This is a genomic window from Candidatus Zixiibacteriota bacterium (assembly GCA_040753495.1).
Taxonomy (GTDB): domain Bacteria; phylum Zixibacteria; class MSB-5A5; order GN15; family PGXB01; genus DYGG01.
Genome location: JBFMEF010000143.1, coordinates 1 through 54,608 on the forward strand (window position 1 = coordinate 1; position 54,608 = coordinate 54,608).

Genomic DNA, 54,608 nt, shown 5'->3' on the forward strand with positions numbered 1-54,608 from the left:
GGATTGATGACAGGATACCGATTACCCTGGTTTAATGAGCGCCCCGATGGACTGTCAGATTATTATCTAAGAAGCACAATTTTTATGGCGGAGTGGAATTGCTCGCTGCGCAACCGGAAGAAATAAATGCCGGATGCCACTTCCCTGCCGTTGCTGTCACAGCCGTCCCAGATTATGCTCTGCCGTCCGGCCGGCACCATCCCGACCGTCCAGCCGCGAACCATCTGACCCAAAAGATTAAAGATTCCGATTTCGACGGCAGTCTTTCTGGGCACAGCGAATTCTACCCTTGTTGTCTGGTTGAAAGGATTGGGATAATTCTGATAGAGAGTAAACTGCTCTGGCATCAAAGGAAGGGTGTTATCGTCAACCGGTGTGGTTTCGCCCTGAATCTTTGCCAGGTAAAGGTCAGAACCGCCGGAGCCAAAAGAATAGGTGTACCCTACCAGAATATAATCGCGGGAGCGGTCCTGGAAGACCATCCGGCCGTAGTCAGCCTTAGCACCACCATAAGCGCGAGCCCAGATCTGGTCGCCTCCAGGATTGACACGAACGGCATAGAGGTCAATCATACCTGCCCCGTATGATTCAGTCGTGCCGGTCAGAATATAGCTGCCGTCGCGGGTGGCAAAGATAGAGTAAGCGCGGTCATCCTTACTTCCTCCAAAAGTTTTTTCCCAGAGTTTAGTTCCGGCGGCATCGACCTTCAGCAGGTAAAAATCGGAGTAACCGGCGCCGAACGAGGCGGTGGCGCCGGCAATAAGAAAACTGCCATCCGGTGCGACCTCGATGGCGCTTCCAAAATCGGCCGCAGACCCTCCATAATCTTTTGCCCAGAGGGAATCACCATTAGCGTCGGTTCGGACCAGATAGACACTGCTATACCCGGTGCCGAATGAACCGGTGGAACCGACCGCGACATATCCGCCACCGACAAGTTCTCGCACGGCCGCGCCAGATTCTCCGCCGGGGCCGCCAAAGGTTTTGCTCCAGAACGTTTGACCAAGAGAGTCTGTCTTTATCAAGAAGAGGTCAGAGTATCCGGCGCCGGTAGAGCTGCTGTTGCCACAGATAATGAAACCGCGGTCTGAAGTCTGACGAACCGACCAGCCTTCGTCGTCCTCAACGCCGCCGTATGTCCGCTGCCAGAGAAGATTCCCGGATGAATCGGTCTTTATCAGGTAAATATCTTTTTTGCCGCCGCCAAAAGATTTGGTGGAGCCGACCAGAATGAATCCACCGTCATACGTTGAATGGATATCATAACCATATTCGGTCAGCGCACCCCCGAATGTTCGAGTCCAGATAGTGTCGCCGGCGGCGCCAATCTTGAGAAGATAGATATCGAACTCACCGGCTCCAAAAGAGTAGGTGCTTCCTATGACCAGGTAAGAGCCGTCATCAGACTGCACGGCGGCGTACCCGCCCTCATTATATATGCCTCCGTGCGGAATACCCCAGACCAGTGTCTGAGCGCTCAGGCCGGATATTAGTACTAACAGAAGAAAAATAAGAGAAGAGAAAATCTTCTTGAGCAAATCAGTATGTCGCGTCAATGACATAAAATTCCAATTACAGATTTCTCTGTCCAAAAATTGAACAGGCTACTTTAACCGGAGTATCGGATTTTCCCCCCACTACTTTAGCGTCAGACTCGATAATTCTATTGCTTCATCTGAAATGAAGTCCTTAAACCGCAGCAATTAATCACTTCATTTTCGAATCTAAATGGCTGATTTCCGACCGGCAGAACGGAGGTATTTTTTTGTGATGGCGCGTAACTTTATACAGCCAGAGAAGTTGGCATTGTTCGTATGGGGAATCTCCCCTTCCGCATCACTCAAGAATACTGATTCAACATCCCCCTTATTCACCTAAGACTATTAATAGCATAGAATTATATCAACTTGGGGCGGACGGCATCAGGATTGCCATAAATTCAGATGCAGAGGAACCAAGCCAATATCAAGGAGGAAATGATGTCGCGATGGACATTCATTAAAGCAGTCAATTTTGTCTTTCTGGCGGCAATATTATTTTCAGTACCGGCGAACGGTCAGGAGCGGGGGGTAATTCATGCCACAGCAACAGTGCTACCCGCTATCAGAATTACCGGACTGAATGATTTGCGATTCGAGACGGTTGTCCCTGGAGTTGATAAGTCGGTAGATAAAGCCTCCATCGGCTTCGCCGGCGCCTTTGAGGTTATCGGGCATAACTCTGCCGAAGTCAGTTTTGATTTTGAACTCCCTCCAGCGCTCTTGCTCGATTCGACCGGATTTATGAATGTCGACTTCAGCAGTACTGACGCCTCGTATGATGACGGCAGCGGCGGTGGGCAGGGGACACCGGCCGGCGTCATCGACCCAAACGGACCATTTACCCTTCGTCTTGGTCCGACCGGACGATTGGACCTATGGATTGGCGGAACGGTGCATCCGACCATTACACAAACCGGCGGTGATTACTCTTCTGAGGTTACTTTGACTGCCATCTATACCGGTAATTGAGAAGAGAGAATTATCAACAGGGGAAACGGATATTCTTCTGATTATAATTTAGCGGCTCGACATGTGGATTTATAAATTGACTTTTATTCTCCGGTGCGATAGGTTTTTTATATGCGCCGGCGATTTGGCATTTCGCAAAGGGTCTTGCTCTCTCTATTTCTGGTCTGGGGATTTACATTCTCTGCACCCAGGGGACAGAGTATTACCGTAAATAATGACCTCTCCTTTGGTGATGTTTTCCCCGGTATCCCAAAGTCGGTCGCGAAGACTACGCCCGGGTCAGCGGCCGAATTTTTGGTCAGCGGAACGGCCGGCTCGGAGGTCAGCATCGATTTCACCCTACCGACATATATGAATTTCGGGGGGTATAATATGCAGTTAATATTCAGAGACAACGATTGTGCTCTGGATTCGAGCGCGGCGCCGGATCAGACCGCTCCCGGGGCGGACAATCTTGACCCCTGGCATACCATTACCTATCGGCTTGGCTCCAATGGACTCACCCTCTGGCTGGGGGGGACAGTGGTCCCCCGCCTGAATCAACGTCAAGGCAGCTATTCGGCGCTTATCGTCCTGACCGTTGCCTACACCGGAAATTAGCGATAATATTTTGTATATCAATCAGATAGGCAGGCTTCCCAGGTTTCATTAATGGCTCTTTAGCCTCCAGGTCACGACTGCTTCTCTTTTTAATCAGTATAGTATCCCCGATTTTTTTGTCCAAATTTTTCGCAGTTACGGTCAAGTAATCCAATGGAATGTCGATTATAAGTCTGAATAGATATGTAAACAATTTGGACAGATTCTTCTAAGATAGTTATAGAAGGGAGTTGTCTATGCAGTTCATTTCAAGGATGAAATTTTACCGCACGGTCACTTTCATCCCGATTCTTTTGATGGCGCTTTTGCTGCCGTTGCTTGCCAGCGGTCAGGATGTGGCGGTCGGTCAAGCCACCGCCAATGTGCTGACGATACTGACGGTTACGGCAACACAGGACCTGGACTTTGGCAATGTCCTGCAGGGGGTGCCGAAAAGCCAGCCGCGCAACGATGATGACAGTTCAGGGATTTTTACCATCACCGGCGCGGAGGGACGGGAAGTTTCGATGCATCTCCAGTTGCCTGATTATCTCTGGAACAGCACAGGTCAGGATCGGATGGTGATAGCCTTCAGCACTGCCGATGCGGCGATTGACAGTTCCGCGGCGGGAACGCCCGGCACACCGGGCGGCGGCGCTCAAATAAACCTCGACCCGCATAACCTTCCCGATTTCGGGATTGGCAATGCCGGGCTGCGGATTTATCTGGGCGGCACGGTCTTCCCTACCGCCGACCAGAGGGCATCGGCTTACAGCGCTGATATAGTTTTGACAGTCGCTTATACCGGAAGCTGATTGTCTGACGAATTTGGGAGTAAGATTACACTTAACGCATACAGTGAGGTCTAAGATGAGAAAGAGTTTACTAATCACAGGCGCAGCGGCCCTGATAGTGGTCTTATCGGCGGGGCTGGCGACGGCGCAGGATGTCACCTCCGGTCAGGCGACGGCGAACGTTCTGGCCGTATTGACCGTGACGGCAACACAGGATTTGGATTTTGGCAACGTGCTTCAGGGTGTCCCGAAAGCGCAGCCGCGGACTGACGATGACAGCGCCGGTGTCTTCACGGTAACCGGAGCCGAGGGTCAGGAAGTGTCGATGCATCTACAGCTGCCGGACTACCTCTGGAATTCGACCGGTCAGGACCGGATGGTAATTTCGTTTGGGACAACCGATGCCGCTCTCGATAGTTCCGCGGCCGGCACTCCCAGCGCTCCCGGCGGCGGCGCCCAGGTCAACCAGGACCCGCATAACCTGCCCGATTTCGGAATTGGAAACGCCAGTTTGAGAATCTATCTCGGTGGCACAGTTTATCCGACGGCCGACCAGAGAGCATCGGCTTACAGCGCCGATATAATTCTGACAGTGGCTTATACCGGAAGTTGACAATTGGCATAAAAATGCCCTGATTTTGACTAAAAATAATCCGGAGGTAAGCTGCACGGCTTATCTCCGGAATCAAATAATAATAGGATGAGGTTACTATGGATAGTGCTTCGAAGTTCTCTTCTCGCTTTTCGTTAGTTCACCCCGCACTTTTATTCACTATCATGATTTCTCTGCTCATTGGAGCGGAAAGTCTCGCCAGCGTTCTGGTCGCTCCCACGGTGGTCTTTTTATCGGATAAAGACAAGACCGGAAGAATGACCATTCAGAATCCGACCGACAAGCCCAAAGAAGTCTCGATTTATATCAGTTGGGGACTTCCCACCTCCGACAGCGCCGGCAATATCCAGGTCATCCTGAAGGACAGCGGCGTCACTGACCCGCATTCGGCAAAAGACTGGGTTAAACCGTTTCCATCGAAGATGATTCTGGGCGCCAATTCCTCGCAGGTGGTTCGCTTTCGCGCCAATCCGCCGGGGAATCTTCCGGATGGCGAATATTGGGCGCGGATAGTAGTCAAAGCCCAGGAAGGTGAAATGAATCTGCCGGTGCCATCAAGTCAGGACAAAATAACCACCAAACTGAATATGATAACACAGACGGCGATTATGCTCAAGTACCGCACCGGCAATCTGGTCTCGAAACTGGAACTGGTCAACGCCGAAGCCCGTCGCACCGACGAGGAGGTGGTGGTAACCGCCAGCTTTGAGAACAAAGGGAATGTGTCATATGTCGGGGTCCTGCGCTGCCGTCTGATGGACAACGACGGTAATCTTATTGCGGAGGACAAGCTTGATTTGGCGGTTTATTATTCTCTCACCAGAAAAGTAACTCTTCCTCTAAAAGAGAACCATGCCGGAAAGCCGCTGCGGGTGGAACTGGCAGTCAGCACCTCGGGACGGACCGATATATCCGACCAGGACTTGATTCCCGGCAATTCTCTGGAGCGTTCCCTGGCGGTCAATCAGTAGGCGAAAAAATGCCCGGACTTGATGCCGACATATCGAAGATGAGTCAAAAGGCTGCAGGCTTTGCGGCAGTAACGGCGTTGCTGGCGGTGTTCTTCCTGCTTAGCCTTCAGGCGAAGGCGGCAGAGCCGGCGGCTACCGAAGAAATCGTGGTCCGTTTCGAAATACCCAAATTCGTTCAAAAAGATATTATTGCCCATTATGGAGACAACCGCATCTACCTGCCATTGGTGGAAATCTTCTCGACATTGAATATCAATATCAAAGCCGACTTTGAAAAAGGGAAAATTGTCGGCGAGTACTTCGGCAGCGGCAGAAAGTATGAACTGGACATGACGGAGTTAAAGGCGAAATTTTCAGGGACAGAATTTCCCCTAGCGATTTCCGATTTTGTAGTCTCCCCCACGGAATTCTTTCTGGATATTGAGAAGATAAAAGAGATCTTTGGTCTGCGGCTGACCTTCAATTTTTCGGCGCTGAGCGTTTTCATGCCGCTTGACCGGGAATTTCCGGCCTATCAAAAGCTGCTGCGACGTCGCGCCCAGGAAGAGTTGAAAAAGTCGGCGCAAACCAGGAAGGATATAGTGGAACTTCCGCCGCGTCGGGAGAATCTCCGGGGCGGAGTAGCCGATTGGACACTGGTATCGACACCGCTTGGCGGGGGCGGACATTATGGCAATCTCAACGTGGGAGGTATGCTTCTCGGAGGAGATGTCGCCGTCAATATGGCCGGTGACAACCGCACCGGTTTTGACCCCAATCAACTGCGCTACCGCTGGCACTATTATTTCAGTAATAATAAGTATCTGACGCAGGGAGAGGCGGGAAATATTAATACGGTGGGGTACCTGGCACGCAGCCTGGAAGGGGTCAGTATCAGCAACCGACCGCAAACTCCCCGCAAGTTTTTCCAGTCATTGAACCTGGAAGGGTATCTGGGTGAAGGATGGGAAGTGGAACTTTATGTCAATAATGTTCTGACCGATTTCTGCTACACCGACCAGAACGGCGAGTACCGATTTATGACCGATATCCTCTATGGTTCCTCGCGCGTGATGCTGAAGATGTATGGTCCCGGCGGTGAGATTCGGACCGAAGAGAAATATATAAATGTCCCGTTCAATCTGGTGCCGCGGGGTGAAATTGAGTACACCCTGGCGGCGGGAGCGACCGAAGACCAGACCGAGGGACAGAAATATTTTCAGGGGATGGCATATTACGGAATTCTGCACAGCCTGACTGCCGGAATCGGGGGCGAAGCGCCCCTCGGTAATGAAGCGGTTTCCGATAACGCTTATGTCGGGGAAATGACTTTCCAGCCGCTGGGGAATCTGTATCTCAATGGAGTTTTTTCGCCCGACAACGCCGCCCGCTTTTCACTCGGTTACACGCACTCTTCCATGATAGGCATTACCGGCGGCTACACCAGATATTATGAGAATCCGCTGCGCAACCGCATTCGTCAGCGCGATAATACCACCGCCTCCCTTACCCTGCCGGTTAAAATCGGCGCCCGCAGAATCGGCTTGCGGTACCACTTTGGATATAGCCGTTTTCCCAACTATGAAAATATGAACATGAATTACGGGTTGAGCGGCTCCGTTTACAAATTTCACATCAACTATCTGGGCAATTTCAAGAAATCGCGAAGCAACGGACGCGACGACCGGGAGTTGATTAGCCAGGTTTTTCTCTCATCATCGCTTCTGCGCTGGATAAAACCGCAGGTGCGATTCCATTACAGCCATACCGAGAAGCGGCTATCGTCAATCGGGCTATACCTCAACAAGAGGATATTCAAGCGGGGGCAGCTGGCTATGACATTGGAGCGGAATATGATTTCCCGCAGCAACAGCATCATGTTCACCTTCAATTTCTTTGCCGGCGCCGCTGATTTCACCTCGAAGTATTACTCGGCGGCCGGCAGCGAATCATTCAGTCAAATGCAACGAGGCTCGGTTCGATTTGACCAAAGCGCCGGTTCTTTTCGATTTGACCGCCGCAATGGGCTGGGATTTGGAACGGCCGTGGTGGTTCCATATCATGACGCCAATTACAACTCAAAATATGACAGCGACGAGAGAATTCTGACCGATTTAAGAGCCAAAGTGGGAGGTGCCGCAGGTCGAAAACAGGGCGAGGAGCAGTTGTATCACTTTGATAATCTGAGGCCATATGAAGAGTATCTGGTGCAGATTGACCCAGTGAGCCTTGATGACCCGCAGCTTCGTCCGGCTCATGAAAATTTCCGCATCAATGTCAATCCGAATGTGGTGACCACAATTTATGTGCCGGTGGTGACGGCGGGCGAAGTGACCGGCACGGTCGACCGGCTTATCCCGGACGGCAGTATCGGTGTTGGGGGGATAAGAATTCTGATTGAAAATATCAGCACCGGCAAAAGATATGATATCATTACCTTCAACAACGGCGAATATTATTACCAGGGGCTGGTCCCGGGAATGTACCGCGCCTTCATCGACCCCGAGCAGCTGAGTACTTTCGGATACAAAGCGGAGCCGTCGGAAATCCCCTTTCAGATTCAAACCATAGAAGGGGGCGACTATGTTGACGGCATAAATTTCCTGATTTCACCTGAATAGAGATTCTTCAACATATACCGGGCTGAGCTACGTGTAATCGATTTCATATTCCATTTTCAGGATTAAACCGCGGCAATAAATAATTCTTCCTTCGGTGACGGAATATTCTCCGGAACCTGAGATGCAGAATTGTGGTTTAATCAATAAACCTGGATTTAGGGTTAAATCGACCAATATTTATTGGAGGGAATGCCATGAACCGACCGGTTATGGCGGCGCGCAGCGCCATCGCGCTGGAACTGGAGCCCGGCAGATACTTCTGGTGCCGGTGCGGCCGGTCACAGAATCAGCCTTTTTGTGACGGTTCTCACAAGAATGGTACCGATTTTATGCCGCTGGAGTTTATAATAGAAAGTAAACAGAGAAGAACCTTCTGCCGCTGCAAACAGACGGCCAATCCCCCTTTTTGTGACGGCAGCCATAAGACTCTTTCCCTTTGAAATTGAACAAAGAGATACTCTTTAGAGGAGAACAAGTATGAGCAAAAGATTGACACTCATGACGATTCTGGCGACGCTTCTGGCCGGAATGGCGTTTGCCGCCGATACCTACGAAATCGACCAGGCGCATTCCTATATCGGATTCAGCGTCAGGCATATGGTCATTGCGACTGTGAAAGGTAATTTTACCGACTTTTCCGGAACGATTGTTTTTGATTCGACCGACTTATCCAAGTCATCGGTAAATGTAACCATTAAAACCGCCAGTATTAATACTTATAATACTCGCCGCGATGACCATCTGCGCAGCGCCGATTTCTTTGATGCCGCTAATTTCCCGGAAATAACCTTTGTCAGTGAAAGCATTACCAAAACCGACAATGGGTATCTGGCTAAAGGGAAATTTACCATGCGGGGGGTGACTAAGGAAATAGAACTTCCCTTCCAAATCCTCGGCATCATTACTGGAAGCGACGGGAGCGCCAAGATGGGTGTCGATGTCACCCCCATTACTATCAATCGGCAGGAGTATGGCTTAAAATGGAGCAAACTGACCGAGACCGGTGGGCTGGTAGCGGGCGATGATATTACTATCGAAATCCATCTGGAACTAAACAAGAAAACGAAGTGACGATTTAATATCGAACGAGAGAGCCGGGGAAAATCCCGGCTTTTTTGTTGTCTTTCAAGTTGTAATTGCCTGCCGCTAAATCGGGTAGTACCGCTTGTAAAGTTGATCAATCTTTGCCGCCAGAATGAAATCGTTTTCGTGCAGGCCTGCGATGGCATGTGTCCAAAGCATAAAGCGGACCCGGTTATAATGAACGCAGAAATCCGGGTGATGCCCTTCCGCTTCGGCGATTTCTTCCAGTTCTCTCAGGAACGCCATCGCCTCACGAAAATTCTTGAATCTTAGTTCTCGGCGAAGACAGAGAGAATTCTTGCCGGCCGCGCAGTCTGAATCTATCTGCCAATTGCTGACTTGGGAAGCCAAAGAGGCGATTTCTTCAGATGAAAGAGGCGGAATATCACCCCGGCAGGGGATACACCGCCTCTCTCTCAGCGGGAGATTATCAGACATATTTATTTGGCGCTGAGAAGACGCTCCACGGTAGCGATAACTTCATCGCTGTCAGGAACAGTTTTGGGAGTGAAGCGCGCCGCCGGTTTCCCTGTCCGGTCGAGAATAAACTTGGTGAAATTCCATTCGATTTCGCCCGCGAAAGGCGATTCCTGAGTCAGGTAGGCATATAAAGGATGTTTGTCCTCTCCTTTGACGCTGATTTTGGACATCATCGGAAAGGTAACATCAAATTTGCTCTGGCAGAAATTGAGTATCTCCTGGTCGGTACCCGGTTCCTGTCCGCCGAAATCATTAGCCGGGAATCCCACCACCACAAAGCCTCTATCCTTGTACTTGCGATACAGCTCTTCCAGAGCGGCATACTGCTTGGTATTTCCGCATTTGCTCGCCACATTGACCAGCAAAACTACCTTACCCTTGAAACTTTCGAGGGTAGTATCGTTGCCAGCAATAGTCTTAAGCGGCAGATGAAAATAATCAATTGCCGCGGTTTTGGCTTTTTCGGTCTGCTTCATATTCTTTTCCTCCGCTTTGTCTGACGCCAACGATGAGTTGCCGCCTGCCAGAAAAAGGAGCAGCAGCAACATAGAATATACGGGACGTAATTTCAATTTATACCTCCGAATGATAATTGGACTTACTTTATCCATTATAGTCTGAAAAACAGCTGACCCCGGAGAATTGTTCCCCTATCTGAAAATGCGGCAAAAGCAATAAAGGAATTTTCTCAGCTGAACATTATTCGACCGCGAAAGGATTCCGAACCATTAGAATCAGTTACGAACCAGTCTCTAAACCGGGCAATTCCATTTTATCGCCGCTAAAGAATCTCCCGAGTCTGAGGCTCTCTTACTCAATGCGACAGGGCGTCACGCCCCCTTTGAAGAGGTACTGTATAATAAAGGTGGCGTCGAGAATATTGACAATCCCATTGCACTGGGCATCGGCCGATTCCCTGGGGTATGGTTCGGGGCCACCCTTAAAGAGGTAACTTATTATGTAGGTGGCATCCAGAATATTGATGACACCGCTTCCGTTGGCGTCGCCATTCATATAATGCCACTCCTCTTCCACTCGATATGTTGCCGTATCGACGACACCGGTGGTAGGAACGTCATAATTGTATGCAATCGTTGACTGAACGGAACCATCAATGCGGACACCAATGCTGTAGGTGGCTCCGGGAGGCGCGCCGTTCTCCGCTACGACTTCGATCCGATAACTGCCGCCGATAGGGCGCGGGATAAGCACGGAGTCTTTCTGCGGGTCATCATAACTCGCCGGAAAGAGGGTCTGTTCGAGATTGCCGGCGGCATCACGACCGATATAGAAGCCGTTGGGGTCAGTAATTCTCAGGTTCACCGGCGAATAAGCAATCACTACCAGCGGTGACGGAATCAATATAATGTTGTTGCTGAATTCCGAGCTGTTCCCCTCGGGGTCGCTGGTGAGAATTGTGATAACCGAAAACTGCCGATATGTTTTCGGTATCAGATACTGAAAGGAACCATCGATGCCGGCTGCTGCGGACCCGATGAACTGATATGCCTCGCCGTGACCGGAGGGGTCAGTCGGCTGGGCATCAACTCCTTCCGGGTGCGCCAGAAATATCTGATTAGTGCTGTTGGTGGATGATATGCCATATACTGAGAAACTGCTGTCGGGATTCATAATGACCGAATCTACTGTGGCATAATTCAGCATATTATTGGGACCGGAGTCCAGATCGCCGTCATCGTTAAGCGTAACGCCGTCATTGTTCAGGTCAATTCCGAGACCGCCATTGCCAAATATGAGATTTTCACTTAGGCTGTTTCTGATCGCCGGAGAACCGAAAACGACAATGCCGTTGCCGGGGAAGTTGCGAATCACGAGCGCCTCGACACGACAGTCGCTCCCCTCGATAATCAAGCCATCGCCTGCCGCCAAAGCGGAACCATCGAGAATGACCGACCGAGCGCCGGAGGGAGCACTGAAACCGTCGAGCCAGGTGCTGTCATCACTCAATGAAGGCAGAGGTGTTTGAAGGGGAATAGTGCCCGATACCAGAAACTGGATGGTATCGTAACCGGTCAAGAGATTCGCCGATTCAATGGCATAGCGGAGACTGCCGTACCCATGGTCATTAAGATTGGTCACCATCGTGAGCGGCTCAAACGCCACCGGAAAGCAGAGCGGGTAACCGGCCTGGGAGGCATCAATTGGTCGAGCAATGGCATCGTCAAAATACCAGCCAAAACTCTCATTGGGCTCTTCCACCGAATCGATACAGAAAGTGCCGGACTGGTCAATCTGAAAATGAAACTCGTAAAAAGCAATCGTCCCCATGTTGGCGGGAAATCCGGTGGTGGAGCCGAAAGTATGCCCGAAGATATCAGGCAGAGTGCCATCAAAATTATCCTGATAGAAGGCGTAGGGCCAATCGGAGGGGCTTCCAAAGAAGTTCCAGTAGGTTATGTCTTCAAATCCGTTCTTAAGGACAACATTGTCATATGGAGCCGGCAGAGCGCCCGAAACTGTCAGTTTTGTGATGGTGGGAATGTCCGGTGAAGTGAATTCAAGCGTCATAGAGCCACCAATCATGCTGGAGTCATTCAGATAATTCCAGAGGATATCGATATAGAATGGCTCTCCCAATCGGATAGTGGGAGTTCCGCCATTATCCCACAAGAACTGGCCCGGAATTTGGGGAGTAATGGTTAGAGTCCCCTGGGCGAAAAGATTACAGAGAGGACAAATCGAAATGGCGATTATTGCGAAAATGACATATTTAGGCACAATGGCCTCCTTTTGACGCTCGCCTGATTACAGGTTACGCCCGGCGCTCAAATTTATATTTATAGTGCGGTTCTTGCTTGGGGCTGTACCTAAAGTACATCATCAATTTAAATCATTATAGATATTTGTCAATCTATTTTGATAGCGGCACTGCTGATATCGGTCAGTTTCGCAGCGGTTGGCGTCAGATGCAAAGGGGTGCCGACACAGACCCCTAATGAGTTGTTGCACATATCGTTAGCAAGATGGTTCGCGTTGCCGACATAACAATGATGGTGATAATGGTCATAAAAAGTCCATATTCCCAAACAAAAAATCTCCGGTCTCTCTTGAGCGTAACTGAGATTTTATCAGTCCGATTTGCTACCGGAAGAGCAGGAATCGCTTTTTCAGGGTAATGTCAAGAAATTAAAATACCCCCGGCAGGACTCGAACCTGCTACCCTCTGCTTAGAAGGCAGATGCTCTATCCAGATGAGCTACGGGGGCGAATCTAAGTCAGCGGTAAGTTATGAATATTAAAGCAGTTGTCAAGACAGGAAGATTCTGGGGCGCCCCTCTTAATTCTTATTGTTGATTTATGCCCACATAAAAGTATATTTGTCCCGATATGGAAAACCAATTTATCGGCAGCTATCAAGTTCTTCGGAAAATAGGCGCCGGCGGGATGGCTAAAGTCTATCTTGCCGTTCATAAGGATGTCCCCAATCTCAAAGTGGTTCTCAAGATTCTCAGCGACCCCAGCCTGGTGGAACGGTTTCGTCAAGAGGCGGACAAATTGGCGCTTCTTGATGGGCATCCCAATATCTGCCAGATAAAGCATTTCTTCAGCCATGGCGAGGATATGGTCATCGCCATGGAATATATTGACGGGACCACCCTCGATGAAATGATACAATCAAGACAGCGGCTGGAGATTCCGGAGGCGCTGAAAATCATATCGGAAGTGCTTGATGTGCTCGACTTTGCCCATCGTAAAGAGATCTATCATCGCGATATAAAACCGTCAAATATCATGATCGATATCACCGGCCGAGTGAAAATCATCGATTTCGGCATCGCCAAGGCGAAGACCGACCCGAACCTCACCACAGCCGGATTTGCCTGCGGGACCCCCGCCTATATGGCGCCGGAGCAATTCACCCCCAATGAGAAGACTGATTACCGTTTGATAGATGTTTACGCCGTCGGCACGACCCTTTTCTATATGCTGACCGGAAGCATGCCGTTTGAAGGGGATAATGAGTTCGCATTGCGAGACGCTAAATTATTCAATGACCCGCTCAAACCGCGTCTGCTTAACCCGGAAATCTCCAAACCGCTCGAGGAGATAATCCTGCGCGCCATAGAAAGAGAGCCGCAAAGCCGCTTCAGCGCTGCCGCCGATATGAGGGAGGCGGTCGAAGAAACCCGCCGCAATATTACCAGCCCGACTGTTGAAGGGGCTGCCACTACCGGCAAAACCGGCCGCCAGCCAAAATCGAAAAAAGTGGTTGTGGCGTCTGTGGTTGTGGCGGCACTGGCAGTCCTCAGTCTTGCCGGATATTTTCTGCTTTTCCCGGAGAAGGAAATCGCTGAAACGGAATCGTCAACCACTGATGTAGCCGCCGGTTCAGATTCACTCTCCTCGGCAACAGGGATCACCCCCGCGGTGAATATTCCCGGCGTGCTGGCGATGACCGTATCACCTCGCGGCGATATCTATATTGGAGGCAATCGAGTGGCATCGCAGGTGACGCAAAATACGCTCAGGCTTGATTCCGGCAGTTATATCCTGGAAATAAGAAACAGTCAGGCGGTAAATAAAAGCATAATGGATACTTTATTGCTGCTGCCGGGCGACACCGTAAGGCGAGACTACTCCTTTCAAATGCCGGAAATTAAACCGGCCGTGGTAGAGACACCGCCTCAGGTTGTGCCGGGGACGGCGATAATCGGTTCGACACCCCGGGGGGCCTATATATTTATTGACAATGTTTTTCAGGATAAGCGGCAGACGCCGTACACCTTTCGTCTTGAGCCGGGAGAACATCAGGTCACGCTTAAAATCAATCTTGACGGCACGGAGCTGGTGCGCGACACTACTATCGTCATTAAGTCGGGCGAGACGACCAAGGTTAACATAAATTTCGAAGAATAATTACCCGAATTCTTAAGATTCGTGGTATAAAAATTGACGGCATCAATTTTTTAGAAAGGAGTCAGTGATGATTTCTATTCGGACATTTTTCAGGGTGGCGGCGCCATTGGGGCTTCTGTTTACGCTTATGGCGGCGACAAATCTTTCCGCGCAGGAACCGAATGTTGCGGAAAAAATCGGGGAAGCGTTAAAATATTACAGTGAGCTGGAATTCGATAAGGGAATCAGTATCGCCGGTGAGCTTCTGAAGCGGACCGACCTGACCCCCCGCGACAGCATCGCCATTTTCGAAGCGTTGAGCATCATTACCTACGCCAAGGGCGAAGAGTATTACCGCAATTCCATCGACTATCTCAAGAAGATTTCCGATGTCGGTCCCTGCGTGACCCACCTGCCCCAGGACATTTGGCCCAAGGAGCTTCGGGACAAATGGTACGAGATACTGAAGAACAAGAATGCCCTCGCCTGCGATGAGGATAAAAGCAGCGGCGTCAAGACCATTGCCATCATGGAATTCGACAATTTCTCGGTCGGCAAATATCAACAGGAACTGGGATATCTTTCCAAGGGATTAGCCGACTTCTTCGAACATGATTTTGGCAAAATCTCATCGCTGAAAGTTGTGGAACGAGATAAAATCGATTTCGTCCTCAAGGAGCAGGAACTTCAAAAGTCAGGAGGCGTTGACCCGGCTACGGCGGTAAAGGTAGGCAGGATTCTGGGGGCGCAGTATATGATATTCGGCAGCATTACGCAGCTTGACGACAAGAGTACCCGTATGATTGTTCGGGTGGTAAGCGTAGAGACCTCGGAAATAATCGCTTCGGTCGATAAAGAGGGAAAGCCGGAGTACGCCAAGTTGGAAAAGGAACTGGTGGAAGAGCTGGCGGCCCGGCTGGATGTGCAACTGACCGATGCCGTCAAGAATCTGCTTAAGGAAGGAGGCACCGAATCTCTCGACGCCACCACACTTTATTCTCGCGGTCTTGACTTCATGGACAAGTATGATTACAAGAATGCCTACGACTGTTTCAAGAAGGCGTACGAAATGGATAATTCTTTTGCCGAAGCCAAACGGAAAATGGAAATTTATAGACCTCTGGCCGGGTAATTCAAGATGCAGAAAACCAATAAGTTCAAGAAGTGGCTGTGGTGCCCGATTCTCCTTCTGGTAATCTCCGGATGCTCGCACTCATTATACATGCAGGGAAGCAGTCTGGCGGAGCAGGGGGATTACGACCATGCTATAGAAAAATATTATGCTGAGATTAAGGCGAATCCGGCAAGCGCCGACGCCTGGCGGGAACTGGGCATCGCCTATTACAAGAAAGGGGAGCTGATTAAGGCCGAAGACGCCCTTAAACAGGCGAATATCATCAAGCCGGAGCCTCTCGCCTACTTGTATATCGGGCTGCTGTCGGAGAAACAGAATAATATCGACGCCGCTATTGCCGCCTATTCGACGGCTCTTAATCTGAATCCTAAAGGCGAAATCGGCGGAACCCTGCGTCAGTACCTGGAGAGAATGGCAAATCTGAAATTGCAGGCGGAGATTGCCGACGCCGTGAAGAATGAAAAGGAGATTGATGCGCAATCTATTCCCTCCAATACGATAGCCGTGGTTGATTTTGACGGTACCAGTCTGCCTGCGGAAACAGCCCCGCTGGCAAGCGGTCTGGCGGAATTCACTGCTATCGACCTCTCCAAAGTCAGCGCCTTGCGGGTAGTCGAAAGGCAGAAGATAGACGCCCTCTTAAGCGAGCTCAAGCTGGCGGAAACAGGCGTTTCCGACCCGAATATAGCGCCCAGGGTAGGTCGAATTCTTGGCAGCCGCAATGTCGTTACCGGCAATCTTGTCGGAATCGGCAAAGAAGAGCTTCGCCTGGGAGGGGCCGTAGTAAATATTGCGGAAAGCTCCGCGGTTATGACCGACCCAAGTGAGGGAAAACTAAAGGGGATATTTAAGCTCCAGAAGGAGTTTGTCTTCAAAATAATCGACAATCTCAAAATCGATTTAACTCAGGAAGAGCGGGATGCCATCCAGAAGGTCCCGACTGAGTCGTATCTGGCGTTTATGGCATATTGTCGCGGGCTCGGATATGCCCGTCGCGGAATGTATAAGCAGGCGGCGCAGGAGTTTCAGAGGGCCGTGAAGATGGACAGGGGATTTCAGCAGGCGCAGAGTCGATATCAACAGGCATCAATGGCGGCGAAAGCGGGACCGGGCGGCGAACTCTCATTCTCGCAGTTTGAGCAGAGCGTTGAGAATGAAGCCCAGGGTGAACGGGGCAATCGCGGATTGGAAAGAAGACTCCGGTATGTCTTGAACAACTCCGGAGCCTTACGCAGTTCGCTGGTTGACCGCGCCAGCCAGATTCCACCCCAGGTTGACAACTATGGGCGGGTCGTAATAGGAGGGAATCTCGATGCGAAATAGAATGTTTATAGCCGCAATAGTTCTGCTGGGGATAGCATCGATTTTCTCGCTTAAGAGCGAGGCGCAGATTCTTCTGGGACAGCCGACCTCCGGCGGCGTTCAACCGGTTTTCAGTTACTGGGAGTTGAAGAACTCTGACGTCAAAATAAAACTGGCGCAACTGGCGACTCCTTTGAGCGGATTTGTCCCGCTGGGGGAGAATCTGGAAGCTACATTCTATTTTGCCGGCGCCTCCAATGAGCTGACCACTCCGACCAGCGAGTATTCCCTCTCGGGCGTGGGGGATGCCCGTATCCAGTTTAGCCGCTCTTTTTCCAACGACCAGCTGCTTTTCAGCGGCGGATTCAATATCCCGACCGGCAAAAAGAAACTTGACTTGAGCAAGGAATGGCTGGTCATCGAATATCTTTCGCAAAACTACCTTCAGTTTCCCTTTACCAAATATGGTGAAGGTTTTGGTTTCAATGCCCTTGTCGGCGGCGCCACCATGCTGGGGAAAATTCGCTGCGGCGGCGGCGCTATGTTTGAGTTTACCGGGGAATATGAACCATATGAAGGTCTGGATAAGTACAATCCCGGCGATATTTTTTCTCTAAACGGCGGCATAGAACTGGGCGAGAGTAACAGACTTCTCATGGCAAACGTCATTTATACTATATTCACCACCGACCAGGTCGCCGGGAAGAAGATTTTCAAGCAGAGCCCGCTTCTGGAACTTCAGACAGCGGCCTCAGCCGGGAATGAATTCGGCACAGCCGCGGTTGATATACGTTATCTTGCCCGGGGCAGAAATACCCGTTACAGTGAGGATGAATCAACCCTGGAGCAACTGAAGTTCTTTGGGAATGAGCTTGCCGCCGGTTTGACTCTGGGGAAATATTTTTCCAGAAAATGGATTTTCTCCCTGGCGGGGGAGATGAGACTTCTCGGCTCCAACGAGCTCAATTTCGGAAAGTCCGAAATTTTCGGCGTTGGCGGCGGCATCGCCAGCCGTCCGGAAGAGCGCTTTGGAATCGGCGTGGACTACCGGTATTTTACCGGAAATGTTGATGACAACCGGATAGAGCTGACCGGACATCAGGTACTGGTCAGTCTTTCAGCCAGTCTGTAGGAGGATATGATTATGAACATTAGAAGAAGTATAATTCTCCTGAGCGGCCTGGTTTTGACTTTATTATTGATTTCCGGATGCTCGGAGAAGATTGTGGCGCCGGGACCGAATGGTGCGGTAACAATCAGTATGAAAATTGATGCCGCGCAGGCAAGCCAATCTATCAGCCGGATGCTGGTCTATGTGGTCCTACCGGAAAGAGAGACCGACCAGTTGCTGGTGGACAGCCTTATTGAAAAGGATGGGTATTTTGTCGGGGAACTGGCGATTCCTGCCGGTCGCGACCGCCGTTTTATTGTGGAGGGAATTGGAATGGGACGTCAGGATGTCCCGGTTTTACTCTATAAGGGCGAAACCGTCGCCGATGTGCTTCCGGGCATCATCACCCGGCTGTCGATTGACCTTTATCCGGTGGTGCCGATGGTTAAGTTGGTGCCGCGATATCTGGAGATTCCGTTTGAGACAACCTTTCGACTTGATTTAGTGGTGTATAATCTAAATCTTCTCGATTCCGCAGAATTTGGTGTTTTTTATGATATCGGTTCTCTCCATGTTGACAGCGTAGTTCGCAACAGGTCTCTTGGTGATGCGGTCTCAGAGGTGGACATCAAAGATATTACTGGCACAATCTTACAAGGGATCGTTATCTGGCATGTATCGCCATTGGGAACAATCGTCAATACCAAGGGAAATGCAACACTACTTTCGATATTTATGAGTAATTATCCCATGATAGATACTACGTCATATCCCGACACCACATATTTTGGGGTTTATCCCACCCATCTGTCAACATTCATCGGTGAGACGATACCCGTAAACGACGTGTATTACGAATCTTCGAAAATCGTGGTCGATAATGTATTCGGGGTAATTAAGCCTAAAGGCGATTGATCAGAGTTGTAGTAGCGGACTTACGCGTTCGCCGTCCTGTCTGGGTCGACACGCGGGTCGACCCCTGCCGTACAATGGGACGGAAAGACACCAAAAAACGGGTCACCGGCTTAGGTGACCCGTTATGCTTTAGTGAGGCTCAAAGACTCTATTAATTCTCCAGAATTATCCCTTCTCTTACCGTAGCGGTATAGATGCCGTTAGGGTCGATGGTTCCCTCTCCCCCTTTAATGAATAGACCGAAAATGAAGAGGTACGAGAGCAGTTTTTTCCCGCCCCCTTTCTTCTCGATGGTTCCGCTCAGTTTGATTTTCTCGCCGTCGGGCGATTTGAAATCTCCAGTCGGCTCCAGCTCGGTGAATTCGATTTTTATCATTCCCGGCTTTCCCGGTTTCCCGGCTTTCTTGACATCGGCCACCACCGCAGTTCCGGGGGCATCTTTGGGGACAATGACCACCCCGGCGATTTCAATCGGCTCCACCAGGTAAATCTGCAGCGGCACCCCTTTTTCCAGTTTGCCGGAGGAGATCTTCATTTTGGGGTCGAAACGGACTTTTATCTCTTTCCCTTCCGGCAGCTGCACTTTGCCGGCATAAGCCAGCGGCGCCGCCAGAACGACAATCAGACACACCACTACAAAAATACGAAATTCTGTCAACCGCTTTATCAACTGCTTCATATATCACTCCCTGAAATTAAATCATGGTTCCAGTTTCGGTATCTGCTCCTCCAGTGGAGGGGCAAAGGAAATTATAATCTTTTTTCCGATATTTCCAAAATTAATCTCGCCGTTCATTTCAAATATGGAATATTTTCCTTTCAGCGGTTTTCTGTCGCTGGGGTCTTTGCCCAACTGGCAAACATGCTTGGCGGTATCGATAGCGATATGAATATCATCGCCGATTTTCCAGAAGAATTCAATCTTATCCCCTTCAAAAATCTGATTGACCTCGCTCCATTTGGGGTCTTTCCCTTTTTCGGTCACCTCGATATGAAGATGCGCCTTCCCCGGAACCGATTCAATCTTGCAGGTAAATTTTCGCCGCTGCGACCACTTGGCGGCATCCTGAAGGTACTTATTTATCATGGTGACATTCTGACGGTCAACCACCGGGTCAAGGTTGGCGAGAATCTGTCGCAGCTGCGTCAGGGCGGTCTCGAAGCGGAAAGCCGGGTCGGTGACGCTGTTAATCTGCTCCACAAATGAGCCCATTTCGCTGGTGATTTTCTGCGCCACCACCGCCTGTTCTTTCTTGGCTTTACGGGTGGAGAAGGCTTTCAAAAGGTCTTTTTCCGCGGAACTCAGTTCATGGCCAAAATCGGTCTGGAATATCTGCACCTGTTGGGCAATCGCCAGCCAGGGGGTAGAGTCAGTCGGATTTTTTATCGCTTTTTCGAAATTGTCCCAGAGCTGTTTGCCGCGGTTGCTTCGCTTATAAAGCTCCGTGTAGTCGGTCGATTGACGGTAGCGGTTCAGCTGCTCCAGGATTTTGTCATGAATCGGCTGGTAGCGTATGGTGGAATCGGTCAGGTTAAAGACCGGCCACATGGAGGGGTCGCGAACGACCGAGGCAAAATCACGCAAGGCGCTGTCCAGCGTTTTGACGGCCATCCCCATATTGAAAGCGGTGTATGCCTCGCGAATCTCCGAGGAAGGGTACTTAAAATTCGGAAACAGATAATTTACCGTCCAGGAGCGCTCATACTTCCGATACTGGTCAATTATTTCCTGCCGCTGGTCGGTATTCAATCCCAATACGGAACCGTTTGTGGCCGCCAGCACCACCTTCTCTTTGGATTCCAACCCGGGAAGGAGCATTTTGAAGTGATAGAGATTGGGGATGGAGTATAGAACTATCCAGAGGAGGCTAAGCAACATGACAAATTTCGCCACCGCTCTGAAGCGAGAAACTTTGCGGCTCCGGAAAATCGATTTCAAGAGCCAGTAAAATGGCTCCTTCACGCCGATAGGATGAATCTTCGCCGGCGGGACATATATGGAACGTCCTACCTCGGTCCCGATTTTTTCGGGGGTCTGGCCGGTATTGGAGATAAAGAAGATCTGGAAATCGAGAGTGCGCCCGACTACCACGTTCAAGAACTCCCTGAGTTTGAAAAGAACATTGCGAACGGAGCCGGCCCAGGCGGAATTGGAGGCGATTCTGTTGCTGCTGAGAACACGGTCAAGAAATGTTTCAAAATCCTCCGCAAGAAAGTTTTCATCTTCGGGATTTATCAACACTATCTGATTATCGCCGGTAAAACCGGGCAGAATATCGGCTTTGGTGACAACCAGAGCAATCGGCATCGGCAACCGGCTCTTGAGCGGCGCCAGTCGCTCCAGCATGCTGACGAAGGAGGCTACATGTTCCTGGCTCTGCAGTTCCGCCGCCAGGGTCTTGGGGTCGAAGAAGAAAAGTATCCCGCTACAGCCATCCATGAAATCAAGAACTTTCTCCTTCAGTTCGATGCGGTCTGATATAGCAACAGCCCGCCCGTTATAGTCATAAGTCACCACAGAAACTTTCTTATTCTTATCAATGATGGCATTGAATTTAAGCAGCCGGTCTCCTGCGGTCGGGTCGGGAAATTTTTTGTCGCCGCGGCGGTCGACAACGGTGCCGACATCGGTGGCGGCGCCAACCCCCCAGATGGCGCGGTAATTGGCGAGAAACTCTCCCGCGGTGGCATTGTCGATGACTGAAATCTGAAGGTCTTTGGCTATCTTGGATTCTTCATTGAGGACCGTGAAATAAACGGTCTTCCCGGAATTGGCGTGGCCATAGACGCCAATACGAATTCCCGGCGGCCAACCATACCCCGGCTCCCCCTTCTTTCCTTTCTGCTTGGCGGCAAATTTGGAACCCTTCTTGAATATTTTCAGAATTGAACCTGGTCGCATTTATTTCCCGTCTTTTTTCATCTCAAGGGTCATTTCAGGCTCCCGCTTTGCACCTGGGTGACTTTGTCCTGAAGGCTTTGCAGTTGTTTCTGAGAATATTTATTCCAGCTTACCGGAACAAAAATGGCAAGAAACAAAAAGAGGAGAATGAGAAATGTATAGTAAAAGTATGCCAGGTTTCTCTGCGTTAGAACCAGTCGAAAATACCGCGAATTGGAAAAGACTCCTTTGAATTTGCCCCCCAGAACACTGAAGAAGTCCTTAATTGTCTGCCAGAAGCTGGTCTTGGTCAGGTATTGCCATTCGGTAAGATACTGGTCCATCAGGCGGCTTTTCTGTCCCAGTTTGTTGAAAATATTCATCCGCTGCAGATTGAATTCCAGGCTGCTGCGGTCTTTAAGGATATCGTTTCCCAGCTCGACACGACGGCGCGCCAGTTCAAGGAATTTCATCGGGTCCGGCAACGCAGAGAACTCCTCAGGCGTCATCCCCAAATTGACCTTCTTCCCAAACTTATTTATGTACCGCGCCATCTCATTGAGGAAAAATTGATTGAGGCGGAAATTGCCACCGAGACTCCCCTCTTTAAAAAGCAGCGGGAGAAGATAGTTCTCGAAGAAGGGAACATCCTGACGAACCCCGCGCAATCCCCGGCAGTAAAGATACGACTTATTGGTTTGACCGTCGGTATCGGCTTCCGATTCGAAATAAGTTATCATGACCTGCACCGCCAGCTGGCGCAGGTCGGAGCTGGTCAAGGGGCTCTGACGAATCCAGTCATAAAAGTACTCGTCGACTTTAACGGCTTTGTCGCGCTGCTCCCGCAGCGCCTGAAAGACGGCATAAATTCCGTTGTAGGTCTGCAAAAAGGCTTCCGTTTCAAAGCCGGCCGCCCCTTTCTCGAAGGATTCGATATATTTGAAAAGGTCTTGTATATAAGCGCGTATTTCCATTCCGAACCTGTGCCGTCAACTACATTGAATAAATTATCAAATCCATTTTCCCTAAACGGGAGAATTTAGAGGCATCCTTGGCGCCGCGGAAGATGAGAGTAATCTGCCGCACCGACGAGGAGCGCATCATATCTTTGGGGTGCAGCGCCACTTTATTGCCGAAAGTATTGGTATCGACATCGACCGGGTCGGTCTCCCCCAGCCCGCGGGCGTCATTCAAACCAAGCCGCACCTGCATATTATTCCATTCGGGGATGGTGAAAAGGTCTTTTGACATCAGCACTACGGCATCAGCCACCGCCCGCGGCTGCGCGACATCAATCATCAGATAGCAAAGCTCGCCGACCTGTTCCAGCCGATTGGAGCTGAAGGGTGCCACGCGGTAGGTCCTGCCGCTGTAGGTGAGAGTGTCGGTCGCCATCGCCTGCTCGCCCAGCTGCTCCCGTTTGGTCTGCGCCAGGAATCCCAGAACACCCCGCAGCACGCCCAGAATCTCATCAATTGCCTGTATATGCTCCCCGAGCGCTTGATGGTCATACTCCTTCATTATAAAGGCCTCGACGACTGAGATGAATTTCCCCACCTCGGTATTCAACTCCTTGGTGAAATATTTCTCGTTGAGATAGTCTTTCAGACCGGGCTGGAGATTGATAAGAGTGGAAAAAACGCGGAAAAGCTTCTTGAAGAATATGACCAGTTGTAGCGGGTGAGCAGCATTCCGGCCAATGATAAAATCATCAATTGAAGCCGCCAGGTGATAGACCAGGAGATAGACCGTTTCCCGAAACGCCAGTTGCAGTTGGGTGCTTTCACCGGCCATGGCGCCGCTGACCGAGACGGCCAGATGCGCCCGTGACGCCAGCGCCAGCAGATTCTCTAAGCGGTTGCGGTAATCAATCGCTTTTTGAGAGAGCCGCTCATCCGCATTCAGGCTGAGACAGGGAGGAAAATAAGTATCAGAATTGCGGACATCACTGCCGCTGACAATAAGCTCAGCCACTTTTAGATAACTGGACTCCGGAAGACCGCTCGGCTTCTGCAGATGAACAGCATAGCTATTGACCAAATAGGGAATCCGCGGAAGGTCCTCGTCCGGGTCAGGGTCCCCGACCTGGCGCTTGGAGACGGCATCAACGCTGATATATACAGGAATGACCGGCTCGGTGACATTGAGCTCGCCTCCAATCGGATTGCGCAGGGTCTCGCTAATCTCAATATAGTTTCCATCCGGCGTGAGCGCCTGGCATCTGGTAATTTCCAGTTTGAGGCGATTTCCATTAATGACAGCCTTAAAGCCAATCGCCGGTTTACCGTCGAAACTTTTCCGCACCAGACCGTAGCGGTCGCCAATATGGAGGCTGTGCCAGCGGGTCAGCTCTTCAAAATACTTTTCCTGCTCTTTGAGATGGCGCTCGGTGATAAGCATGCCATCCTGCCAGTTCACGGAATATAAGTTCAAGTCATCCATTATCTTGCCTCAAGCTTAAAAAGCGAATTTACCATCTATCCCTATTGTTGTCAAGCCTATTAAATCTGGCTGGAAAAACCAAGGAAAGCTTGACGTTGTTTCTTGCCAATATGAACAGTTTTATCCGATGAGACCAGCCTAATAATTCTGTTGAGATACCCCGGCATGCTGATATCAAGAACGGTCTCGAGCCTCTTCCTCTTTCTTCCTTTCGGCATCCAGTCGCGCATTTCCGTAGTGCCAATATCGCGAACTTCCACCAGATAGGTGGAGTCTGATTCATTGAAAGACCTGCCCAGAATGGTTTCTCTCCCGAGACGTCCGCTGACGGTTCCCAGATGGTAACGAATACTCGCCGGAATGGCAAACTCGGCCCGCTGGTTCTCAATAATTCTGAATTCTTTCTCAAACAGCAATCCCAGGAATTGCGACATCAACTCCGGGTTGGCGGACCAATAGTGAAAGGATGGAAAGAGGGCCGCCCAGAGGAGAGCTTCGCGCATCTCATCGCCGCTTTGAAAAACATCGTAATCGAACAACTTCAGAAATCGCACGAGATGCTCGTATTCAACGACCCCGAGGTTGAATTTGAGAATCAGATTTCGGGCTATTGAAGTATACCTGATGACGGCGGCATCAAAGGGGGCCATCAGTTCCCGCGACTGCATCTCCCATTCGCGCGAGCGCACCACATTGGTGTGCAAGCCATAGAAAAACTGATACGGCATCTGGTCCACGGCGCTGGGATAACCGACATGCAGAACGATGCGGCTTTCGCTCGTAATTACCCGCCCCGGCGCCGGCTCCTGATATATGATTTCCCCCTTATAATTTTCATATTCGCCTACCGCCAGGAGTTCTACCCGGTCGAGGTCAACCCCGATTCTTATCAGGGTATTGAGCGCCGTGGTAAAGTGAAATGGAGATTTGCGACTGGTGAAGTCGGGCATGAGCTTTTCGGTCATTGCCTGGTTATCTCCACGGTAAAATGGGTATTGATGGGACTGCGCGATTTAAGGAATGATTCCAGGCGCTGCGATAACAGGGAGGTTTCTTCGTCAGAATGAAACTCCGCCGGATTTATCTTCACTTTGATCATGATACTTCTTCGCACCCCCTGTCGCGCCCGAACCACCCCGTTTTCACAGGTGGCAGATTTGATACGGGGGTCAAAGGTTTTAGCCCAGTTGGCAATCTCGATAAAGGTCAGGGCGCGGTCGCGATTGCGAAGTCGCGCCGAAACTTCCATAAGCACCTGTTCCTCGGAACGGGCCGGAATGGCGCCTCCGGTTGAGGTGATATTCTCCGCCGAAACCAACCCCGGGTGGTTTTCATACAGCTCGCTGATTTTACCGGCATCAATGCCGTTAGCCGCCGTTCCGGATGTAACGGCATAGGTTACAGTGATGGAATCGGGCGGCAGTTCCAAGTCGGAGGCGAAATCAAACCAGATAAGCAACCGTTTGTCCCGCTCTTCAAGCGAATAGCCTCTTTGCCCTTTCTGATTCTGAATCATATGGCGCGGGGAATAGGTGCGTCCGCTGGAGTCGATGACGCCGGTGATTTCAAGGATATTATCGATATCTTCGGGAAGTTCCACTTCGACCAGTTTATTCCCGCCGGTATGTTTGAAGAGGGTCAGCTCATTTTTGTTGACGGCAATAAAACAATTGAAATTCATTTCGAAGGAAGAAAGCAGCTTCGCTTTATCGCCTCGCGGGGGCAAGGTGACCTGTACCCAATAGAGCGGACCGGAAGATTCAAGGGCAGAGCTTTCGGACGCGAGGGCCTCGACCAGTTCCGCCGGCGGTTTTCCTTTTTCCCAGAAGTGGGCGAAAGAGGAAGGGATGATTATAAAGTTATCCTCAAGAGATTTGAAGAGGTCGACACCGGTGCGCAGACCGCCCCAGTCAATAATCCGCTCATTGCTGGCAAAAAGCTGGGCGAAATCATTGGTCATGCCAGGGCAGAATTCGGCCGATTGGTGGAATTCGCCGCTGCGATTACCTGGAAACCAGTGGGACCAGCGGAGCTGGCGCAGCGCCTCCGGGGAACCTTTCAGAAAGATAGATGCGCCGGCAAAATCGGCAGGCTGCCCGGCAAATTGAATGCCGATATACAGCTGCCCCGAGCCGGTAGGGGCGCTGGTGAATTGAGAGCGAGACATTGAGCCGGTCTCGCTGCGCGAGGAGGGAGAAAGATTGACCACGGAGCGCCCAAATTTGAAGAAAACAAATCTTGCTTCGGCCGCCAGCAAACGCTCCCGGCGCAGCGAAGAAAAGAAAAAAGTCTGCCCCCCTTCCCGCTTTTCTTTGTAGTAAAAACGGGTGTGAGGGTCAATCTCCACCACCGGGTCGGCCGGCTTGCAACGCATAACCGCGTGCGCCGGAACAGGCCAATGCCTGCTTTCCGGACAGACCGCTTTCACCAGGGCGTGGGCGGCGTTCTCCCAGACTTCGCCAATACGACGGTCAATAAGGGACAACTGGTGCGAATAGAGCTGCAGAAGGATCTTTAGTATCGGGTCGAGACGGTCCGGTGATTCCGGAATCTTGGAGTTCCAGGCGCGCAGTTCCCGATGCATTTCATAAAATATCTTCTCCGGAGAGCGGGCTTCTTCGATTTTCATATTCAAATATTCCTATCCGATATGGAAGGTCCCTTCATATTTTTTCTCCTCTCCGTCATCGCGATAGTTTCCGCTGACTTTGACGGCCATGCCCAGCGAATGAGGCGAGGTGTCGGCAACGCTGGAGAATGAAATGGAGACATTATAGAGACGTCTTTCAAATTTATCGATGGCGTTGCGCAGGCTGGCTCTGATATCAGCCTTATTGGCGGTGTACAGGTCGGAATATTCTTTTTCCCAGATATCGCAGCCATATTCCGGGTTAAAAGGCATGGTTCCGATACGGGTGCTGAGAAGCAGTCCAATAGAAAAGGTGATTGATTCTTCGAGATTAGCCCGGGAGAGATACCCCTCTCGCAAAATAAAAGGAAGCGCTAAATAATCCATGGGCAGGTCAATTCAGCTGGATGATGGCGCCTTTGACGGCGACCTGACTCTGACCTTTCAGGTTCAATGTTGCGCCCTCCATTTCCGCCGGTCCTGAGGCTTTGGCTTTCAGCCCGGCGGTTCCTTCCAACTCCATATTGCCGCCGGCTTTGGCTATGACATCCTTGTCTGCTTTTATTTCCACCTTATCGGTACTTTCCAGAGTGATATTCTTGGCTTTCAGCGTAATGTCGCCGTCGGTGCTCTCAATAGTAATTTTCGGAGAGCCGGAGAGGTCCATGGTAATGCTGTTCTTACCATCCTTCATGGCGATTATCAGTTGCTCGCTGCCGCTTTCGTCTTTAAAATAGATGCGGTTTCCTCCCCGGGTGAGGAACATCTTTATATCGTTCTTATCATTGTTGGTATCGGAATGCGGCGCGTCATCTTTATGATAGAGTGAGCCAAGCGCCACCGGCAGGTCGGGATGACCCCGCTCGAATCCGACCAGGACTTCATCATCGATTTCCGGGAGGCAGTACCAGCCGCGGTCGGCGCCGGCGTGCGGAGTTAAAAACCGAATCCAGGGGGTCTCGTCAGAGGGAAGCCAGGGAAATTTGACTTTTATGCGACCCATTTTTTCCGGGTCATTGTTGTCTGTAACAATCGCGCTCTGTATATCGGTAAGCGAAGGCGGCAATTTCCTTACGCTCGGGAAGGCGGTGTCAAGAGGAATGCATTCAAAAGTATTCTGGTATTTACCGCTTTCGTTGAATTGGTGCCGGACAGAGGTGACATAATAGGTGCCGTCAAATTTATCCATGCCGCGCACTTTGACACAATTTCCGGGGACGATTTTGGGGACTATCGATTGCCCGGCGCAGATAATCATTTTTCCGATAGCGCCGCTTTTCTCATTCTTGAGGTGCTCATCCAGCGACTGGGCATCGCTGACCAGACGCGGCTGATTGGAGAATCCCGATGACGTGTATATTTTTTTGGAGGCATCGGGCGAGATTTTGTACAGATTCGCCAGCGCCGTCGAGGAAGACATGGAGCTGGTATCCTGGGAGTAATCCTTATTTTGCTCGTAGCTGTAGAGGCTCGATTCAAATTCGGCCGATTGCGTTCCCAGACCGAGCGAGAAAGAACCCAGAGTTTCGCGCCAGGTAAGGTCTTCGGTATTGGAGCCGGAAGCTTTAGCCACCTGAAATTCCTTGCCGTTATAAAACGCGAATTTTCCATAGCTGCCGGCAAGCCGCATAATGAAATCATAATCGGTTTCGTTATACTGCACACAGAATTTTAGCGTCCCGCGGGTGGCTTCCTGTGTTCCCATCGTTATGGGATATTTTCTGACGACGGAGCCGATAATATCAGTCGCTGTAAGTTCATTAAAGAAGGCGTTATGCCTGGGACCGTCAAGAGCGATGGTCGGGCTATGACCGGTAATCAGAACGGTATTGAGCCCATCAATGCTGTTATCGAGACTCACCCTGGTTACAATCCCTATGAATTCCAGTTCCCGCGAGGCATCGACCATCCCGCCGCCGGGTTTGATGTTCAGCGCTATCGACTTGCCAAGGAAATTGGCATATTCGGTGGGGTCATCAAAATCCTTGCTGGAGGTCGCTTTTCCGACCTGCCGAATGCGAACCTGCAAAACATGATGGTTATCGACATACTGATGAAGGGCGACCGATGATATATCGTATTTGACCTGCTTATTGTCGATTTGAACCGAGCAGAGCGCCGGTGTCTCAAGTAAGGTTGTTTTTTCTTCAGGCATGACCGTCTTTCAGCGGGTGGGAAAAACTCCCACCCGCAAAATGAAAAAATCTACTCCTGCCAGCGGTTGTCAATCTCGGCATCGCCGATACTGAGCTTATGACAGGATATTTCGAAATACTCGAAAATCTGGTCGTCAGGACGCTGTTTAATATGAGGAATCATCTCCTCATAGCGGGTGATGAAACCTTCTTCCCAAGCGAGCTCTTTCATGGTGGCGTCATCGGGATTTTTGAAAGTCACTTTCCCGGCTTTCCAATTGGGCTTGCTGGAATCCATTGCCCAGCGGGCGATGTTGGCATTCTCATCCGACTCGCGGGTTATTTTAATAACCCCGGCATGGGCCCGGTCGGCAGGGCGTCCGGTTTCATCTTTTGCGGTATAAAGTTCGTACGAGACCTGGTAAACGTTTTTGTAAACCACACCATCGATCTCAAGAATCGGTCTCCGAGCCATAAGCTACTCCTTTCTATTAATTCTATGACTTAGGGCTTAAAAACTCATGATTTGCTTTTGTAATTCTCCGCCGGTTACGGCATAACGGCAAAACTCTTCGCGCCTACTTGTCCTTTACGTTGGTCTGATTATCCTGGTTCCAGGCGACAAATTCAATGTTGAATGTCCGCGCCGGATACTTGGGATTAAGACTGATTTTGACGTCTACTTCCTGACGCTTGCGCATCTCTTCATCGGCGAAGATTTCGACTTTATAATCCTGAAGGATATTGTCGCCACCGGTAATTGCCTTCATAAATTTATCGATGTCCTTGCGCATGGTATCGATAAATTTCTGGTCGATGACCGTGAAGGTCTGCTTATTCAGATAATTGCGCATTGTCTTGTAAACATAGTCATAGGTGCGCCGGATGGAGTAAACGTTAAAGGTTTCTTTGGAGAAAAGCGTAGCCGCGCCCATGGCTACCGCCGTCCCCTCGAAGTTGACCAGCGGGTTGACACCCTTTTCATTAATCTTGGAAGCGTCAGGCTGGTTGGCTTTAAAGCGAAGATATTTGGCATCGGCTATTTTGCCGAATTTGAAGCCGGCCATCGGCTGCTGCATTCCGACCGTCAGGTCACCCTGATACATCTTGCCGGCAACAGCTGCGGAGGGGGGAATCCACATATCATCATCTTCGTACTGGTTGGCGTTGCGGGCAAGGACATAGTTGGCAAATACCGAGACATACTGCTTGTAGCTGTCGATACCCATCATGTTGGCATAATTGGGGTCTTCCAGCATATCCATGACTTCTTCGAATTTCTCGAAGTTAGGCAGGTCGGTGAGGATATGCACCTTGTTCGGCATCCCCAGCTGACGGGCAAAGGTATCGATATTCTCAACACTTCCGAGATAGCCGGGAACGACCGCCATGGCAAAGCATTCCTTGATGCTCCACTCGCGGTACAGGTCAGCCACCGCTTTGGAGAGCTGCTCGAATTTTTCCCGGTCATCGGGATTGGCCAGTTCCTCGGCGGAGACATTGGCGAAATAGGCGTTGACCTTTTCATCCGGTTCCTGCTGGGCATTGGCAAAAAACTTTTCGATAGCGCGATAGGTGGTTTCCAGTTCTCGCGCCGCCTGATGAACGCGGCGCATATTCTTTTCGAGATTAGCCTCCAGTTTGGCGGAATCCTCGCTCAGCTGTTTGCGGATTTCATCGAGGTCGCCGCTGCGTGAAAGGTAATCGAGCCAAATTTTGAGTCTCTGCGCAAGCAGTTTTCTCTGTTTGGCGAATTCCTTTTTGGTCAGAAATTCCTTGCGCTGGAAATCCTTTTTGGGGTCGAGCCATTCCACCCCGCGGACCAGGTCGCCATCGGCCGTTTTAAAGGAAGGAAGCAGATTTGCCAGCTTGCTGAAGTCGGCAAAATTGTCCCCCATTATTGACTGGAATTCTTTGTCGGATATTTTTTCTGCGGCTTTCTCAGCCCTTGCTTCCGCCGGCGCCGCCTGCGGCTGCATTTCTCTTTTTTCTTCTTCAGCCATTTAAATCACCTCACTTATTCGCTGAGCAAGTCGATATAGTATTTTGCCACTTTCAGAAGAGCCTCTTTCTTTTCCTTATCCTCCAGAGTTTTCTTAAGGGCGTTGTTTTTCTTGAGTTGCTTCTCCAGGTCGGAAAGCATCTCTTTTCCATAGTACGCTTCCGACAACTGGTCGTTTTTCTCAATCAGTTCCTTGGACGTGAAATCCTTCATGGCGCGCACTTCAAAATTGGCGTTGACCGTCTGCCCTTCGGTATTCTCCAGTTCCGCCGAGAACGAGGGACGAAACTTCTCGAATACCTCTTTTAAGTTGGTGCACTTGGTCGGCGTGACATCGGCGTCTTCCTCGCTGTTTAAACGCGCCGCATAAAGAATCTTGTTGGACGGAAGCAGTTCCACCGGGATGGAGTCATCCTGCTTGATTCTCTCCGTAGCGCCCAGTATAAATTTCGCCATTTATTCCTCCGCTCTATGTTTAAATTGTTTTTGCCATTCTGTTAAAAATATAGCCGTCATCTTTTACGTCAATAATGACCTCGTCGCCGGGCATGACATTACCGGTGATGATGTCAACCGACAGTTTGTTTATGATTTCCTTCTCTATTATACGTTGAATCGGGCGCGCCCCTAACTCGAAAGTATAGCCGTCCACGGCCAATTTGTGACGGGCGGCCGGACTTAGGGTGGCCTTTATCTCCTGGTCTTTGAGAAGCTGGTTAACCTGCTCGAATTCCAGACCGGCAATGACCTCCACCTGCTCCTGTGAGAAGGAGTGATAGATAATGATGTCGTTCAGGCGGTTGAGGAACTCGGGACGAAACTTGGTGAAAAGAAAACCCCGCACTTCGTCCATATCAACTTCCCGTCCCTCGCGGTCGGCGTCGAGAATCTTGTCGGCAGCATAATTCGAGGTGAGGACCACGATGGTATTGGAGAAGTCGACCGTGCGACTCTGACCATCGGTCAGGCGGCCGTCGTCAAGAAGCTGCAGCAGGACATTGAAAACATCGGGATGCGCCTTCTCCACCTCATCAAAAAGGACAATGGAAAACGGTTTGCGCCGAACAGATTCGGTAAGGACTCCCCCCGCTTCGTACCCGACATACCCGGGAGGAGCGCCAATCATCTTGGCGACGGAGTGAGATTCCATGAATTCGGACATATCGAGGCGCACCATGGCATTCTTGTCGTCAAAAAGGAATTCCGCCAGAAGTTTGGGAAGATAGGTCTTGCCGGTCCCGGTCGGTCCGAGAAAGAGAAAGGAGCCAACCGGGCGATGCGGGAGTTTCAGTCCGGCCCGGGCTTTCCGAACGGCATTGGCGATAGCCTGTATCGCTTTCTGTTGCCCGACAATCTTTTTTGAGAGGAATTCTTCCATCTTGAGAAGGCGGTCTTTTTCAGCGGTCATCATCTTGGAAAGCGGGATGCCGGTGCGGCGAGCCACTACGGCGGCGATGTCGGCGTCATCAATCTTATGCTCCAGACTCTCGATAATCTTCTTGAGGTCACCAAAGACCTGGCGTTTCTCGCCGAGGTCCTTTCGAATATCTTCTACTTTCGGTTTCTTAGCGCTCATGATGTCACCCCCGTTTTGACTTCGAGGCGATGCCCCCAGAAGCCTTTGAATCGGTCGAAACTGCGTTGAAATTCATCATAGGCGGAATAGAGCTTCTCAAAGAGTTCCTTATCCTTTTCCGGGTCTTTTCCCTCGCACTCCTGAACTAATTTCTCGAGCGCTTCTATCTGGGCGGAGACAACCGGCATCTGCTCTTTGGCGAATTCTTCCTTTACGCTGTACTCGGAAGCGGCTTCATCGACAATGTCAATGGCGATATCGGGAAGATTCCTTTCGCTCAGATACCGCTGGGCGAACTTAACCGATGCCACAATCGCCGGTTCGGTGTAGGCGACCTTATGATGTGATTCATACTTGGGAACCACGCCTTTAACAATCCTGACCGCTTCATCAAAATTCGGCTCTTCCACTTTTACCCGCTCGAAGCGGCGGTCGAGAGCCTTATCTTTCTCAATATACTTGGTATATTCTTCTTCGGTAGTCGCGCCGATAATACGAATCTGTCCCCGCGCCAGGGGGGGCTTTATCAGATTCGCCGCATCCATACCACCGCCGGAGCTGCCGCCACCGCAGAGAGTATGAATTTCATCTATGAAAAGGATAATCTTGCCGCCGGATTTGACCACTTCGCCTACCAGCCCTTTGAATCTCTCCTCGAATTCCCCTTTGTATTTGGCTCCGGCGACCAGCGAACCCATATCAAGGGAAAGCACTTTAACTCCAGAAAGAGTCTTCGGGACCTTGTTGGCGATAACCGCCTGGGCGAATCCTTCAACAATAGCCGATTTTCCGACACCGGCGCCCCCGACAAGAACCGGGCTGTTTTTCCGACGGCGCAGCAATATCTGAATTACCTGCTGCAGCTCTTTTTCCCGGCCTATCATCGGGTCGAATTCGCCGGCGGCCGCCATATTGGTCATATCGACGCAATACTTCAGGGTGCCGGCAACCTCCGGTTTACCTTCTTCGCCGGTGGCGCCGACTGAGGGAGTAACCGACGAGGCAATCTCCTGCACCGACTTACTTTCTGCAATCGCCCGGTAGATGTCCTCTTTGGTGATATCAATCTTATCGCGGAGATAGGCGGACAACTTGGAGCGGGGGTCAAATATGGCAATGAAGATATGCTCCGGCTCGACCAGAGCATCATATAGTTTCCCTTTCTCTTCAATTGCCTGTGTCAGCGTTTCCTGCACCGAGGGCGATATTGTAAGGCTGTCCTTGGCGGTCGCTTTGCGCGGCTGCTCTTTTAAGAATTCCTCGGTCATCGATTCGATTATGGAAGGATTCTTCTTGAGTTGATTCAGAATCGACTCCACCCCGGAGCTTTCGGAGCGGATGACAGCAATCAAGAGATGCTCCAATTCGATTTCAGGATGCCGAAAAGTGGCGGCGATTTCGCGGGCGTTCTTTATTACAACCCGTGAATCCGATGAGTAATTAGCAATATCCATAGGAAAATAAGACTTCCCAAAACAGGGTTAATCCTGCCAAATAAAAAATGGTTCTTTTTTGGCTAAGTTGCGATGTCACAATATATTAAATTTCAAGCGTCCAAAAGTCAAGTATAAAACCACGGCATCAATCAATCTGTCGCGGCAGGGCGGTTATTTCTATTCCTCCTATCTTGGTGTAGGCGGAGTCAATTGACCGTGATGGAAACATTGTGCCGCAATCGGCTGGTCCAGTTTATAGAACGGAATGGGGCACATCATATGACGTCCCATCGTCTGCTTATCGGCGGTGGTCTGATCGGCATCCCATCCAAGGGGCGAAGCCAGGATACTGGCGCCTGAAACGTCATGGATAGAGCCGCTGATGGCGCTCTGCCATCGGGTACCGCTGGCGCGATTCTCGCATTCTGCTTTGCAGTGAGCGATTTCATGATAGGCGGCGCGGGCTAACAGATTCCCCTGGATTTCAATCCAATTGGTGGCATCATAAGACATGCGGGCATTGCCAAAGGCTTCGGCGCAGGCCGGCATCAGGTCAGTAGCATGCAGAGCGGCGCCCTCCAGGTCGCCGGTATTACCGGTTATCATGTTACGCCAGGTGGAAATATTGGAGCTGGGGAACTCCTGAAAACGGCCATCTTCAAGCGCCTGAAGCATGACCAGACTGGGCCTCCTGTCGATAGGATTGCTTGGTCTTCTCTCCGCCTCTTTTCTGGTTATATAGACAATCGGTTCATACATGGATATAGTCAGACCGCTGAAATTGGGAACACCGGGGGAAGTCGCCGGTATTTCGGTTACACGGACAGTGTATGCCGGATGCGAACCGGGAATATACTGGACTGCCGCCTGCATCAGTGTCTGCAATGTGGTCCGAAACAGGGTTAAGACCTGGGCGCGGGATTCCCGCACATAAGTATCGTTGTCAGTCAACTGAGCCGGGGTGCCGCTGGAACCCTCGCGCTCCGGCACAAATGTCGGCTTCACCACAAAATAATAGACATTATAATTCGGCATCTTACCTCAGCGATTTCTCAATTTCAATTACCCTTCCCAATTGGGGAAGACAATGCGAAACTTTCCGGGGGGAACATCCTCCACACGGGCTTTGCCGTCGCCGTCCAGCTGACCCCGCTTCTCGGTGCCATCGGGAAGTCGCAGGATATAATCCTGATTCGGAACCGGCTGGCTATTGCTGTCGAGAAGTTCCACCTCAATCCAATCCTTAAAGAGAAGCAAGCCTGACTCCTGCTTCTTGCCATATTCTGTATCGCCCAGCTTGACGGTGAAAAAGTATTCCGGGGGATTGTACGATTTGCCGTACTCTTGAAGTTCCCACTCTGACGGAATCTCATCGGTATCTTCGAAATACTGATATTCCCATTTGACTTCGATTTTTTGATTTTTGACCTCTACCGGCAACTCCACAATTCTGTCGTTGAGGCCGTCACGGTCATATTCATATATGGTGACAGTCGCCTCGGTCTTATCTTTGACGCCGTAAACTTCAGCCGAAAGAGTAAGGACATCACCCCGACGTGCCTCTTTGGCGCTCCATTTCATGTTGGTGACTTTTACCGGCGGATAAACGGGTATCCGATTCGATTCTCCCGAAATACCGTTCTTGGGAAAATCAATCTCGAAATAAATCAGGTCATCCATATCCGTATCATCGGGGATGTCGAATTTTCCGACATAGCAGTTATTGAAGATGGTGTCTTTAATTTTCCCCAGTTTATCTCCGTTTTCGCTTTTGCCGGTGACCTTGATTTCGGCGCCATTACCCACGAAGGCAGTAAATACTTCAAACAATGCCTGCTGTCCGGCAATGGCGAAACCCTGCTTCCACGTGGCCGTAATCAGAGACGGTTCAAGCTTTTCTTTATGCTCTTCATCTGTTGACTTGTTGAATTTCAGCGGCATGACTCTTAGTCGTCTTCTGATTCGGGTTTGGGATTGAAGGAATTGATAATTCTATCAACCTCGGTCCCGATGGTCTTGATGGTTTTCTTGGAGAAGTTGGCGGAAAAGATATATCCGATTTCATCGACAATTAAAAAGACCTGCTTTCGATATATGATGCTCTCGTCTGAGGGTACCCATTTAAAAACAATCTCTACTGCAGGAAATCCGCTATCGAGAGTCTTTTGCTCCTCTTTGAGCATCTCCATTCCCGGCATCGTATTAAGAGTTAAATCCCGTCTCTCGCGAACATAGTCAGCCAGTTCGGTCTTGCCGGCAGATCTGTCTACGACGAGCGTGAGGAGGTGCTGTACTCCGCTGTCTTCGGGACCCATGTAGGTGTAAATGGTTTGGTCTTCCCAGTCGGGCGGGAGCTTTATTTGAAATGGTGCGCCGGAATTCATAAGTACTTGCGATTCCTTACTTAGAGGGTTTTAATAAGTCTCATCATAAAGACTCCGCCTGTAGCAAGAGTGTATCCATCTGGGGATTATTGCGGTTTTCCTGCCACCAGCTGAGAAACTCAGCAACTTTGAGGCTGATTTGCTTCTCTTTTTCCTTTCTCACATCCGGGGTATCTTCATCATACGGAAGGTCTAATTGAAAGCGGGGATATAGTTTTCTCAGCCAGTCGCCGGCCCATTCTCTCCGACCATATATCATATTTGGGTCTCGCGCGACTTGCACCAGCGGTATTACCGATTCCCGTTGATAATGTACGGCCAAGGCTACCCGGTTGGACTCCTTTTCCCCCTCCGTGAGATAGCAGATGAAATTGCCCGGCCTTAGATACAATCGTTCATTGAGGTCAGATTTAAAACTTATCCCGGAGTCCGGCGGAATCGTCACCAATTCCTTTTTGGGAACAGTTGTAACATACCGGTCGGATGCTTTGTCAATTACCAAGGTTTCAGTTTGTCCCAGAGTGTAATTGAAACCCTCTCCTGACGCCGAGTCGAGCAAGTGCATGTTGATATCCAGGGATTTGGCGGGATTCTCAACCAGGATTTTTTCCGAAGTGGAATTCATGTAGTTTATTTCCGCCGGAATTGATTCCCCGAGGTAGTACGACGTCTTGCCGAATTTTATTAACATCAAGATTTCTCCTTCCACTTTATTGGCACAGGCGATAACTGCCGTGATAGCCGTAAATAATCCGCATAGTAATGCCCAGATCAAGGGATAATTCCTCTGAGAATTTTCTTCTCGCGTTCTGTAAATGTTGTGCCTCCGGCAGTAGTCTCATACATTATGCCGGCATTGGACGTCGAGTGATCAAGATTAGGTCCAAAATCCTCTCTTTGGAAATATGATTTAGTAGCGTGACCAGCCTCATGGCGCACAACCTGCTTTACCGTGGCATCAGAGAGACCCTTTGGAGAAGTTATAATTCCATTACCGTGACTAAGGCCGCCCCAGCTGGCTTGCAATGTGTGGTTTGTTCTTGCCGCGGCGAGATCTGCGGCAGTCGTCGGTCGCTCAATCCAGCACAGGTCGGGATCGCGGTCGCGATAGAAATGCCCGCCTCTGCCATCAGGAAAAACATTTACTCCCAGCCACGATGGAGTTGTTCCGGTCCCCTCGATATCCCATTCATTGGTTATCGAATCTCCGCCTCTGGCAGAGTATTTGGGATGATAGAATTTGATTGCCACCAGAGTGTTATTGGGAATCGCGGCATCTCTCACCCAGGTGCCGATCGCGGCATGGAAAGCATTGTCTATACGACTTGCCCAGGCCTGCGCTTTGTTCCTAATTGCAGTTCTAGCAGGCGCCACCAGCGCAGTCAGGGCGGCATCAGCGCCGGAATAGGTGGCATTAGCTATCTCCTCGGCAGTCGGAGTCTCCGCGGCAGTTTTGGCTTTTACCGTCGCCCAGTTCTCCTGAGGCGTCGCGGAATTCCTCCAGAGCCCAATATATTTTACGCTATGAGCGGCATCAATAGCCGTAGCGGCGCCTGCTCGATAGTCGACAAAAGCCGGGTCGTACACAGGGGAGATAATCGCCCTGGTAGCATTTCGGGAAACATGATTTTCGCCTTGCATCTCATATATGCTTGAAAATGAGACCTGCCTCCAGACCGTCAGCCAGTTCGTTTGGGCCGTAACCTCCTGCCTGGCTCCTCCAGCCCCAACCACGCCGGAATCAGCCGCCAGTACCCGCGCCGTCAATCTGAACTTATCGCCACCGACTCCCGAGGGCTTGAATTTAATGAAAGCTTTTCCCTGGTCGCCGCCGTCAGCAGTTAAAGTCCTGACCCGGCACGTAGTGCGATAGCCGTTGTCACTGTTGGTATGGGCGGCGTCGGGATGGTAAGTTGCATTTCTTTCCCAGTATACCTCTGCCGCATCACCCTTCTTGCCCAGTCGGTGTCCCGGGCTGTATTCATATGATGATGTTTTAGCAGTATTATTGGCGTCTTCCTCGAAGGAAAAGTGAACATCTACGGGTGTCTTGATCCGCCGATTCACATTGTTGGAGTCCTTTATGAATATGGTGGCGGCCAGGTCGAGCATATTGGTGGGATTGTTCATTATAATGCTGTCGGTCACAAAGCTGTTGGTGCGATGCCAGAGACTGATTGAGTGCACTTTTACTTCAACCGTCCTCGTGCGAGTCAGCGCGCGCCCCACGGTGAGTGTCACGGTGTAAGGAGACTTTGCCGGAGTCACCAGTTGACCTCGTGTATCACGGCCATCCCACTCCCGGACAGCGCGCCGGTCTCCGGCGAGAGCCAGTACTCCACCAGTGTCCAGAACGATAGCATTATCTTTATCTTTTATCGTAAGAGAGACCGCCGCTCCCTGCAGACTTTCACCGCGCCGAAATTCATATTCAATATTGAGATTTTCATGTCCCGGGGCGAAGCGAGACGGACAATTCAGGGAGGCGGAGCCATCAACAACAACCACTTCACCGACCCGCACTCTCCCCATTCTAACTCGGCACATATTGGAATTTCACTCTCTCATGGTAACTATTATCAGTCAACCGACCTGGTCAGCTATGTCGAGGCCTGTGTCACCGACCCCTGCCCGGGAAAAGATACCGACCATTCGCCCGGCGGAACTTTTTCAACTTTCTTGTACCCGTTGGAATCGAGAGTTCCTTCAAGGATTTGCCCATTGGCGAAATAAAGACGATAGGCAGCGTTGGGAACCGGGTTACCGTTGTGGTCTTTAAGATATATTTCAACATAGTCTTTGAATCTCAGCAGCGGTGAACGGGCGGTCGCTTTCTCAATCCGTACGATAAAATAGTACTCAGGAAGTGAATATCCCAGTTTCTTATCTTGCTCGGTTTGAACGTCATCGGTGTCTTCGACATACTGGTATTCCCAGTCAACTTCCACTTTGTCGCCGGACGTCTGTCCCTCTATCGTGGCAATAAGGTCATCGGCGGAATTGAAATCCTTCTCAAAAATCTGAAATTGCGCTTTAGTTCCCGATACAAACCCGGAAATCTCCGCTTTGAGCTTCACAGTTTCTCCCACTCGAGCTTCTTTGGCTGACCACTCCGCCTTGGTAATCGCCTTAAGCGTCACCTCATAATTCCCCTCCGGGACTCCCCCTTTCTTGATCTGACCGGCCAGGGTGCCTGAAACAACTTTATTATCGGGGGACTTTACCGAATAGGAGACGCCCGTAATCGGTTTACCGGCTTTATCAGTAAACTTGACATTCAGGAAATGCCCCTTTTCCTGTTCCACCGCGCCGGACTCCCCTTCGCCGGAGCCACCGCCTCCACCCCCGGCTCCTCCCCCACCGCCGCCACCGCCGCCGCTGCTAATCATAACAGTGGGACATCCCGGCGGGGCAATACTATCTGGGGGACCGGTGCAGGTTACCATGTCGCCGACCACGGCTGCCGGCATCCCTCCGATAAGCACGGTAGGGGCGCCGGGACCGACAATAGGCCCACCCACATGAGGCACCGGACCGGTCGTCATAGGACAGGTGTGCATGTCACTTAACCGGGCGGCCGGCATCCCTCCGATAAGGACGGTGGGGCATCCCGGAGGCATGATCACTCCGCCATGAACGGTCATATCGCCAACTCGCGCTGCGGGCGGCATATAGCAATTTACCTTTTAATTAGTTCAGTTCCTGCTTCTAAATATAAAACGTAAACCAATTAAGTCAACTATTGAACTTTTCCTTATTAGAATTTAGGCTGCAATTTGAAACCTTCCGGCACTTCAAAAACAGACGGCGCCACCGCTTCCTCTTTGATATCCAGTATTTCCACGTCCATCGCCATAACCGTGGTCATGCCGTCCTCGGATTTCGATTTCGCCATCTTCTCCGGCGATAAGCCCATCTTGCTCATCATCTCAGCCATCTTCGCCTTCGCCTCTTGCTCCTCTTCATCCATCTCCTCTGCGGCTTTTTCCATTGCCTCACCCATCATCGCCGACATATCGTCTCCACCGGAATTCTTGACCACCATCGAGACTTTGACCGGGTAACCGCCGGCTTTCTTGATTTTCTCAAAGAAGTCTCCGAACTGTTTCTTGTATTTAGATGCGGCTTGCTCTATCTGAGCGTTGAATCCGGCTTCGTCCATGCCCACAGCTTTGGCATAATTCTCATAATACTTCTGCATCTCATCCATTCCGGTCAGGTTCTGTCCTATCCAGTATTCCATCTGAACCACAGTCTTGTCTTCCGGGTCATCCTTCTTAGTACCGGTCGCGGTAGCCTTGAAACGCTGGCAGTCGAAGCTCTTGAATCTGTCGGCAACGGGACCTTCCGTCTCAACTTTCCAGTCGTATTCTTCGTCAGTATCTGCGCCGGGCATCTCCCTATCCATTTCGCTGAACTGTTTCATCATCTCCCGAACAGATTCCAGTGTCGTTTCGGTGTACTGTTTTTTCTTGGGGTCAACCGTCCAGATGACTCCTTTATCGAGCCGGGTAATCTCAGTATTTCCGGCTCCTCCTGAGGCTGCCGCCACCAGGGAGGGGTCCCCTTTGCTTTCGACACAGACACGGTCAGAGCCGATATATTGGGTCATTTCCGATTTCTGCGATGCCATGCCCATCATATCAATCGACATGGTCATTTTCACGACCACTTCCGCTTCGGACATGGCGAAAGCTGTCAAAAACGACAGAACCAGGACGCCGGTAATTTTTGCCTTCATACTTCCTCCTGTGATTGATTCTGCCGTATAGATAGAGAAGCGGCCAAATCTATACAAGGATTTTTTGCAAATTTTTAATATCACCTTTTGGTATCTATAATATCCTTTTTTGAGGGCAGCAGTACATTTACAAGAGCCGGATAAGGACGATTTCGACAAAAAGTACTTGCTATAATATATTACAGTAACTTAGTTTAGGTAATTTCCTTTAAGGCTTAGAAGGTCTGCAAGACAGACACGATACTATGACCTATATCTTCATCGCAGGATATTTTCATTGGGAGAATAAGAAATGACCGGTAACGGCGACGAGACCTTTCGCGATTTCGGCGGCAAAGAGAGCCAGAACGACCCCCTCGGTATCATCGGATGGACCGTCGGGGGGAAATACCGTATCCGCTCCTATATTGGCGGAGGCGGCTTCGGGGAGGTATATGATGGATATAATGTCAACCTTCCGGAACAGAGGCTGGTAATCAAGTTCTTCAAACGAGTGCAGTCCCGGGATAAATTTGCCAAAGAAGCGAAAATCCTCTGCCTGCTGGACCATCCCAATATCCTGCGCATAATCGATTATCTTCCGGAGGAAGGGGCGCTGGTGGTGCCGTTCATCGACGGCAAAGATGGCGCGACCATTTTGAAAGACTCGGGGGTGCTTCAGGAGAAGCTGTTTTTGCGGGTGGCGCGGGCGATGACCGATGCGCTGGCGTACGCCCATGAGAAAAAAATCGCCCATCGCGACTTGAAGCCGGGGAATATCCTGATTGACAAAAATGAGCATATTTACCTCATCGATTTTGGCATCGCCAAAGAGATGGGGGGTTCGGCAACCAAGACTGCCTATGTGGCCCTGACACCGCTGTTTGCGGCGCCGGAGAGGCAGAGCGGCGACCAGGATTACAATCCGTTCTTGAGCGATATCTATGAATTGGGGGTAACGCTTTTCAACTTTGCCACTAATGAAATGCCATACAGGAATCCGAGTCATCCCAATCCCAACGAATGGGGCGGCGCCACCGCCATCAAAAGACTCTCGCCGGAATTGCGGCGGATACTGCGCAAAGCGACTCACCCCGACCCTTCGGAGCGGTATGCCACCGCATCCGACTTTGCCCGTGAAATCAGAAATCTGGAAATCGCCTTCGGCGGTGGTAAAGGGAAATCAAAAGTTTTCGCTATTGCGGCGGCAGTGGTGGTGGTCGCCGGTGGGGCGTATCTTGCCAGCCAATTTCTGTCAAAGGAGCCATCGCCTGCCAGTGCCGTGGAGCAGCCGACGGTAGTCAATAAAGAGGAACCGAAAGCGACACCTCCGGTGCCGGATGACACCCAGAAAGGGGTGAAAGTGGTCGCCTCACCTCCGGTCGAAACCAAACAGGATGAGCCAAAACCGATAGTATCAACTCCCAAAGATACCGTGCCGACGACTCCACCTAAACCGCAGCTGGCGAACTTGACGGTTCGGGTGGTGCCGCAGTACAACGTTACGTTGTATGTGGATGGCCGGGAACGGGGGCTGGAGAGAAAAATCGAACTGGAGCCGGGAAGACATGAAGTGCGGGTGCTTCACCCCGATTATCCCATTCTTATTGACACGTTGGATGTCTCCGTGGACAAGAGCCATGAATACAACCTGGCGTCAATCTATGAAGGGGCGCAGGAGGTGAATTTCCGCATCGGGGTGGTGCCGGATGACTTGAAAGATGCCTCGCTGCAGGTCTCCTTTAACGGCAAGAGGAAGCAGTTCAAGAACGAGGAACTTCCGGTTCTGGACTGGCCGGTGAAGATAGGGCGATGGCAGATGCGCTTTGACATTACCACGGCGGCGCGCGCCGCCAAAAGGATTGATTCCCTGGTGACATTTCCGCACGGAGGGGGTCCACGGGTGCGGTTCGGCGGCAACAGTGCCACCGTTGACTTTGGCGATGCCCGCTGGCAGAATCTCGAAAATATTGATGTCGTAATCTATTGGCAGGGTCATTAACAGATATTTAACAGGAGGATGAATGCCCAAGAAGTTGAACTTCATGAGGGCGGTGGCGTTAACGCTCGTGGTGGCGTATGCCCAGGCGTTTCTGCTGCCGTCGTCGCTTCTGGCGCAGTCGCCCGGGTGCGATTACAACCCCCAGGCGCCGTCGCTGGAAAACGCGCGCAAGAATTTCAAATCACTTAATTATCGCTGCGCCGAAGAGGAACTGAATTTACTGCTGAAATCAGATACGCTCAGTTTGGAAGACAAATCGAACGCGCATATTCTGATGGCGGCTGTTTACTACGCCATGCTGAAAGACAACACGGAAAAGAAGAATATGGTGATGGAGCAGTTCAAAGCGGCATTCAAGGCGTACCGCGACTGGAAGGGGGAGCTGGATATCAAGTCGCCGGAATTTGCGCAGATGATGCAGGAGGCGCAGCAGCAGGTTGACCAGGAAGTCGCCAAACAGCCGACCGAACAGGAGAAGCCGACTGTCGCCAAGGAAGAGAAAGAAGAGAAGCCGAAAGCGATGGCGGTGACCGGCGAGGAGGGAAAGAAAGAGAAGAAAGCCTGGTACAAAAACTGGTGGGCGATAGCCCTTGGAGTCGGCGTGGTTGCCGGAGCGGTAGCCCTTGCCGGAGGTGGCGGGGGTGACGGCGGCGGAACCACTCCTGACCAGCCTCTCCCCGGCTTTCCGCCTCCCCCGGCCGGCAAAACGGATAGTGGGAACAGCAAGAAGTAAACAGTACCGCCTGTACAGGCAATATAAATTTCAAAGGAGTATGAAATGTTAAGAAAAGCGATCATTATGGTTTTTGCGGTAGCGGCAGTTTTCCTTATGGGGGCACAGTCACTTCTTGCCCAGTCACCGAACACTATCACCTACCAGGGGAAATTGACCAATGCCACAGGCGCCCCGATTACTACCGCGACTAATGTGGTCTTTCGGATTTATGCCGCATTGTCGGGCGGAACCGCCCTCTGGACCGAAACACATAACGGCGTCACTCCCGATGCCAACGGAGTTTTCACCCGGGAACTGGGCGCCACGACCGCTTTCCCGGCGACCCTGTTTGACGGAAGCAAGAGATATCTTGGTATTACAGTGGGCGGCGATGCCGAGATGACCCCGCGCCAGGTTTTGAATAATGCGCCTTATGCTTTCGCGGTGGAGAATGTACCGGGGATAGCAAGAGGAAAGAATAGCGGTTCGGTCTCAATTGCTACTACTGGGGTGACCAATATAACCAGTGCGACCATAGTAGTCCCTGGTCCAGGATATGTTGTTGCTAGAGCTCATGCCTACGCCCAAATACTCGGCACGCCAATAGGAAATATAATTTCCTATATCGAAACAAGCGCAACGGCCACCGCACCGTCGGGCGAATTCATAGCAACTGGATTCGGTGACTATCCTGCCGGGGCATATTACTTCTGGGTATCTGTTGCGCCAGAGAGAACATTTGTAGTTGGTGCAGCCGGGTCCTATACCTATTATTTTAATAGCTCCAGAGGATGGTCAGGGGGAACGGCAAGTATGTGGTATTCGAAACTGACTTTGACATATTTCCCAGTCGCTTATGGCACAGTGACTACAAGCTCTTCTGCGCCAGAAATAGAGCCCGACAGTCCTGAGTGGAATCCGGTTTTTGGACCCGACCCCAGTACTCCCCAGGAGAAATAGCATGAAAGCATTCAAACTCTTTCTGATAATTCTCGCCGCCCTGCTGTTTCTGCCGCCATCGAATTGGGCTCAACTCGGGAGCACCAATTACAGGATGGCCGGAGGGTATGCGGTAGGAGGCGGCGGGCGTTCCGGCAGCACCAATTACATAGCGGTGGGGAATGTCCCGTCGGGCCCGGTCGGGCGGGCGACCTCGACCAGTTATATTCTCAATGGCGGTGTCGGCGCCGTGATTGGGGCGTCGGCATTCAGCGTCTCCACGCCCCTTGACCCGATTGATTCCTTAAGCGCCACCGGTGTATTTTTGAAAGTGGCGTATTCCGGCGCATCCGGCGCAGTGACCGGCACGATTTACTATCGCCCTGGCGGCGCCACCAACTACACGTCTCTGGCGATGACGGCCGGCACCGGCGATACATTAATTGCCCAGCCTCCCGGGGCAGCGTATATTCCTCGCGGCATTGAATATTACTTTGTGCTGACAGCCAGCAACGGCACCGCCATGATTGCCTCCCCGTCTAATCCGCATATTATCGTAGCCCATATGACCAATGACCAATTGCGGTACACGTTGCCCAATACTTCTTACCGGATTATCGGGGTGCCGGCCGGTATCACCGGCGGTAATTCGGTCCTGACCGTGTTCGGCGATGACCTTGGCGCATACAATAACACGCAGTGGCGGCTCGCCGGTTATGATACCACCAGCGCCAGTTACGAGGAATACCCCGGCGCCGACCCGGTCGTGCCGGGACGAGGATATTGGATAATCGCCCGGGGCGGACGGAGTTTTGGGGCGACAGGTTATTCCAACCGTCCCAATCATGCGCCGGTTATCGGCGGAGAGCCGGGAACGTATGAAGTCGAACTGAAGCAGGGATGGAACCTGATTGCCAATCCCTTTGCTTTCCAGATAAATATGGATGATGTCGTCTATGACGACAACGGCGTGATTTTGACCGAGGATGCCGCTAATAATGCCGTTGACACAGTCGCTTACGCCTATAACGGCAGCAGTTATTACTCGGCGGCGACAGTTCCGGCATGGAACGGCTTTTTCATCTATGCCAAAAAGACCGGAGTCTCGGTTCATTTTCCGTACTTCCAGTTCCCGACCGGTTCGCCGCCCAAGGCGATAACCCCGCTTTCCGCGCAGAAGGTCGGCGACGGTTGGAGCCTGCATTTAGAAGTGGAAGCCAATGGGCGGCTCGATGACGGCAATTTTGCGGGAGTCTCGTCGGGGGCAGCGGTTACCTCCGATGGTCTTGACTTCTACGAACCGCCGGCGGCGCCGGAGGCGCCATCGCTGGCGTTTCAGATTCCGGGTGACGAGAGAGCGCTTCGGAGAACCGACCTCCGTCCGGTCTTTGAAGATGGCGCCGAATGGATAATTAAAGTCTCGCCCATGAGCGGCAGGACGGTTCGAATCTCCGGAGTGGAATCGATTCCGGAAAATATGTCGGCGGTCCTGATACTTGACAACGGCTCGGAGATTCCGCTGGAATCTGACGCCTCATTTGCCCTCGATGACGGCGTTGAGGAAGGGCGATTGATTGTCGGCACGAAGGAATATCTGGAAGGAGAGGGAGTGCGCTTGCTTCCGACCGTCTATTCTCTGGAGCAGAATTTCCCCAATCCATTCAATCCTTCGACCAATATCAAGTTTGCGCTTCCGAAGAGCGGCCATGTGGCGCTGGATATTTACAACATACTGGGACAGAAGGTTACCACGTTGCTCAACCGGGAACTTCCGGCCGGCTATCATACCGTCGCCTGGGATGGCGCCGACACGGAAGGGCGACCGGTGGCAAGCGGGATATATTTCTATAAGATTATGTCCGGAAACTTCGCTCAAAACCGGAAGATGGTGCTGTTGAAATAGGCGCCAGATCATATCTATCAAAAAAAGACCGGCGAAATGCCGGTCTTTTTTTTGACCAGACCTGTTTTTAAATTGAGGCCGCCCAGTAAATCTACTATTCAAATCCAAATCTTGGAAAGATGCTCAATCCCGAGTATTCGGCGAAGAGAGGTTGATATTACTCATTGATTCTGGCGCCGTGCAGTATTTTTCCGGCGATTTCCAGGAGAAATCCAACAGGCGCACCCTGCTCATCGAGATGAAAGGTAATCTGGAAGTCAGCGTCGCTATGAAAGAATCGGGTTGGCGAATTGGGATAGACCGCGACCGCCTCGCTGTTACCAATGGAAATGTGCAGGCAATTATCTTTACTTTCTGCTCTCAAAAAAAGGTTATCCTCAGAACTGCCGGCATCGTAATCAATCCTATATAGTCCGGCGAATTTCGCGAGAGAGGCGGAATCATGCAGAAAAGGGGTCCGGTCAATCATCAGGGCGGCGGTGTCTGGCCCGAAAATTCTGAGAGCGGTAAGATAATAGATGTCGTCGGTTATATGCAGGTGGTCGACAGCACCTTTGTCGTTTCTTCCGAATGATAGCAGTTTGTTGTTGTCGGAGGCGTAAAAGAAATTGTCTCGGGAAAGGGGGAGCAGTACCTGGCGGGGCATTCCTCGGAAGTTAGTATAGAGGGTATCTTCGTGTAAACTGATGAACTGGTAGGTTGCATCCTCATATTTGTAAACTCCGGCGTATTCTCTCAGTTTTTTTGAATCTGTCCTGGTTGCTTTCCTGCGAAGCGGTCTTTCATACGGCTCATCAAAGACAATTGCGGAGAGCCCGCGAGCAATCTTAGCGACCGGCGCCTCATCTTCGTTGCTGAAAACAATGACGGTGACGGAGTCATCAAGCCAGCGATATAAGACGGCATTGTAGCCGTCAAGGAAACCGCCGTGGAAGGCAAGACGTCGCTCAAAGAGGGAGTCGATATACCAACCGTACCCGTAATTATGCTGCGAAGGGGCAAATATCTCGGCAATAGTCGCTCGATTCAGAATGGCATCGGTATAGAGAAGACTATCCCAGCGGTAGATATCCAGGACGGTGGAGTAAAGAGCACCGGCGGAAAACATGATGGAAAAGTCAATCGGAAGGGCGCTTATAATATTGCCTATCTGGTCTATGGTATAGCCATCGGCGCGGTCGGGAATCCCTGATTCGCGCCTGCCATAACCGGTACTGAGCATTCCGGCCGGCTTCAGTATGCGTCGATGGAGAAAGGCTTCATATGACTGCCCGGAAGCCACTTCGATAATTTTGCCCAGAAGAATATATCCGGAATTACTGTATTGAAAAGAGGTCCCCGGCGCGAATTTAAGGGGACGATTGCGAAAGAGATCGATAATATCGTCGGGAGCCAAAGGTTCCGTTCGCATCAAGACAATTTCCGGGTCATCGGTATAGTTGGGGATGCCGGAGGTATGAGTAAGGAGGTGGCGGATAGTAATCAGGCGTCCCGGGACGGGCGGGTAGTCAGGCAGGTAATCGATTATGGGGGAATCTAAGTTCAGAACTGAATCATCACGCAGCGCGAGAATGGCGGCCGCGGTAAACTGCTTCGTGATAGAACCGATAAAGAAGCGGGTCTGGGGGGTGTTGGGCTGACCGAAGTCCTTATTGGAAAAGCCATAACCGCGGCAGAGAAGGATTTCTCCCCGGTCAGCCACCAGCACGGTACCATTAAAGCGCCAGAGTTCATTAGCCAGGTTGAGATATTCATCCATTTTCTCGTATCGGCTTTCGCTCTGAAGAGGAACGGAGACAGTGAGAAAAGTCAGGAAAAGAATCAGAACTGCTGATATTGACTGAAACATAGGGCTAAATACTCGCGCCATTTAGATAAAATCCTAATACACTGATATTAAACAACAATCGGCAGAAGTTAGCCAGAGATTTTCTGGCGTTAGAAGCGCGGATAGTTGATTTTGAGGCAAACTTGCGGTCCTGCAGACCGGTTTCCCTCAAAATAACCGCTCCGGGTCAGCCAAAAAACTAACTAAATCTGAACAATTCACTAAAGAGAGACTAACATCAAAAAGGTTAAATGGGGCGTCAATGCAAAGGAAGGATTCTATCCTGTTGAAAGGCGATAGAGAAAATTGGACAGATCAGACTAGGAGGAATAGGTGCGAGTAACAAATGACAAGTGTAAAGCGACAGCGCAGACGATATCAGGGATGATGCTGTTACTGCTTCTGCTAATCGGTTTGGTTCCTGCAATCAGCGCAAAAGCGGCCGACACCGGCCAACTTAGCGGTAAAGTAGTCGATGCCAAAACCGGCGAGTTACTGCTGGGAGTGACGGTGATGCTGGAAGGAACGACCAAGGGCAGCACCACCAACGTTGACGGAACATTTGTCATTAAGAGTGTTCCAGTGGGAGTATACAATCTGGTAGTCAGCAGTGTTGGATATATCACAAAAAAATATGACAGCCTGGAGGTCAAAAAAGGGGTGCAGAATTTCGACCTTTCGCTGGAGCAGCAGACCGTTGACCTGAACAAGAAAATAGTGGTTACAGCAAAGATGGCGGAGAGTTCGGATGCGGCGGTGCTCCGGAATCGTCAGAAGGCGGTGACAGTAAGCGACGCTATCGGCGCCCAGGCGATATCTCGCGCGGGAGGGGGCAATACGGCACAGGCTTTAATTCGTGTTACCGGCGCCTCGACCGATGGGAAATTTGTCTTTATTCGGGGTTTGGGAGACCGTTATTCCAACACGCAGATGAACGGCACGGTTCTTCCGACACCGGACCCGGACAAGCAGGCGGTGCCATTAGACCTGGTCCCCTCGGACCTGCTCGAGAATGTGGTGGTCACCAAGAGTTTCATGGCTGACATGCCGGGGAATTTCTCCGGCGGAAGCATTAACCTGATTACAAAGGATTTCCCGGAGAAAAGGACCATCAGTTTTGCGACCGGGACATCTTATAACAGCATTGTGACCAACTCCACGGTACTGGGAACCTCCACCAGTTCAACAGACTGGAGAGCCAGTGATGATGGGATGAGGCAGCTGCCGGAATTCCTTCAGAATCCAGATAACATTGATGATCTTCCTAAAGGAAATACGATTATAAGAGATTCTACTGTGGCGGAAGCGATAAAGAAAGCGAGCCAGTCGTTTCGGAATGATTATTCCCCCAAAAAGCGGACGGCTCCACTCAATCAGAGTTACGCCATAAATGTTGGCGACAATTTTCAATTGTTCGGCAACTCCCTGGGGATAGTAGGCAGCCTGGCTTATTCGCGCCAGCAAAAGTATTATGAGAACGGTGAGATTAGATTATCGTACGCCGCCAACGACAGCCTGCTGGAAACTTACTACGAATTTACCGACTCGCGCGGGGTGGATGAAGTCCTCTGGGGCGGTCTGGCGAGCGCATCGTATCGGCTGGGGACAAATCATATCCTTGGTATGAACTATATATACAATCGTAACGCTGAATCGGAAGCCCGCTACCTGGTAGGGCATGAGTATTATAATGACCCCTACAGCTGGCTGGAGTCGCGGGTGGTAAGTTATACAGAGCGGAATCTGGGGAGCCTCCAGTTCAAAGGGGAGCATCGGTTTTCACTATTGCTTCCGCTGCATCTGGAGTGGCGGTTTGGCAATTCGACAACGCGGCAGGAGCAACCGGATCTGCGCGAATTTGAAAACAACTATTTCGTAGATTCTTCAATTTATCCGGAAATTGATACTCTGTACGGAATCGGGTCAGGCTATCGCTGGCCGGCCCGGTTCTGGCGCAGTTTGGAAGAATCCAATAATGAATACAATTTCAATCTGGCCGCCAAGTTATCGCGCGATGTCAGAATGAAGATTGGCATGAGTTATCTGAAAAAGGAGCGGGAAAATCGTCAGATTCAATTCAACATGACCGGCGACCCCAATCTGCTCAATGATTTCAACGGGGATGTGGACCGTTTTGCCGACACTGCCGGCTATTATACCCGGTACGGGTCGAACCCCTCGAATTACTCTTATGTCTTTTCGGCGTACTACATTAACGGCACGCAGTTGCGCGACCAGTATGACGGTACCCAGAAGATTACGGCGGAGTATCTGATGCTGGAGATGCCTCTGATCGGCAGACTTAATTTTGTCGGCGGTATCCGTCATGAGAACACAGATATGGCGGTCACCAGTTTTGACCCCTCACGTCGCGGCGGAAAGATTGACGGCAGTGACTGGCTGCCGTCGTTAAGCCTGATTTACGAACTCAGCGACAGGATGAACTTCCGTCTGGCGTACGGCCGAACGCTGGCGCGTCCCAATCTTCGTGAGATTGCGCCGTATGGCGCTGAAGAATTTGCCGGATCGCGGCTATTTATCGGAAACGACAGCCTGACTTATACGAAAATAAAGAACTATGATATGCGGTGGGAATGGTTTATGCGGCCGGGCGAGATTGTAGCGATTAGCGCTTTCTATAAAAAATTCAAAGACCCGATTGAGTTGACTTTTTTCTCATCCAATTACGATATCTGGCCGGTCAACGCCCCGGAGGCGAAAAACTACGGGCTGGAGTTGGAGTTCCGGAAACGACTTGATGTTGTTGCCGATTTTCTGCGGAATTTCAATCTGGGGGGAAATATGACACTGGTCAATTCCAAACTGGAGATACCGGAGAAGGAATGGCAGGAAATGTTAAGTGTTGACCGGAACGCGCCGCGCCATCGTCCCATGGCAAACCAGTCCCCATATATCATTAATGCCAATATAGGATTCAGCAGTTTTCGGTCGGGCACTACCGCAGACATATTTTATAATGTCTTCGGCCGGCGTTTTTACTACAACGCCCAGGGGGGAGCGCCTGACATATATGAAATGCCAAGACATTCGCTTGACATGACCTTCTCGCAGGCGATCTGGCGAGGAGTTAGTCTGAAACTGTCAGGTAAGAATCTTCTCAATGCCCATTTCGAGGCAGATTATTACTACCTTGGTACTGGGGAAAAGGTTGTCTACCGGAAGTATGATATCGGACGGACATTCGGAGTAAGCCTCAATTACCGGGTGCTCTAAGCACGATCTTTAATTGATTTCGAACAAAAGCCTAATCTCAACAAAATGGGGAAATACTAAGTTGCCGGCCGGCTCACTAAGAAGGAGCCGGTTTGAGCGCGTGTTAAGTAGAACTGCGGTTGCATCCGAGAGCCACACCAGATACAACCGGAGAAGCGGGATTACCGAGAAAAATCTGAGGAAAAGGCAATAGCAATAGAAATCAGAGACTAAGCCAAGAGAAAGGCATGAATTCAGAGATTTCGACGATTCGACTGAAGAGTAAGAGTTTGCCAAAAAGAAGATTTATAACCAAAATGGTAGGAGGACAGAAGATGCGAAAGTCTTATCTAATGCTTATCGTAATGCTGCTTGTGGCGCCCGTTGCGGCGTTTGGGCAGCTGTGTGAGACGGGGTGGCCGATTATCGATGTCGGCAGTCCCGCTCCAAGCACAACCATACTTCCAACCGGAACCACTACCTGGTCGGCTGGTAATGTCTATCATATGCAGGGTTTTATATTTGTTCCTGATGGGGCAACCTTAGTTATAGAGCCGGGTACAATTGTAAAGAGCGACCCGGGTCAGGGCTCCAATGCTACGGCTCTGATTGTCGCCCGTGGCGGGATGTTAATGGCACAGGGGACTCCAACTTTGCCGATTATCTTTACTTCGATAAGCGACATGGTATGTGATACCGGTGATATTCCTGATTTAGCCACCAGCCGTGGACTCTGGGGCGGCGTCATAATTGAAGGTAAGTCATACGCCTGCGTCTCTGGCGGTGAAGCCTCTATTGAAGGAATTCCCGACCTGGGCGCCCTTACCAGATACGGCGGCGGGCTCAATCCGGATTGCGCTGATAATTCCGGAATTCTGCAGTATGTATCGATTCGTTATCCCGGTTCGATAATAGGCGCCAATAATGAAATCAACGGCTTGACTCTCGCCGGTGTCGGCACCGGTACAACTGTTGACCATATCGAAACCTATTATGCGCTGGATGACGATGTCGAATTTTTCGGCGGTTCCGTCAATATCAGTTATGTTGCCGCTTTCTATGGCGACGATGACTGTATCGATACTGATGAGTGCTACAGCGGCACCCGCCAGTTTATATTTCAGATTAAAGACCCGCGCTGGGGCGACCGTTTGACCGAGACTGACGGTCGGCAGTCTGCCGTGCTTACCGACACCACCAGCGCCGGCGTGGCTCCGGCGGCAGTCCCATCGGGATGGGGATGCGCTTACCCGAGTTATTCCCTCTCTACCAACTTCACCTGTATCGGACAGGGACCGAATTTCACCGGCACCAACGGTAACCGGCAACTGTTCACCGACAACTATCGCGGTTACTGGTATAATAACTTGTTCATGGAGCAGCCGAAGACAGCTCTCGAAATTCAAGTAGTGGGAGGTGACGCCGGCATTGATGCGCAGCCCAGTTCGACCCGAAACCTTCCTTCCGGTGCAGCAAGTATAGCCGCCGGTCATCCTCTCCTTGACTTTGTCGGCAATTTCTGGTACAAGTCGTATAACGGCACCAATCCCCCGACCGGGACTTCTCTCAGCCATTTCTTTGCCACCGGCGATGCGTCGGCTCCCAATGCTACCGCACGCGTCCGCAATGACATCTTTCCGGGCGGCGATACCACGCTTACTGGCAAAAACCACGCCGGAATCGACCCGAAATTGACCAGTTATGAAGTGGTCAATCCTCCGCTACGTCATGGTATCATCAATCCTGTGCCTGCGACAGGAAGCCCGCTGGCCATCAATGCCGCCGCTGTGCCCGGTTACGCCGTCTCGTCTTACTACCAGCCCGTAAGTTATGTCGGCGCTTTTGACCCGAATGTCGGCATTGAGGACTCCTGGATATGGGGGTGGACATTTGGCTCGGTCGCAAATATACTGGGGTCTCCGAGCTGCTGCAATTTGGCAGCGGACGCCAATAATAATGGTACCGTCAATATCCTCGACGCAACTTATATCATTGCATACCGCTTCAAGGGAGGTCCTGCCCCGGCCTGCCTGCAGGAAGCCGATGCCAACGGCAACGGCACGATTAATATTCTTGATGCTACATATATTATTGCATATCGTTTCAAGAGTGGTCCGGCTCCGGTTTGCGGACCGTAAGCAACTTAAACTGGCTGTGGGAGAAGTTTCTAAACCCAATATCTTAGCCGAATTGAAGAGAGACCGCCGGAAGGCGGTCTCTTTTCAATTTTGGTGGATTGGGAGGTTAACAGAATTCTTGCAAATCCTTAACAGAGATTTTGTCATGGTTCCCTAAAATCAGGTGTTAGATTGTAAAGAACGTGACAAAATATTGAACTGAAGGAGAGATATGATAAAACTACTGGTCTTCCTTACGGCGCTTCTGACATTTCCGGTATCCGGCCCCTCGGCGCAGGACTACCCGTCGCAACGGGCGGCACGGCTGGGATATGAGAAGATTGCGGATTTCTATGATATACTGGCGCCATTATGGCATGAGGCATTCCCCTCAAAAGACTATGGTACGTTGATGGCGGCGGCGCCTTTGCTCGATTCGGCGATAACGGCGATTCATGAAATGAAATATTCCTCGCGGTATGAGCGTAAATTCGAGGGTTACAAAGCGAAACGTCATGAACTGCTGAGCCTGGTGATGGAGTATGAAAAGGCGGCCAAAGAGAAGGACAGCGCGAGAGTATATGACATATTTCCGCAAATCCAAGCGGCTTTCGAATCAACGGCGGTTTTCCTGCTGCCTCTACCCTATCCGGCTTTTGACCGGGCTCTGACAGAAGTCTCCCGATTTACAGCCGCATTGCCGGTGGTGAAGGATGTGAACGAACGCGCGAAAGCC

45 protein-coding genes, 1 tRNA gene and 2 pseudogenes are annotated in these 54,608 nt (G+C 50.9%); 20 read left to right on the forward strand and 28 right to left on the reverse strand.

What is annotated here, in order from left to right; translation table 11 throughout:
* Positions 1-62: 62 nt before the first annotated feature.
* Entirely contained in the window at positions 63-1,562 is a 1,500-nt protein-coding gene (locus AB1690_09450) for a FlgD immunoglobulin-like domain containing protein (GenBank protein MEW6015537.1), read from the reverse strand.
* A gap of 381 nt (positions 1,563-1,943) precedes the next feature.
* Here AB1690_09450 and AB1690_09455 point away from each other — a divergent pair, with 381 nt between their 5' ends.
* The 8 genes from AB1690_09455 (at position 1,944) to AB1690_09490 (ending at position 9,138) form a co-directional block, all read left to right on the forward strand.
* Positions 1,944-2,510: a hypothetical protein gene (locus AB1690_09455; protein ID MEW6015538.1), complete on the forward strand. Its 567-nt coding sequence runs from the start codon at positions 1,944-1,946 to the stop codon at positions 2,508-2,510.
* A 111-nt stretch (positions 2,511-2,621) separates the two neighbouring features.
* Positions 2,622-3,110, forward strand: a complete 489-nt coding sequence (locus AB1690_09460; GenBank protein ID MEW6015539.1) for a DUF4402 domain-containing protein — start codon at positions 2,622-2,624, stop codon at positions 3,108-3,110.
* A 236-nt stretch (positions 3,111-3,346) separates the two neighbouring features.
* On the forward strand, positions 3,347-3,904 hold the full coding sequence (locus AB1690_09465) for a hypothetical protein (protein MEW6015540.1): 558 nt from the start codon (positions 3,347-3,349) through the stop codon (positions 3,902-3,904).
* A gap of 55 nt (positions 3,905-3,959) precedes the next feature.
* Entirely contained in the window at positions 3,960-4,496 is a 537-nt protein-coding gene (locus AB1690_09470; GenBank protein ID MEW6015541.1) for a DUF4402 domain-containing protein, read from the forward strand.
* Positions 4,497-4,594: 98 nt separating this feature from the next.
* On the forward strand, positions 4,595-5,467 hold the full coding sequence (locus AB1690_09475; protein ID MEW6015542.1) for a hypothetical protein: 873 nt from the start codon (positions 4,595-4,597) through the stop codon (positions 5,465-5,467).
* Between the two features lie 8 nt (positions 5,468-5,475).
* The gene (locus tag AB1690_09480) at positions 5,476-8,067 is read left to right on the forward strand and encodes a hypothetical protein (GenBank protein ID MEW6015543.1); all 2,592 of its coding nucleotides are present in this window, start codon (positions 5,476-5,478) and stop codon (positions 8,065-8,067) included.
* Positions 8,068-8,261: 194 nt separating this feature from the next.
* Positions 8,262-8,507, forward strand: a complete 246-nt coding sequence (locus AB1690_09485; protein ID MEW6015544.1) for a CDGSH iron-sulfur domain-containing protein — start codon at positions 8,262-8,264, stop codon at positions 8,505-8,507.
* 37 nt (positions 8,508-8,544) lie between these two features.
* Entirely contained in the window at positions 8,545-9,138 is a 594-nt protein-coding gene (locus AB1690_09490; GenBank protein MEW6015545.1) for a YceI family protein, read from the forward strand.
* Between the two features lie 75 nt (positions 9,139-9,213).
* Here the strand turns inward: AB1690_09490 and AB1690_09495 are convergent, their stop codons facing one another.
* From AB1690_09495 to AB1690_09515, 5 genes are all read right to left on the reverse strand, one after another.
* Positions 9,214-9,588, reverse strand: coding sequence for a 4a-hydroxytetrahydrobiopterin dehydratase (locus AB1690_09495; GenBank protein MEW6015546.1), 375 nt, complete (start codon positions 9,586-9,588; stop codon positions 9,214-9,216).
* 2 nt (positions 9,589-9,590) lie between these two features.
* Positions 9,591-10,106 carry a glutathione peroxidase gene (locus AB1690_09500; protein MEW6015547.1) on the reverse strand — a complete coding sequence of 172 codons (516 nt, stop codon included), beginning with the start codon at positions 10,104-10,106 and terminating at the stop codon, positions 9,591-9,593.
* A gap of 334 nt (positions 10,107-10,440) precedes the next feature.
* Entirely contained in the window at positions 10,441-12,369 is a 1,929-nt protein-coding gene (locus tag AB1690_09505) for a dockerin type I repeat-containing protein (GenBank protein MEW6015548.1), read from the reverse strand.
* Between the two features lie 128 nt (positions 12,370-12,497).
* Positions 12,498-12,677, reverse strand: a complete 180-nt coding sequence (locus AB1690_09510) for a hypothetical protein (protein MEW6015549.1) — start codon at positions 12,675-12,677, stop codon at positions 12,498-12,500.
* A gap of 106 nt (positions 12,678-12,783) precedes the next feature.
* A tRNA-Arg gene (locus AB1690_09515) sits at positions 12,784-12,857 on the reverse strand.
* A 121-nt stretch (positions 12,858-12,978) separates the two neighbouring features.
* Between AB1690_09515 and AB1690_09520 the strand changes: the two genes are divergently transcribed.
* The 5 genes from AB1690_09520 to AB1690_09540 all read left to right on the forward strand — a co-directional run bounded on the left by AB1690_09520 (position 12,979) and on the right by AB1690_09540 (position 18,950).
* Positions 12,979-14,508, forward strand: a complete 1,530-nt coding sequence (locus tag AB1690_09520; protein ID MEW6015550.1) for a serine/threonine-protein kinase — start codon at positions 12,979-12,981, stop codon at positions 14,506-14,508.
* Between the two features lie 67 nt (positions 14,509-14,575).
* On the forward strand, positions 14,576-15,619 hold the full coding sequence (locus tag AB1690_09525; protein ID MEW6015551.1) for a CsgG/HfaB family protein: 1,044 nt from the start codon (positions 14,576-14,578) through the stop codon (positions 15,617-15,619).
* A 6-nt stretch (positions 15,620-15,625) separates the two neighbouring features.
* Complete coding sequence (locus AB1690_09530) at positions 15,626-16,945, forward strand: tetratricopeptide repeat protein (protein MEW6015552.1); 1,320 nt, start codon at positions 15,626-15,628, stop codon at positions 16,943-16,945.
* Positions 16,935-18,056, forward strand: coding sequence for a hypothetical protein (locus AB1690_09535; protein ID MEW6015553.1), 1,122 nt, complete (start codon positions 16,935-16,937; stop codon positions 18,054-18,056). The genes AB1690_09530 and AB1690_09535 overlap by 11 nt, the downstream gene beginning before the upstream one ends.
* Before the next feature lie 12 nt (positions 18,057-18,068).
* Positions 18,069-18,950, forward strand: coding sequence for a hypothetical protein (locus AB1690_09540; protein MEW6015554.1), 882 nt, complete (start codon positions 18,069-18,071; stop codon positions 18,948-18,950).
* Between the two features lie 151 nt (positions 18,951-19,101).
* Here the strand turns inward: AB1690_09540 and AB1690_09545 are convergent, their stop codons facing one another.
* The 21 genes and pseudogenes from AB1690_09545 to AB1690_09645 all read right to left on the reverse strand — a co-directional run bounded on the left by AB1690_09545 (position 19,102) and on the right by AB1690_09645 (position 41,176).
* Positions 19,102-19,629, reverse strand: coding sequence for a hypothetical protein (locus AB1690_09545; protein MEW6015555.1), 528 nt, complete (start codon positions 19,627-19,629; stop codon positions 19,102-19,104).
* A gap of 21 nt (positions 19,630-19,650) precedes the next feature.
* Positions 19,651-21,852: a hypothetical protein gene (locus AB1690_09550; GenBank protein ID MEW6015556.1), complete on the reverse strand. Its 2,202-nt coding sequence runs from the start codon at positions 21,850-21,852 to the stop codon at positions 19,651-19,653.
* A gap of 29 nt (positions 21,853-21,881) precedes the next feature.
* Positions 21,882-22,805 (reverse strand): hypothetical protein, encoded by a 924-nt coding sequence (locus AB1690_09555; protein ID MEW6015557.1) that lies wholly within the window; start codon positions 22,803-22,805, stop codon positions 21,882-21,884.
* Between the two features lie 19 nt (positions 22,806-22,824).
* Entirely contained in the window at positions 22,825-24,273 is a 1,449-nt protein-coding gene (locus AB1690_09560; protein MEW6015558.1) for a hypothetical protein, read from the reverse strand.
* Positions 24,274-24,332: 59 nt separating this feature from the next.
* Positions 24,333-25,238, reverse strand: coding sequence for a type VI secretion system baseplate subunit TssG (locus AB1690_09565; protein ID MEW6015559.1), 906 nt, complete (start codon positions 25,236-25,238; stop codon positions 24,333-24,335).
* Entirely contained in the window at positions 25,235-26,902 is a 1,668-nt protein-coding gene (locus tag AB1690_09570; protein ID MEW6015560.1) for a hypothetical protein, read from the reverse strand. Before AB1690_09570 ends, AB1690_09565 begins: the two co-directional genes overlap by 4 nt.
* Positions 26,903-26,914: 12 nt before the next feature.
* On the reverse strand, positions 26,915-27,289 hold the full coding sequence (locus AB1690_09575; GenBank protein MEW6015561.1) for a GPW/gp25 family protein: 375 nt from the start codon (positions 27,287-27,289) through the stop codon (positions 26,915-26,917).
* Positions 27,290-27,296: 7 nt separating this feature from the next.
* Positions 27,297-29,057: a phage baseplate assembly protein V gene (locus tag AB1690_09580; protein MEW6015562.1), complete on the reverse strand. Its 1,761-nt coding sequence runs from the start codon at positions 29,055-29,057 to the stop codon at positions 27,297-27,299.
* Between the two features lie 50 nt (positions 29,058-29,107).
* Complete coding sequence (gene tssD, locus AB1690_09585) at positions 29,108-29,512, reverse strand: type VI secretion system tube protein TssD (GenBank protein ID MEW6015563.1); 405 nt, start codon at positions 29,510-29,512, stop codon at positions 29,108-29,110.
* A 103-nt stretch (positions 29,513-29,615) separates the two neighbouring features.
* Positions 29,616-31,040, reverse strand: a complete 1,425-nt coding sequence (locus tag AB1690_09590) for a hypothetical protein (GenBank protein MEW6015564.1) — start codon at positions 31,038-31,040, stop codon at positions 29,616-29,618.
* Between the two features lie 14 nt (positions 31,041-31,054).
* Positions 31,055-31,495 (reverse strand): type VI secretion system contractile sheath small subunit, encoded by a 441-nt coding sequence (locus AB1690_09595; protein MEW6015565.1) that lies wholly within the window; start codon positions 31,493-31,495, stop codon positions 31,055-31,057.
* A 19-nt stretch (positions 31,496-31,514) separates the two neighbouring features.
* The gene (locus AB1690_09600) at positions 31,515-32,615 is read right to left on the reverse strand and encodes an AAA family ATPase (protein MEW6015566.1); all 1,101 of its coding nucleotides are present in this window, start codon (positions 32,613-32,615) and stop codon (positions 31,515-31,517) included.
* Positions 32,612-34,069, reverse strand: a complete 1,458-nt coding sequence (locus AB1690_09605) for an ATP-dependent Clp protease ATP-binding subunit (protein ID MEW6015567.1) — start codon at positions 34,067-34,069, stop codon at positions 32,612-32,614. The genes AB1690_09600 and AB1690_09605 overlap by 4 nt, the downstream gene beginning before the upstream one ends.
* 168 nt (positions 34,070-34,237) lie before the next feature.
* Complete coding sequence (locus AB1690_09610) at positions 34,238-35,086, reverse strand: hypothetical protein (GenBank protein MEW6015568.1); 849 nt, start codon at positions 35,084-35,086, stop codon at positions 34,238-34,240.
* Positions 35,087-35,113: 27 nt separating this feature from the next.
* Complete coding sequence (locus AB1690_09615) at positions 35,114-35,992, reverse strand: hypothetical protein (protein MEW6015569.1); 879 nt, start codon at positions 35,990-35,992, stop codon at positions 35,114-35,116.
* Between the two features lie 5 nt (positions 35,993-35,997).
* Entirely contained in the window at positions 35,998-36,435 is a 438-nt protein-coding gene (locus AB1690_09620; GenBank protein ID MEW6015570.1) for a DcrB-related protein, read from the reverse strand.
* A gap of 43 nt (positions 36,436-36,478) precedes the next feature.
* Entirely contained in the window at positions 36,479-37,126 is a 648-nt protein-coding gene (locus AB1690_09625; protein ID MEW6015571.1) for a hypothetical protein, read from the reverse strand.
* A gap of 80 nt (positions 37,127-37,206) precedes the next feature.
* Positions 37,207-38,982: a hypothetical protein gene (locus AB1690_09630; GenBank protein MEW6015572.1), complete on the reverse strand. Its 1,776-nt coding sequence runs from the start codon at positions 38,980-38,982 to the stop codon at positions 37,207-37,209.
* A gap of 833 nt (positions 38,983-39,815) precedes the next feature.
* Positions 39,816-40,019: pseudogene (locus AB1690_09635) on the reverse strand (PAAR domain-containing protein).
* A gap of 9 nt (positions 40,020-40,028) precedes the next feature.
* A pseudogene (locus AB1690_09640) lies at positions 40,029-40,106 on the reverse strand (PaaR repeat-containing protein).
* Between the two features lie 86 nt (positions 40,107-40,192).
* A complete protein-coding gene (locus AB1690_09645) occupies positions 40,193-41,176 on the reverse strand; it encodes a hypothetical protein (protein MEW6015573.1) in 984 nt (327 codons plus the stop codon).
* A 292-nt stretch (positions 41,177-41,468) separates the two neighbouring features.
* Between AB1690_09645 and AB1690_09650 the strand changes: the two genes are divergently transcribed.
* From AB1690_09650 to AB1690_09665, 4 genes are read left to right on the forward strand one after another with little or no spacing between them, the layout of a single operon-like run.
* Positions 41,469-43,157: a protein kinase gene (locus tag AB1690_09650; protein MEW6015574.1), complete on the forward strand. Its 1,689-nt coding sequence runs from the start codon at positions 41,469-41,471 to the stop codon at positions 43,155-43,157.
* Between the two features lie 22 nt (positions 43,158-43,179).
* Positions 43,180-43,890: a hypothetical protein gene (locus tag AB1690_09655; GenBank protein ID MEW6015575.1), complete on the forward strand. Its 711-nt coding sequence runs from the start codon at positions 43,180-43,182 to the stop codon at positions 43,888-43,890.
* Between the two features lie 45 nt (positions 43,891-43,935).
* Positions 43,936-44,832: a hypothetical protein gene (locus tag AB1690_09660; protein ID MEW6015576.1), complete on the forward strand. Its 897-nt coding sequence runs from the start codon at positions 43,936-43,938 to the stop codon at positions 44,830-44,832.
* Position 44,833: 1 nt separating this feature from the next.
* Entirely contained in the window at positions 44,834-46,714 is a 1,881-nt protein-coding gene (locus AB1690_09665) for a FlgD immunoglobulin-like domain containing protein (GenBank protein MEW6015577.1), read from the forward strand.
* Positions 46,715-46,871: 157 nt separating this feature from the next.
* Here the strand turns inward: AB1690_09665 and AB1690_09670 are convergent, their stop codons facing one another.
* On the reverse strand, positions 46,872-48,563 hold the full coding sequence (locus AB1690_09670) for a serine hydrolase (GenBank protein ID MEW6015578.1): 1,692 nt from the start codon (positions 48,561-48,563) through the stop codon (positions 46,872-46,874).
* A gap of 312 nt (positions 48,564-48,875) precedes the next feature.
* On the opposite strand from AB1690_09670, the gene AB1690_09675 reads away from it, so the two are divergent.
* The 3 genes from AB1690_09675 to AB1690_09685 all read left to right on the forward strand — a co-directional run.
* On the forward strand, positions 48,876-51,776 hold the full coding sequence (locus tag AB1690_09675; protein MEW6015579.1) for a TonB-dependent receptor: 2,901 nt from the start codon (positions 48,876-48,878) through the stop codon (positions 51,774-51,776).
* A gap of 314 nt (positions 51,777-52,090) precedes the next feature.
* The gene (locus tag AB1690_09680) at positions 52,091-53,893 is read left to right on the forward strand and encodes a dockerin type I repeat-containing protein (protein MEW6015580.1); all 1,803 of its coding nucleotides are present in this window, start codon (positions 52,091-52,093) and stop codon (positions 53,891-53,893) included.
* A gap of 211 nt (positions 53,894-54,104) precedes the next feature.
* Positions 54,105-54,608, forward strand: a 504-nt coding sequence (locus tag AB1690_09685; GenBank protein ID MEW6015581.1) for a hypothetical protein, incomplete at its 3' end; no start/stop codon positions are given.

What these genes read in the sequence shown, in the direction of transcription:
- AB1690_09450 (MEW6015537.1), bottom strand. Translation starts at nt 1,562, where the DNA reads ATGTCATTGACGCGACATACTGATTTGCTCAAGAAGATTTTCTCTTCT.
- AB1690_09455 (MEW6015538.1), top strand. Translation starts at nt 1,944, where the DNA reads ATGCAGAGGAACCAAGCCAATATCAAGGAGGAAATGATGTCGCGATGG.
- AB1690_09460 (MEW6015539.1), top strand. Translation starts at nt 2,622, where the DNA reads ATGCGCCGGCGATTTGGCATTTCGCAAAGGGTCTTGCTCTCTCTATTT.
- AB1690_09465 (MEW6015540.1), top strand. Translation starts at nt 3,347, where the DNA reads ATGCAGTTCATTTCAAGGATGAAATTTTACCGCACGGTCACTTTCATC.
- AB1690_09470 (MEW6015541.1), top strand. Translation starts at nt 3,960, where the DNA reads ATGAGAAAGAGTTTACTAATCACAGGCGCAGCGGCCCTGATAGTGGTC.
- AB1690_09475 (MEW6015542.1), top strand. Translation starts at nt 4,595, where the DNA reads ATGGATAGTGCTTCGAAGTTCTCTTCTCGCTTTTCGTTAGTTCACCCC.
- AB1690_09480 (MEW6015543.1), top strand. Translation starts at nt 5,476, where the DNA reads ATGCCCGGACTTGATGCCGACATATCGAAGATGAGTCAAAAGGCTGCA.
- AB1690_09485 (MEW6015544.1), top strand. Translation starts at nt 8,262, where the DNA reads ATGAACCGACCGGTTATGGCGGCGCGCAGCGCCATCGCGCTGGAACTG.
- AB1690_09490 (MEW6015545.1), top strand. Translation starts at nt 8,545, where the DNA reads ATGAGCAAAAGATTGACACTCATGACGATTCTGGCGACGCTTCTGGCC.
- AB1690_09495 (MEW6015546.1), bottom strand. Translation starts at nt 9,588, where the DNA reads ATGTCTGATAATCTCCCGCTGAGAGAGAGGCGGTGTATCCCCTGCCGG.
- AB1690_09500 (MEW6015547.1), bottom strand. Translation starts at nt 10,106, where the DNA reads ATGAAGCAGACCGAAAAAGCCAAAACCGCGGCAATTGATTATTTTCAT.
- AB1690_09520 (MEW6015550.1), top strand. Translation starts at nt 12,979, where the DNA reads ATGGAAAACCAATTTATCGGCAGCTATCAAGTTCTTCGGAAAATAGGC.
- AB1690_09525 (MEW6015551.1), top strand. Translation starts at nt 14,576, where the DNA reads ATGATTTCTATTCGGACATTTTTCAGGGTGGCGGCGCCATTGGGGCTT.
- AB1690_09530 (MEW6015552.1), top strand. Translation starts at nt 15,626, where the DNA reads ATGCAGAAAACCAATAAGTTCAAGAAGTGGCTGTGGTGCCCGATTCTC.
- AB1690_09535 (MEW6015553.1), top strand. Translation starts at nt 16,935, where the DNA reads ATGCGAAATAGAATGTTTATAGCCGCAATAGTTCTGCTGGGGATAGCA.
- AB1690_09540 (MEW6015554.1), top strand. Translation starts at nt 18,069, where the DNA reads ATGAACATTAGAAGAAGTATAATTCTCCTGAGCGGCCTGGTTTTGACT.
- AB1690_09545 (MEW6015555.1), bottom strand. Translation starts at nt 19,629, where the DNA reads ATGAAGCAGTTGATAAAGCGGTTGACAGAATTTCGTATTTTTGTAGTG.
- AB1690_09550 (MEW6015556.1), bottom strand. Translation starts at nt 21,852, where the DNA reads ATGCGACCAGGTTCAATTCTGAAAATATTCAAGAAGGGTTCCAAATTT.
- AB1690_09555 (MEW6015557.1), bottom strand. Translation starts at nt 22,805, where the DNA reads ATGGAAATACGCGCTTATATACAAGACCTTTTCAAATATATCGAATCC.
- AB1690_09560 (MEW6015558.1), bottom strand. Translation starts at nt 24,273, where the DNA reads ATGGATGACTTGAACTTATATTCCGTGAACTGGCAGGATGGCATGCTT.
- AB1690_09565 (MEW6015559.1), bottom strand. Translation starts at nt 25,238, where the DNA reads ATGACCGAAAAGCTCATGCCCGACTTCACCAGTCGCAAATCTCCATTT.
- AB1690_09570 (MEW6015560.1), bottom strand. Translation starts at nt 26,902, where the DNA reads ATGAAAATCGAAGAAGCCCGCTCTCCGGAGAAGATATTTTATGAAATG.
- AB1690_09575 (MEW6015561.1), bottom strand. Translation starts at nt 27,289, where the DNA reads ATGGATTATTTAGCGCTTCCTTTTATTTTGCGAGAGGGGTATCTCTCC.
- AB1690_09580 (MEW6015562.1), bottom strand. Translation starts at nt 29,057, where the DNA reads ATGCCTGAAGAAAAAACAACCTTACTTGAGACACCGGCGCTCTGCTCG.
- tssD (MEW6015563.1), bottom strand. Translation starts at nt 29,512, where the DNA reads ATGGCTCGGAGACCGATTCTTGAGATCGATGGTGTGGTTTACAAAAAC.
- AB1690_09590 (MEW6015564.1), bottom strand. Translation starts at nt 31,040, where the DNA reads ATGGCTGAAGAAGAAAAAAGAGAAATGCAGCCGCAGGCGGCGCCGGCG.
- AB1690_09595 (MEW6015565.1), bottom strand. Translation starts at nt 31,495, where the DNA reads ATGGCGAAATTTATACTGGGCGCTACGGAGAGAATCAAGCAGGATGAC.
- AB1690_09600 (MEW6015566.1), bottom strand. Translation starts at nt 32,615, where the DNA reads ATGAGCGCTAAGAAACCGAAAGTAGAAGATATTCGAAAGGACCTCGGC.
- AB1690_09605 (MEW6015567.1), bottom strand. Translation starts at nt 34,069, where the DNA reads ATGGATATTGCTAATTACTCATCGGATTCACGGGTTGTAATAAAGAAC.
- AB1690_09610 (MEW6015568.1), bottom strand. Translation starts at nt 35,086, where the DNA reads ATGCCGAATTATAATGTCTATTATTTTGTGGTGAAGCCGACATTTGTG.
- AB1690_09615 (MEW6015569.1), bottom strand. Translation starts at nt 35,992, where the DNA reads ATGCCGCTGAAATTCAACAAGTCAACAGATGAAGAGCATAAAGAAAAG.
- AB1690_09620 (MEW6015570.1), bottom strand. Translation starts at nt 36,435, where the DNA reads ATGAATTCCGGCGCACCATTTCAAATAAAGCTCCCGCCCGACTGGGAA.
- AB1690_09625 (MEW6015571.1), bottom strand. Translation starts at nt 37,126, where the DNA reads ATGTTAATAAAATTCGGCAAGACGTCGTACTACCTCGGGGAATCAATT.
- AB1690_09630 (MEW6015572.1), bottom strand. Translation starts at nt 38,982, where the DNA reads ATGTGCCGAGTTAGAATGGGGAGAGTGCGGGTCGGTGAAGTGGTTGTT.
- AB1690_09645 (MEW6015573.1), bottom strand. Translation starts at nt 41,176, where the DNA reads ATGAAGGCAAAAATTACCGGCGTCCTGGTTCTGTCGTTTTTGACAGCT.
- AB1690_09650 (MEW6015574.1), top strand. Translation starts at nt 41,469, where the DNA reads ATGACCGGTAACGGCGACGAGACCTTTCGCGATTTCGGCGGCAAAGAG.
- AB1690_09655 (MEW6015575.1), top strand. Translation starts at nt 43,180, where the DNA reads ATGCCCAAGAAGTTGAACTTCATGAGGGCGGTGGCGTTAACGCTCGTG.
- AB1690_09660 (MEW6015576.1), top strand. Translation starts at nt 43,936, where the DNA reads ATGTTAAGAAAAGCGATCATTATGGTTTTTGCGGTAGCGGCAGTTTTC.
- AB1690_09665 (MEW6015577.1), top strand. Translation starts at nt 44,834, where the DNA reads ATGAAAGCATTCAAACTCTTTCTGATAATTCTCGCCGCCCTGCTGTTT.
- AB1690_09670 (MEW6015578.1), bottom strand. Translation starts at nt 48,563, where the DNA reads ATGTTTCAGTCAATATCAGCAGTTCTGATTCTTTTCCTGACTTTTCTC.
- AB1690_09680 (MEW6015580.1), top strand. Translation starts at nt 52,091, where the DNA reads ATGCGAAAGTCTTATCTAATGCTTATCGTAATGCTGCTTGTGGCGCCC.